Here is a 57,671-nt window from a genome sequence, read left to right on the forward strand (position 1 = left end):
GCGCCTTTAGACGCGAGCCCGGGGCCCGTGGGTTATACCCTAAGAGCAAACCACCCTTTTTAAGGGTGGTTCTGATTTTCAAACAACCGTCTGCAATTCCCGTTTGAACCAGAGCTTTGCGTTCTGCCTATGGCCCTTACGGGTACAATATCCAAGATATTTTGACTGTTAGAAGGAGTCTCATGACGGAGTCCTCTCAGCATACGTCTAAGCCCCAGGTCGAGGTTGAGGCCTCGGGCGGAGATGACAATAAGAGCGCACGCCGCGGCGCCATCTTTATCGGCGTCGTGCTGGTAGGTTATATCGTCTATCTGGTGGTAACCGGGCAGATGGGGCAGTTCTGGGCCGCTATGTCGAGCGTCCAGGCGTCATGGCTCGTTGTCGCGTGTCTTTGCATGTTCATGTACCTGTTCTTTGGCATTGTGGCCTATGCGATCGCCGTCTGGCTCGACCCATATTCGCCCGTCGGCATCCGCGACCTGATCTCGGTCGAGGCGAGTGGCATCTTCTTTGGCAACCTGACGCCCATGATGATGGGCTCGACTCCCGCCCAGATCTACCGCCTGACCAAAGCGGGCCAGAATGTCGGCGAGGCCGGAGCAACGCAGTTCACGCGCTTTATCGTGTACCAGTTTGGCCTCGTTGCCTGGGGCGCTATCCTACTGCTTGCTCGCATGCCGTTTTTTGCCGAGCGCTATGGCGACATGACGCTGCTGTGCGTCTTTAGCTTTGGTGGGCACTGCTGCATCTTGCTGGGCATCTTCGCCGTCGCGCTCATGCCTAAGACCGTCACGCGCGTCGCCCATTGCATTATCAATTGGCTTGAGCGCATTGGTGTCTCGGCCACTAAGATCGAGGGATGGCGCACGTTTGTCGATGGCGAGATCTACTCTTTCTCCGAGAAGTTCAAGCTTTCAGCCGGACATTTTTCTTCCATGCTGCTCACGGTGGTCATCACCATGCTGCAACTCGCGTTTTTCTACCTCGTGCCGTATTTCCTGATGCTTGCCTTTGGCCACCACGAGGTCGACTTTTTCTCGGTCATGGCCGCGAGCGCCTTTGTCCAGCTGCTGAGCTCTGCGGTCCCCCTGCCCGGTGGAACTGGTGGCGCTGAGGGCGGCTTTGCATTGTTCTTGGGTCATTTCTTTGGGTCGGCTTCGACCGCTGGCTATCTGCTGTGGCGCCTCATTACGTTTATTGCGCCGACCATTTTGGCTGCGCCCCTGCTGGGCCTTAAGAGCGCCCACAACGAGAGCATCCATGCGCGCTGGGATCGCGTGATGCGCAAGCTCGGCCGCACGCCTCAGACGCCCTCTGCGCCCACTAAGCCGCACCCCGCGAATGCTGTTACTGTTGATCCCAAGAAGCAGGCTCAGAAGGCTTCTGGGACCGCTAAGCCGGCTCATAAAGCCTATGTGCGCCAGACAGGCGATGGTATTCGCGTATCTCCGTCGGTACTCAATAAGAAGAAGCACCCTAAGTCGCAGTAGGGCAGTCGTGCGTTCTTCATGATGCGGGGCATATTTGTGCTGTATGGGGGATAATCCTCTTACGTAGATTATCTCTCATCTGTTGATGAATGCTCGCATATCGAAGGGACACGCCCATGGCAACCAGCAAACCGCGTCTTGATCGTCGCATCGTTCGCAGCCGTAATGCCATCCTTTCGGCTTTCGAGCGCCTGCTCATGGAAAAGCCGCTGGCAGACATTACGGTGAGTGCCATCGCGCGCGAGGCCAATGTCGACCGCAAAACCTTCTACGTGCACTTTGGCACGGTTGACGGCCTGCTCGATGCCATTGCCGTCGATGTGGTGGAGATGATTGTCGACTCGGTCGAGAAAACGCTTGCTTCAATGGACGGCGACACCAACGAGCGCGCTCTTGGCGCGGCGGCGACCTTCTTTAAAACCGTTAACGAGGCACTGTGCAACAACTTGGTGCTCAATCGTCAGCTGATCGAGAACATTCCGCTCGATGATTTTATGGCTCGTCTTCGTGCGCCGCTCGAGCACGAGATTGCCGAACGCGATCTGCTGCCCCAAGGTCTCAAGGACGAGATGTTCGACTACTATCTGGCGTTTTTGCTGTCGGGTATTATCGGTATCTATCGCACGTGGGCGCTGTCTGACGGTTCGGTTCCCATCGAGCGCGTCTCTGAGGTCGCCAACGATCTGACTCTCAATGGTCTGTCGAGTCTGGAATCTCGCTTGGATTAGGCCTAGTTGGGCTCGTCGGCGTGGAAATTCCTGTTCACGAGGTTCTCCGGCGCCTTGTAGACCTCGCCGGCGTAGGAGCTGTAGCCTGAGGATCCTTAAAAGAAAGTCCAGTTTATTCTTCCCACTCCAAATGGGAATCCTCCGATGCGCCTTCGCACGCTCGCATGACCTCGATACCATGCGATCGTGCGAACTCGACGAGCTCTGCGTTGCGGGCGTTTATGGTGCCGAAGGCAGCGGGGCACACGATAAGGCGCGCGCAGTGGACGAGGAGCTCTTTGGCGCGGGCTATGGTTTTATCCCCGATCGGCTCGAAGGCGCGCTCGGCCACGCATTCCGTCGCCAGGTCGCGCGCGAGCTCGCAGTCGATGTCCCCTTCGTGCAGAATGCCCGCGTAGAACGCCTTGCCCTGCCGGATGAGCTGGCGAAACACAGCTGACCCCGTACCTGCGCCGGCGATGACGAACGTGTGCGCATCGCCGTGTGGGCGCCCAATTTCCACGCTGCCGAAGCGCTCGTTGAAGGTGCCATGTTGAAGGCCGTAGAGCTCGCCAATCGTCTCGCGCGTGAATATGTCCTCGGGTGCGCCGGCGCGGAAGACCCGACCGTCCTTCACGCAAATCACCTTGTCGGCGCTTTTCTGCGCGAGCTCGAGTTCGTGGATGGACATGATGACAGCCACATTCCGCGATTTCGCAAGGTGGCGAAGTATTCGCAGCAGGTCGATCTGGTAGCGGATATCGAGATACGATGTGGGCTCGTCGAGCACGAGCACACGCGGATCCTGCGCGATGGCGCGTGCGAGCATGACGCGCTGGCGTTGCCCGTCGCTTATCTGCATGAAGTCGCGCTCGGCGAGCTCTTCCACATGTGCGGTTTTCATGGCCTCGTCGACCCGACTATGGTCGTTAGGCGAAAGTGTTCCCATTCGCCCGGTGTAGGGATGCCTTCCTGCCTCTACGATATCGCGGCAGGTGAGGAGCTCGGTCCGGGGTCGATCTGTCAGCATAACGGCAAGGTTCCTTGCGAATTCCGCCGTCTTCCATCGGGAAATCTCCCGCCCGTCGAGCTCGACCGCGCCGGCAAGCGGTGCCAGATGGCGCGTGATGGTTTTTAAGATGGTCGACTTGCCCGAGCCGTTCGGCCCGATGAGCGCCACGACGTCGCCCGCGCGAACCTCCAGATCGACGCCTTCGACTACGACCTTCTTGTCGTAGCCCGCCGACAGGTCGCTTATGCGGAAAAGCGGCGCTCCGTCAGCCTGCGTTTCGACCGGGGTTTCGAGGTTCGACTCCGCTCGGAGGAGGCGTTCCGCGTGCAGTTCCGCACGAGCCGAAAGTGCCTTCTGGCGCTTTCGTGCGAGCTTAGGACTGTCTAAGCACGGAATGTCCCTTCCGAGCGTTTTGGGCTGCGGCACGAATTTCCCCATCTACCTCACCCGCTTCTTCAACATGAGTGCGATAACCACCGGCGCGCCGAAGATGGCGGTGACGGCGCTGATGGAAAGCTCGACGGGGGAGAACAGCGTGCGCGCGATCAAATCGCAGCCCGCGCAGAAGATGGCGCCTCCCAAGAAGCACGCAGGAATCACGCGGATGGGCTTCGACGACTTCAGCGCCGACTTAACGAGATGCGGAACCGCGATGCCTACGAACGACACCGGACCAGCGAACGCGGTCACGCAGGCGGAGAGCATGCTCGCTAGAAGGACGAGCACCACGCGGAAGCGTGCGACGTTCACGCCGACGCTTTTCGCGTAGGCTTCTCCCAGCTGGAAGGCGGAAAGGGGCTTCGATATCGCGAATACGCATGCGCTCACGGTGATCACCACGACCACGATGACCGCGATGTCGTCCCAGCTCGAACCCGAGAAGCTACCCAAAGACCAGTTGTGCAGGTTCACGATGGACTGGTCGTCGGCGAAGGCGATGAGAAAGTTCGTCGCCGCCGAGCAGATGTATCCCACCATGACGCCCGCCACGATGAGCATGGCCATGGAACTTATGCGCCGTGCGATGAGGAGCACGAAGCCGATGGTGATAAGCGATCCCAGAAACGCTGCGGCCACCATGGCCGGCGAGGACATGGCCTGGTTCGCGCCCAGAAGCACGATCATCGTAAGCGCGACGACGAACTTTGCGCCCGAGGAGACGCCTAAGATGAACGGGTCGGCGATGGGGTTGTTGAAAAACGTCTGCAGCAGGAACCCGGAGAGCGAAAGTGCCCCGCCGAGAAGCACGGCTGAAAGCACGCGCGGCAGGCGAATCTCCCAGATGACTTGGCTTTCCATGAAATTGGCCGCGCCGCCCGAAAGGATTCCGGGGATGTGGTCTGCGGGCACGAGCACGCTCCCGATGCACAGGTTGGCCCCGACGAGCACGATGAGGACAACAGCGAGCAGCGCCGTCACGACGCGACACCGCGCGGCGCGCCCCGATTCGTCGTATGTCATGGAAAGCCGGCTTCTCATGACGCTAGCCAAGCTTCCTCAGATAATGGAAGTCGCTCGCGTCATCGCCGGTGAACGTCCCGTGCAGCTCGTCGATAATGTCGGCGGTAGAAGTCATCTGCTGGTACATGTCGGCGCTTGTGACCCAGACGTTGCCGTTCTTTACAGCTTTGAACTGCGACAATAGCGCGTTTTTGCCTACGAAGTCTTTCAAGGTGGCAACCGATTCGTCGATGGTGCCGTTGTAGACGATGATGTCGGCATCCTTCGCCGTCGCGTAGAAGCGCTCCATTTCGAGCGTTACTGACGAACCTGACGTCGACGCCGTCTGCGCGTCATCGAGCGCGTAGTTGCCGCCTGCAAGCTCGATCATCTGCGCCACGTAGTCGCCCGCCCGCCGCGTGACGGCGGCCCCGTTCGAGTTAATGTAGAAATACGCCACGGTTTTACCTGACGACGCGAGCCTCGACGTTTGCTCGACGCGGGCCTTCTGCTCGTTGAACAGGTGCGCGGCCTCGTCTTCCTTGTCGAACAGGACGCCGAAAAGCTTAATCCACTCGACGCGCCCGAGTGCTTCGGGCTCGCTCGACGACTGTTCGGTGAGCACGACGAGCCCGAGCTTCTGCAGCTTTTCCTTCACATCGGGCGTGTGGTTGATCATGGTGTTCTCGATGGCGAGCGTGCAGCCCGAGGCCGATATTCGCTCGTAGTCGGGCGCGCTGTACTTGCCGCCGTAGGCGATCGCCCCACTTTCGAGTGCGCTTTTGAAGCCCGCGACCGAGCAATCGTCGGCCTTCGTGCCCGACATGAGGATGTTGTCGTTCGCATCGAGCGCGTCGACCAGGCACATCGTCGCCGACGACACGAGGTACACCTTGTTGGCGGGACGCCTTATGACCGCGATGTCGGAGCTCAACCCATCAGGTACCTTCGCATGTTGCGGTACCACGAGGAAGCGCTCCCCGTTCGAAATGCAGATAAGCCGCAGGCCGCCTTCGTACTCGTCGACAGTGAAGTGCTCGGCGTATTCAAGCTGAAGCGCCCCCGTCGGCTCCCAGCCGCAGCCCAAATCGGCGTTGTGGAAGTCGGCCGCGGCGCTTGAAGCCGTTCCCGCAGGGGAGCCGCCGCTTGCATCGTCGCCCGATTTCTCCTTCATGGTGGATGAGTCGAAGTGGAGCGTGTAGTCGATGGTGTGCGGCGTCGACATGGCGACGGTCTCGGCCGACACGGCGATGTCCTCGTCGAGCGTGACGGGTATCTCGAACGTGGAGTTGCCGCCGTCGTTTACGGGCGCGTAGTCCACGCCGTTGACGGTCATTTTGTCGTAGTTCGAACTCGACCAGGTGATGGTCGCGGTGTAGGTGTCGCCATCCTTCACAATTGTGGTGGGTGAGGCGATGCTTGCGCGCCCTGACCCGCCGGAGAGCGAGACGCTCACAGTGTATTCCTGAGAGCCTGCCGTGCCACCGGTCGCGTTCGGGCTCGCACTGCACCCCGCGAAGGGAAGCGCGAACAGGGCGACGAGAACGCAGGCGATCGCGCGCACCGCGATGCTGCGACGCTTCCTGCTTTCCCCCTTGGGAAGAATCGACCGCATGGCGTTACTTCAGTGCGTCGGCGCGCAGATCGACGCCGGCGGATTCGAACACGAGCGTGCGGTCGTACCACTGCTCTTTTCTAATACTCCACGCGGCGCAGGCGGTGTCCTCGTCGAGCGCTTCAACGGGCACGTCGTAGGTGTACTTGCCTTCCGCGTTTTCCACATAGGGGATGAAGTCGGCCTCGCTCGCGGCGGCAGCCTCGTCGCCCGTGCCCATGAAGAGCTTACCGTAGCCCGTGCCGGAAAGCGTCATCACGCAGTGCATGGAGCCGTTTTCCACGATGAGCTGGGCGTCCACAATCCTGAACATGTTCGAGCTGGAATCTACGGTGATCGGATAGGTGCCGTCGGCCACCTTGTCGGCGGTGATGGGGGCAGCGCTTGCGCCCTCGGGTGCATCGGCCGCCTGTTCGGTCTTTTCCTGGGAATCGGCATCGCTTGCCTTTGCGCTGTCGATTGAATTTCCGCCGCAGCCGGCGAGCGAGAACGCGAAAAGCGCCGCTGACAGGGCGAAGGCGAGGGTTTTCTTCAACATGGAGGGGGTTCCTTTCAATCGCTTCGACCGCCCGCGCCGTGCGGTGGGCGGGCGGGATGCGAATGCAACGGGCATGCGCCGTCAGTCGGGGAAGGCGCATGCCCGTTGCACGGGGACGCGACCGGCGCCCCCGTGCGCGGCGAGTTTACAGCTTGGCGATGGCGTCGTCCACGTGCGAGACGTAGATGTCGTCGACCGCGACGTTCTGTCCCAGACCCTGGAGCAGGCACGTCACTTCGAAGCCGGCGGCCACGAACTTCGCAGCCCAGCTGTCGGGGTCGGTCTCGTCTGCCATGTCGTTGTTCGCGTGGTCGCCCGCGACCACCATGAACGGCGCGAGCACGGCCTTCTTGTAGCCTGCGGCGCTCGCGGCGGCGATAACATCCTCGCAGGTCGGTTCAGCCTCGACGGTGCCGACGAAGAACTGCGTCAAGCCCTCGTTCTTGAACACTTCCTGCATCTTGGTATAGTCGGCGTTGGAATCGGCTTCGGTGCCGTGGCCCATGAGGCACAGCGCCGTCTTGCCGTCGTCGAAGGACGCCATGCTCTCCTTAATGGCTGCGGCCACCTTCTTGTAGTCGTCGTCGGAGGTGAGCAGCGGGTCGCCGAGCGAGATTTTGTCGAACTTGTCGGCGTACTTGTCGAGCTCGTCTTTCACATCGGTGTATTCCAGGCCACCCATGAGATGCGTCGGCTGCACGACGATTTCCTTCACGCCGTCTTCCACGCAGCGGTCGAGCGCCTCGGTCATGTTGTCGATTGTGATGCCGTCGCGCTTCTTCAGCTTGTCGATGATGGTCTGCGCGGTGAAGGCGCGGCGGATGTCGTAGTCCTGCCAGTACTTCTCGCGGATAGCGTCTTCGATGGCGCCGATGGTGATGTGGCGCGAGTCGTTGTAGCTCGTGCCGAAGCTCGTGACGAGGATGACCGGCTTCACGGCCTTCTCCTTTTCACTCGATTTCTCGGAACTCGCGGAGGTGTTGGAGCAGCCCGCGAGCGCGACTCCGGCGAGCGCGACGGCTCCGGTTGCTGCGGCGCCCATGAAGCCGCGGCGTGACATCTGGTCGGACATGGTTTTTCCTTTCCTCGGTTTGCCGGTCCCCCGGCGACAGTTGCTTGTCGGCACAAGCGAAAGAAAAGCGCACCCCTCGGGGTTCACAAGGAGCTAACGCCACGGCGATGCCGTGAGGAAAAGGCGAAGCAGTCTGGCTTGGGGCGCGAGGCGGTTCGCCCGCGCGTCCTATACAGTAATGTCCCTTGCCCAGGATTCCCACCTGGTTCCCTCCGCAAGCCAGCGCGGGCTGTGCGGGCGCCGCGCCGGTCATTTCCTTTTATCCGATTGTCATATGCTCGTTGCCGAATCTTTTACTATGATAGTGGGCACTTGTGAACGTGTCAAAGCCAGGGCGGGCGGCATTGCGCCTCCTGCCTGCGTATTTGCGCCGATTGCCGCCGCAGGCGCCGTGTTTTGCCCGCTGCGCGAAGGGCGGCGTAAACGGTTGCGATGAGAAACGGGAAGGGAAGGCTCGGATGATTCATATCGTTGGCGCAGGCTCGGGCGCCGCCGACCTTATCACGCTGCGCGGGGCGCGCCTTCTGCGCGCGGCCGACGTGGTCGTTTGGGCGGGAAGCCTTGTGAACCCCGAGCTGCTCGCCGAGTGCAAGGAATCCTGCATCGTCTACGACAGCGCGCACATGACCTTGGAGGAAGTGCTCGACGTGATGTGCGCGGCGGATGCGCGGGGCGAGGAAGTGGTGCGCCTGCACACGGGCGACCCGTGCCTGTACGGCGCCATCCAGGAGCAGATGGACGCACTCGACGCGCGCGGCGTGGACTACGAGGTGGTGCCCGGCGTGTCGAGCTTTTGCGGTGCCGCGGCGGCGCTTCGCCAGGAATACACGCTGCCGGGAATCAGCCAGTCGGTCGTGATCACGCGGCTTTCCGGACGTACCCCCATGCCCGCGGGCGAGGGCATGCGCACCATGGCGGAAAGTGGCTCGACTATGGTCATCTTCCTGAGCTCGGGTATGCTCGCCGAGCTTTCCGCCGAGCTTTTGGCCGCGGGCCGCAGCTCCGACGAGCCGGCCGCGCTCGTGTACAAGGCGACCTGGCCTGAGGAGCGCGTGGTGCGATGCACAGTGGGCACGCTCGCCGATGCGGGCGCGCGAGAGGGCATCGACCGCACGGCGCTCGTGGTGGTGGGCCGCGTGCTCGGAGCTCGCGGCGGGTTTTCGCACAACGGCGCGCAAGCAGAGTCGTACGAGCGCAGCAAGCTTTACGACCCTTCGTTTGCCACGGGGTATCGGAAGGCGAGCAGCTAGCGTGGCCTTCGAGCACTACATATATACCGGGACGACCCGCCTGCGCTGCGGCTACACCACGGGGAGCTGCGCCGCGCTCGCGGCGAAGGCGGCCTGCGAGATGCTTTTGTCACGAAAGCCCGTCGGCCGCGTGTCGATCGTCACCCCCGGCGGGCTGCCCGTCGAGGCGAACGTGGTCGACGCATGCATCGGCGAGGGGTGCGCCCAGTGCGCCGTGCGAAAGGACGCAGGCGACGATGCCGATGTGACTGACGGCGTACTCGTGTACGCGCACGTGGAACATGCGGGGTCGGGCACGGGTGCTGCGGGCAGCAAGGACGTGCCCGCGCGCGAATCGGAAGTTTCCGTCGATGGCGGCGTGGGCGTGGGGCGCGTGACATTGCCCGGGCTCGAGCAGCCGGTGGGGGCGGCCGCCATCAACGCGACGCCGCGCGCGATGATCACTTCGGCGGTGCGCGAGGTGTGCGCCGCGCACGGCTTTTCTGGAAATATTGCTGTGACGATTTCGGTACCCGAGGGTGTTGCCCTTGCCAAAAAGACCTTCAACCCGCATCTGGGGATAGAGGGCGGCATCTCCATCCTGGGCACGACGGGCATCGTCGAGCCGCGCAGCCTCGCTGCCTTGCGCGACAGCATCGAGCTCGAGATCCGGCAGCATGCGGCTATGGGGCGGCGCGGAGTCGTGCTCACGCCCGGCAACTACGGCGGGCAGTTCATCTCGGGGCATTTCCACCTAAACGGTGCGCCGGTGGTCTTCATCTCCAACTTTGTGGGCGATGCGATTGACTGCTGCGTTCGCGAGGGATTTACCAATGTCCTTCTTGTGGGACACATCGGCAAGTTGGTGAAGGTCGCGGGCGGCATCATGGACACCCATTCGCGTACCGCCGACTGCCGCGCGGAGATTCTGGCCGCCCACGCGGCCATGGCCGGCGCGGGCGCGAAGACCGTGCGCGAGATCATGTCGTCCGTCACGACCACGGCGGCGCTCGAGGTAATCGAGGCCGCCGGCGTTGGGGACGCTGCGCGCGCCTCGCTCGCTGCGGCAATTGAGGACAGGTTGCGCCGACGCGCGGCGGGCGCATGCGACATCGCCGCGGTCGTGTTCGACGCCGAGCGCCGCGAGCTTTTCCGCACGTCGGGCGCCGATGCAGTTATCGGGAAATTGGGGGCGACGTATGAGTAAAGGCGTTCTGTACGGGGTGCGCCGTGCAATCGGCTGGCCGGGGACGAAGGTGGTCATGAAGGCGCGCCGCTCGCTTGCGGACACGAAGCGCTTCCTTTGCGAGGAGGGTGCCTTCGACGGTGCCGAGCTTGTAGAGGACTGTGGGCTTCCGGGCGAGCGCGTGTACCGCTCGCTCGACGATGTGCCCGATCGGGGCAGCTACTTCTCGACGATGGTGGTGCGCTAGATGAGGGTTTCCTGCATAGCGTTCACTGAGAGGGGGTATGCGTTGGCGGTGCGCACCGCACACGCGCTTTCCGATTGCGCGCAGACAGGTGAAGACGACCCTGGCTGGGACGTTTCCGTTTCGCGCGGGTTCGGCGAGGGGAAGGCCGACCTGCGCGCATGGACGGCGCTCGCGTGGGAAGCGTCGGACGCGCTTCTGTTCGTGGGCGCGGCGGGCATCGCCGTGCGGGCGATCGCGCCGCATGTCGCCTCGAAGGCAAACGATCCCGCGGTTGTGGCGATCGACGAGGCGGGGCGCTTTGCCGTCCCGCTTTTGTCGGGGCATTTGGGCGGTGCGAACGAGCTTGCGCAAACTGTGGCACGCGCGGCAGGGGCCATCCCCGTCATCACCACGGCGACCGACGTCCGCGGCGTGTGGGCGGTGGATACGTGGGCGCGCTGTGCGGGGCTCGCCGTTTCGAATTCCGAGGCCATCAAGCGAGTGTCGGCGCGGCTGCTTTCGGGCGGGCGCGTGGCGCTCTATTCCGACATGCCGATTTCGGGACAGCCGCCTGAGGGGGTTGACATTGCGTCCGACCGCGCTCGGGCCGATATCGTCGTGTCGCCGTTCGCTGGCGCGAATGCAGGTGCGTCCGTTCGTGCGGCGGAGACAACGGGCGAGGTCGTGCCCGCCGGTGAGACGGGGAAGCCGGCGGGCGTGCGGGCGCAGGCGCCTGCGCCCGAGCCGCTTCGCCTTGTCGTGCCCTGCATCGTTGCGGGCATAGGATGCCGTCGCGGTGCGTGCGCCGAAGCGATCGAGGAGGCGTTTCTTCTCGCGTGCGGGCAGGTGGGTATCTCGCCTTCGGCCGTGCGCGAGGCGGCGACGATCGACGTGAAGGCGCACGAGGAGGGTCTGCTCGCCTTCTGCTGCGCGCGCAATATCCCGCTTGCGACGTATTCCGCAGAGGAGTTGTCGCAGGTCGAAGGCAGCGTTTCGCCATCTGATTTCGTGCGCGCGACGGTGGGGGTCGACAACGTGTGCGAGCGGGCAGCGCTCGCGGAGGGGGGCAAACTTATCTTCCCGAAGCTCGCTCACGGCGGCGTGACCGTCGCGTTTTCCAAGGTAACTATTAAACTTTCGTTTAAGGAGCGGTGATGGGAAAGCTCTTCGTGGTGGGAATCGGCCCGGGCGGCCCCGACGGCATGACGATTGCGGCTCGGCGTGCGCTCGAGGCGTCCGACGTCGTTGTGGGTTACACGAAATACGTGGAGCTCGCGCTCGCCGCCGTGCCCGACGCGGCGCATCTCGCGACGCCGATGATGCACGAGGTCGAACGGTGCCGCCTTGCGCTTTCGCGCGCGCAGAGTGGAGACGCCGTGGCGCTCGTGTGCAGCGGCGACGCGGGCGTGTACGGCATGGCGAGCCCCGTGCTGGAGCTTGCGGAGGACTACCCCGATGTAGACGTGGAAGTTATCGCCGGGGCCACCGCGGCTCAGAGCGGGTCGGCGGTGCTCGGCGCCCCGCTTGCCCACGACTTCGCGGTCGTGTCGCTCTCCGACCTGCTCACGCCATGGGAGGTCATCGAGCGCAGGCTCGCCGCCGTGGCGAGCGCCGACTTCTGCATCTGTTTGTACAACCCGCGCAGCAGAAAGCGCGCCGACAGGCTCTCACGCGCGGCGAAGATTATGCTCGAATGGAAGGCCCCCGACACGCTCTGCGGCTGGGTACGCAACATCGGGCGCGAGGGGCAGCAGTCGGGCATGTGCAGGCTCTCTGAGCTGGGGGAGATCGACGCCGACATGTTCACCACCGTGTTCGTCGGCAACGCGGACACGAAGCTCGTAGGCGGCCGTATGGTCACGCCACGCGGGTATCGGGAGATTCCATGCGAAAGGTAACGATCATCGGGGCGGGGCCCGGAAACCCCGACTTGCTCTCGCGCGCGGCGCTCGACGCTATCGACTTCGCCGACGTGGTCATCGGCGCTCATCGCGCGCTTGCCGGCATCGACGTGCCGCCCGACGTGGTGAGATGTGAGCTCGTGAAGACGGCGGACATCGTCGCCGCGCTCACCGATGCGGCGTCGTGGCGGCGCGCCGTGGTCGTGATGACGGGCGATGTGGGGCTGTTCAGCGGCGCGCGCCGCCTGGTGGAGGCGCTCTCCGGCGACGCGCAGGTGGACGTGCGCGTCGTTCCCGGCATAAGCTCAGCGTCGTATCTCGCCGCGCGCCTTGCGTGTCCATGGCAGGATTGGCGCTTCGCGAGCGCTCACGGCGTGGCGTGCGACATCGTGGCCGAGGCCGAGCGCGCAGGTGAACTCTTCCTCGTCACGTCGGGCGGGGAAGACCCCTCGCGGCTTTCGGGTGAGCTTGTGCATGCGGGCTTCGGGGACGCGCGCGTGACGGTGGCCGAGCGCCTGTCGTACCCCGACGAGCGCATTACCTGCGCGACCGCAAGTGAAATCGCAGGTCAGACGTTCGACGACTTGAACGTGATGCTTATCGAGTTCGCAGGCGGCGCCGGGTCGCCTGAGGGCTCTAGCGCAGCCTCCGAGGCGCCGGCCGGCGCGTCTGTGCCCGCGGCGGACTCTGCGGGCGCATCCCGTGCCGCGAGCTCTCGCTGGCCGTACGCTTCCTCGGGCATTCCCGACGAGCTCTTCATCCGCGGCGACGTTCCCATGACCAAGCAGGAGGTGCGCGCCGTCGCGCTCGCGAAGCTGTGCCTTACCGCGACCGACACCGTGTGGGATGTCGGCGCCGGCACGGGGAGCGTGTCGATCGAGGCGGCGCTCGTCGCGCGAGCGGGATCGGTATGGGCGGTCGAGCGCAACGCGGCCGGCGTGCGGCTCATCCGAGAGAACGCGGATGCATTCGGGTGCGGCAACGTGCATGCGGTCCCCGGTGTCGCCCCCGAAGCGCTCGCGAAACTGCCCGTCCCCGACGCCGTGTTCGTCGGCGGGAGCGTGGGCGAGCTTCCCTCCATCGTGGAGGCGGCGCTCGAGAAGAATTCGCAGGTTCGCCTGTGCGTGCCATGCGTCACCGTTGAGACACTCACCGAGGCGTGCGCGCTCCTCTCGGGTTCGCGCTTTAAGGGGTTCGAGGCGTGCCAGGTGTCGGCCGCCCGCGCCGAGGCTGTAGGCTCGCACCATCTTATGAAGGCGCAAAATCCCGTGTTCCTCGTCAGCGCGCGTGGTGCAGGTGGGGAAGGCGGTGCCCGGTGAGCACGTCCATCCCGCGCTTCATGGTCGCTGCGCCCTCGAGCGGGAGCGGCAAGACGGTCGTTATGTGCGCGCTCCTGCGCGCGCTCGCGCGCCGCGGCCTTGCATGCGCGGCCTTCAAATGCGGCCCCGACTACATTGACCCGCTCTTTCATCGCCGCGTCGTGGGCGCGCGCTCGGGTAACTTAGACGGCTTCTTCACCGACGCCCCGACGCTGCGCGCCCTGCTCGCACGCGGCGCCGCGGGCGCGGATGTCGCGGTGCTCGAGGGGGTCATGGGCTTCTACGACGGCATGGCACCCGGCGTGGCCGACGCGAGCAGCTACCAGGTTGCTCGCGACACGGAAACGCCGGTCATTTTAGTGGTGAACGGGCGCGGGGCGTCTTTATCGCTCGCCGCCGTAATCCGCGGCATCGCCGAGTTCCTGCCTTGTGCGAACGTGCGCGGTGTCGTGCTGAACAAGACGAGCGCCGCTGCCTGCGCCTACGCGGCGCCTCCGATCGAGAAGCACACGGGCGTCGCGGTTTTGGGGAATATCCCCGCCGACGAGGCGTTCTCGCTCGAAAGCCGGCATCTGGGGCTTGTGACCGCCGACGAGGTCGAGCGGCTCTCCGCGCGCATCGACAAGATGGCCGAGCTGGTGGAAAAGAGCGTCGACATCGACCGCTTGCTCGAAATAGCGGCGACGGCACCCGATATCCGCGAGGAACCTTACCGGTTGGAGCCGATCGCGGGAGCGCGGCCCATCGTCGCCGTCGCGCGTGACGAGGCGTTCTCGTTCTACTACGAGGAGAACCTGCGCGCGCTCGAGGACCTGGGTTGCGAGCTTGCCTTTTTCAGCCCCCTGTGTGATAGCGATTTGCCCCGGGGGACAAGCGCCCTCTATCTGGGAGGCGGCTACCCGGAGCTCCATGCGCGGCAGCTCTCCGAGAACGCGCCGATGCGCGAGGCGGTGCGGCGCGCGGTGGAATCCGGCATGCCGACGGTCGCCGAATGCGGTGGGTTTCTGTACCTGCAGCACGAAATCGCCGATAGCGAGGGGCGGCGCTGGCCTGTTGCGGGCGCCCTTGAGGGCTCAAGCGAGAACGGGGGAAGGCTGTCCCATTTCGGGTACGTGGAGCTCACTTCTCAACGCGACGGGCTCTACGGGCCGCGCGGCACACGCATCCGTGCGCACGAGTTCCACTACTGGCAGTCCACCTGCCCGGGCGGCGACTTCTGGGCGCAGAAGCCCCGGCGCGACAAGGGCTGGCCGTGCATGACGACCACCCCGTCCCTGGTTGCGGGCTTCCCGCATGTGTACTATCCTGCGAACCCCGACGTTGCGCGCGCGTTCGCGTCTGCCGCAGCGTCGTTCGCAGAGAGGAGACGGCATGGCTGAAGCAACCGAAACCGCGCTTGCCTGCATCCGCGAGGAAGTCGAGCGCGCGTTCTCTTCGGCGCCGGGCGCCGTGCTCGAAGCCGCGCTCTCCCGGATCGCGCCCGCAGACGAGTGCGCCCGCGCCGCCGCGTACGCCGCGTGGGACTCCATCGCGCACCCCTTGGGGGGATTGGGCGACTTTGAAGACGCCGTCGCGCGTATCGCCGCAGCTCAGGGGAGCGTCGATGTGGCTGAGTTTCCCCGTGCGCTCGCGGTATTCTTCTCCGACAACGGGGTCGTTGCCGAGGGCGTGTCGCAAAGCGGGCAAGACGTGACGCGAGCCGTCGCGCGCAACATGTGCGAGGGGGCCACGAGCGCCTGCCGCATGGCGGCGTTCGCGGGTGCCGAGGTCGTGCCCGTCGACGTGGGTATGGCCCGGGGCATAGAAGACGCGCGCATGGTGCGCGCGAACGTGCGGCGGGGGAGCGGCAACATCGCGCACGGCTCCGCCATGTCTCGCGATGGGGCCGTGCGCGCGATCGAGGTCGGAATCGCCGTCGCGTGCGGGCTTGCCCGCGCCGGCGTGCGCCTTCTCGCCGCGGGCGAGATGGGTATCGGCAACACGACCACCTCGGCGGCGGTGGCCGCAGTGCTCATCCGGGCGGACGCGCGGAGCCTCGTCGGGCGCGGCGCGGGGCTCTCGGACGCCTCGCTCGCGCGCAAGCGCGACGTGGTCGAGCGCGCTATCGATGCGAACTCGCCCGATTCCGCCGACCCGATCGATGTGCTCTCGAAGGTGGGCGGCTTCGACATTGCGGCGATGTGCGGCTTCTACCTGGGGGCCGCGGCCTCGAAGGCGCCGGCGCTCCTCGACGGGGTCATATCCTGCACGGCGGCCCTGTGCGCGGCGCGCCTGTGCCCCAACGCCTTAGGTTACCTCGTGGGCACCCACGCATCAAGCGAACCCGCAAGCCGGGAGCTCCTTCGAGAGCTCGGCATAAAGGCACCCCTCGACGCAGGCATGCACTTGGGCGAGGGCGCGGGCGCCATGGCGTATCTGCCCCTTCTGGATTCGGCGCTGCGCGTGTACCGGGATGGGAAGACGTTCACGGCGACTGGCATGGCTGCTTACGAGCATTTCGAGGCTGGGAAATGACGGTGACGTTCGTTATCGGCGCCGCCGCGAGCGGCAAGAGCGCCTATGCCGAGTCCCTGTGCCTCGGGCACGACGGCCCCCGCGTGTACCTGGCAACGATGGAGCCCTTCGGGGAAGAGGGCGCCCGCCGCATCGCGCGCCATCGGGCGCTGCGCGAGGGCAAGGGGTTTTCCACCCTCGAGCGCACGCGTGACGTGGGCGCCGCAGTGCCCGGGCTTCCGTGCGGCTGCACGCTTCTTTTGGAGGACGTGGGCAACCTGGTTGCGAACGAGCTCTTCGCGGAAGGCGGCTTGTCCCCACGTGACCCCGACGCTGCGGCGCGCGAGGTGCTCGGAGGCATCGAACGGCTCGCTCAGGCCGCTGCGTATACGGTGGTGGTCACCGTCGACGTGTTCGCCGATGGGATGCGCTACGATGAGGGGACCGAGGCATGGAGGCGCGCGCTCGCGCGCGTGAACGCGGGTGTGGTGGCGCTGGCCGACCGCGCAGTCGAAGTGGTATGCGGGATTCCCGTGTGGATGAAAGGCGAAGGACCTATAAGGTGAAGATAGCAGAGGCAATCGGCGCGGCGTTCGGAACGTTCTCGCGCATCCCCGTCCCGAAATCGGCCTGGACCGATTTCGGGTCAACCCATGCGCTTGCCGCGTTTCCCCTGGTGGGCCTTGCGGAAGGCTTCCTCATGACGGCGTGGGGGTACGTGGCGAACCTGCTCGGCGTACCCGCGACCATCGTCGCGGCCGTGCTCGCGGCGCTGCCTGTGGCGGTGACGGGAGGCATCCACCTAGACGGGCTCTGCGACACCTCCGATGCGCTTGCAAGTTGGGCCCCGCGCGAGCGAAAGCTCGAGATCATGCACGACCCGCGGGCGGGCGCCTTCGGGGTCATCGGTGTTGTTGTGTACCTTATTCTGCAGTTTTCCCTGTTCACCGCGCTGCCGCTTACGGCGGGGGCGTTCCTCGCGCTTCTGTGCTCGCTCGTGTTCTCCCGCGCGCTTTCGGGGCTCGCCGTAGAATGCTGGCCTGCCGCGCGGGCGGACGGCATGGCCGCGGGGCTCTCGCCTGCGAAGAAGCGCGCGGCGATCGTCGTGCCGCTTTGCGCTTTCGCCGCGGCTTCGGCTGCAGGGATGGTCGCGTGCGCTCAGGCCGTCGGCGTCCTTATGGCGGTGGCGGGGCTTTTGGCGCTCGCGTGGTACCGCCATGTTGCCCTGTCCCGCTTCGGCGGGGTGACGGGGGATTTGGCCGGATGGTTTCTGCAATGGGCCGAGCTCGCGATGCTTGCCATGCTGGTGGCGGGGGGCATGCTCCTATGATTCTCGTGGTAGGTGGCGCGCATTCGGGGAAGAGGACCTTCGTGCGCGAAAAGCTCGGGTTCGCGGCGGACGATTTCGTCGATGCGGCGCAGCTTGCGGAGGGCGGCGTGCCCGCGGCTTTTGCCGGCCGTGTCGCGTACCGTGCTGAGGAGCTCGTACGCGCGCTCGACGCAGACCGGGCGCTCGAGCGGCTGATTGGCTTCGACGCAGTAATTCTGCCCTTGGTCGGCTCGGGGGTCGTCCCCATGCGTGCGGAAGACGCCCAATGGCGCGAGCGCGCGGGGCGCTTAGGATGCGCGCTCGCTGCGCGTGCCGACGTCGTCGTGCGCATGACGTGCGGGATTCCCCAGGTCATCAAAGGAAACCTTGCCGATGCGCCTCGAGGGACGCAGGGCGCGGGCGCGCCTTTGGAAGTCGTCTTCGTGCGCCATGGTGCCACGGCGGGCACGGAAGACCATCGCTACAGCGGGGCGGGCACCGACGAGCCCCTGTCGAGCGCGGGCGAGCGCGCTTTGCGCGACCTCGCGTGCGATCGTGACATGTTCCGTGTTATCACGAGCGGCATGGCCCGCACCGACCAGACGGCGCGCATCCTCTTCCCGAACGCGGAGCTTATGGCGTGCCCCGGTCTGCGCGAGATGGATTTCGGCGACTTCGAGGGGCGAAGCGCCGCCGAGCTTAAAGAGGATGTGCGCTACCGCGCCTGGGTAGACTCCTGGTGCGAGACGCGCTGCCCGCATGGCGAGGGCAAGAGCGATTTCACCCGCCGCGTCGTCGCGGCGTTTCGGGAGGCGTGCGAATCGGAGCGCGCCCAGGGGAGTGGGCGCGCCGTCTTCGTCGTTCACGCGGGTACCGTGAAAGCGCTGCTCTCCGAGCTAGCTGTCCCGAAAATGGGATATTTCGACGTGCATACCGAGCCGGGCGGCGCATGGGCCGCCACCTGGGATGGGCGCTGCCTTCGCGACGTTCGTCCCGCTTCGGGGGGCGATGCCCGGTGATGACGATTCTTGCCGCCGCCGCCGGGTTCGCAGCCGACCTTGCCTTCGGCGACCCGCGCTGGCTTCCCCATCCCGTTGTCGCCATGGGGCGCGCGATCACGTGGGCCGAAGGCCGCCTGCGGGGCTCATTCCCGCAAACGTCCGCGGGCACGCGCGCCGCAGGGCTTGTGCTCGCCGTGGCGCTTCCGCTTGCGTGTGGGCTTTTGACCTTGGGAATCCTGCATCTTTGCGGCATGGTTCACCCCGGCTTGCGCTTCGTGGCCGAGGCATGGGCGAGCTATCAGATTCTCGCGGCATGCGAGCTGCGCCGCCAGAGCCTGGCCGTGGCCCGCGCGTTCTCGAAGGGCGGCCTTGTCGCGGCTCGCGAAGCCGTCGGGCTCATCGTGGGACGCGACACGTCTGTTCTCGACGAGCAGGGCGTTGCGCGCGCCGCCGTGGAAACGGTGGCGGAGAACGCGAGCGACGGCGTCATCGCGCCGCTTTTCTACCTTATGATCGGGGGTGCGCCCTTGGGCATGGCGTACAAGGCGGTGAACACGCTCGACAGCATGGTGGGCTACAAAAACGAGCGCTACATCGACTTCGGCTGCGCCTCGGCGCGCCTCGACGATGCGGTGAACTGGATTCCCTCGCGCTTATCGGCCCTGTTCATGATCGCCGTGTGCCCGATCGTCGGGCTCGATGCTCGCGGGGCGGCGCGCATCTGGCGCCGCGACAGGCGTCGCCATGCGAGCCCCAACTCGGCGCAGACCGAGTCAGCGTGTGCGGGCGCGCTCGGGCTGCGCCTGGCAGGACCCGCGGTGTATTTCGGCAAGCTCGTTGAGAAACCGACGATAGGCGACGCGTCCCGTGAAATTGAGTGGAGCGACATCGCCCGGGCGACTAGGCTCATGCTCGCCGCGTCCGTATGCGCGCTCGTCGTCTTCGGTGCCGCACGCGCGGCGGTCGTGCTCGCCGTGGGGGCGATGGTATGAGGGAAGACCACGCCGCGTCCCGGGCTGCCGGGGGAATCCTGCGCGCCCGTGCGCATGGGGGTAGCACGCAATCGCTCGGCATCGCTTGCGAAGGGGGCGCCTCCGACCTCATTGACTTCTCGGTGAACGTGAATCCGGCAGGCCCCTCGCCGCGCGCCGTTGCCGCAGCTTGCAAGGCGCTTTCTCGAATCGACGCCTACCCCGATAGGGAAAGCCTCGCCCTCGTTCGCGCCCTAGCGCGTGCCCAGGGCATTCCCGAAGATACTATCGTCTGCGGCGCGGGCGCGTCCGACATCATTTGGCGGCTCGCCGCGGCGGTGCGCCCGAAACGCATCGTCGTGTGCGCGCCGACGTTCTCTGAATATGCGGAGGCGGCATCGTACTACGGCGCATGCGTGCAGGAGTTCCCGCTCTCCGAAGCGGACGACTTCGACGTGCCCGCCTCCTTCGCCCGCGCGATCGAGGGGCCGGGAGACGTGGCGTATATCTGCAATCCGAACAACCCGACGGGGCGCCTCGTCGACCCCCGCGTGATCGATGCCGCGGCTTGCCGCTGCGAGCAGGTGGGCGCGCTGCTCGTCGTGGACGAGTGCTTCCTCGGATTTGCGCCCGACGCCCGCGAAAGGAGCGTGGCCGCACGCGCCGCGTGTTCGCGCCATGTGGCCGTGCTCTCCGCATTCACCAAGCTCTACGGAATGGCGGGGTTGCGGTTAGGATATCTGATCAGCGGAAACGCCCAACTCCTCGAGGGGATTCGCCGGGCGGGGCAGGCGTGGCCCGTCTCCTCGGTCGCCGAGGCCGCGGGTATCGCCGCCCTGGAAGACGTCGAATACGTCTCGCGCACGCGCGATGTATTGGCGGGCGAGCGAGCGTGGCTTTCCCACGAGCTCTCCTCGCTCGGGCTTTCCGTCGTGCCGTCGGATGCGAACTTCCTTTTAGTCCGGACACCGGCGAAAGACATCCCCGAGCGCCTGTATAAACAGGGGGTTTTGGTCCGCACGTGCGACTCGTTTTCGGTACTGTCCCGTTTCTGGTGCCGCGTCGCGGTGCGCACGCGCAAGGAGAATGCCCGGCTTGCGATGGCGTTCGGCCGCGCGCTTCGGGCGGAAGGCGCATCGGGCGAAGGCGAACCCGACAAACGGGGCTGCGCTTCTTGCAGCGGCGCTATGGCGGGCGCGTATGGCCGAGGCTCGACGAAGGAGGTCGATACCCGTGGGTAGGGCGAAGCCCATCATGATCCAGGGCACCATGTCGAACGCGGGGAAGAGCCTGCTTGCGGCGGGGCTGTGCCGTGTGCTTTCGCAGGACGGCCTGCGCGTGGCTCCCTTCAAGAGCCAGAACATGGCGCTCAACAGCGGTGTCACGGCCGACGGGCTCGAGATGGGGCGCGCCCAGATCATGCAGGCCGAGGCGTGTGGCATCGTGTCCGACGTGCGTATGAACCCCATCCTGCTCAAGCCCGAAAGCGACCACCGAAGCCAGCTCATCGTGGCCGGCAAGGCGCAGGGAGCCTTCGCTGCGAGGGACTACTTCGCGCGAAAGAAGGCGCTCATGCCGCAGATTTTGGAGTCGTTCGATTCGCTCGCGGAGGAAAACGACGTCATCGTCATCGAGGGCGCCGGCAGCCCCGCCGAAATCAACCTTGCCGAAAACGACATCGTCAACATGGGGCTCGCGCGCGCCGTGTCCTCCCCCGTGCTGCTCGCGGGCGACATCGACCCAGGCGGGGTATTTGCCCAGCTCTACGGCACGGTCGCGCTCTTTGCGCCCGAGGATCGCGCGCTTTTGCGGGGGCTTGTTGTGAACAAGTTCCGCGGCGATGTGGAAATCCTCCGCCCGGGTTTGGCCCCGCTCGAGAAGATGTGCGGGGTTCCCGTCGTGGGGGTCGTGCCGTTTCTTACGCTCGACCTGGACGACGAGGACTCGCTCGCGCCGCGCCTATCTGCCCGCGAGGCGCGCGGCGTCATCGACGTCGCCGTCGTGCGCCTTCCGCATCTGTCGAACTTCACCGACTTCGACCCGCTTTCGCGCGTGCCCGGCATGGGCGTGCGCTACGTTTCCTCGACGACCGATCTGGGCCGACCCGACCTGGTGGTGCTTCCCGGCTCGAAGTCCACGCTCGACGACGCGCGCTGGCTTGCGGCTAGCGGCATCGGAGCCTGTGTACGCGCGCTTTCGGGCGCGGGCACGCCGGTGCTCGGCATATGCGGAGGCTACCAGCTTTTGGGAGACGAGCTTTCCGACCCGCACGGCAGGGAAGGCGCTGGCACCGCGCGCGGGCTCGGGCTCATCCCTGCAAATACGGTGTTCAAGGAGGAAAAGCGCCTCGCCCAGTCGGAGCTGCGCATCACGGGCGCCCAAGGCGCGTTCTCGGTGTGGAACGGCATGACGGCGCGCGGGTACGAGATTCACGACGGCGATACGACCGTCTCCTGCGCCCCTGCGGGCACGATTGGCGGCAAACCAGAAGGCGCGGCCTGCGGAAACGTGTTCGGAACCTATCTCCACGGCCTGTTCGACGAACCGGGGGTGGCACTCGCCCTCGCGCGCTCGCTCGCGCGCATGCGCGGCCTGCCCGAGAGCGTCGTGGGTGCTGAGGGCGCGGTGTCCGCGTCCGATCACCGTGCGCGCGAGTTCGACCGCCTGGCCGACTCCGTGCGCGGGGCGCTCGACATGGAGTATGTCTACCGCATTATCGAGGAGGGCGTATGATCCACGTGTATCATGGCGACGGCAAAGGCAAGACCACGGCGGCGATGGGGCTCGCCCTTCGCATGCTCGCCGCAGGCCGCCGCGTCGTCGTTGTGCAGTTCCTGAAAGACGGCGAAAGCGGGGAGGCGCGCCTGCTCGCCGAGCATTTCGGCGTGCCCGTGTTCGCGGGGAAGGCGTCGGACAAGTTTACCTGGTCCATGACGTCGGAAAAACTTGCCGCGACGCGCGAGTTGCACGATGGGAACCTCGCTTCCGCGCTCGCCGAGCTCGAGGGCGCGCAGGAGGGGCTGCTCGTGCTCGACGAGGCGCTCGACGCGCTTTCGAAGGGGCTTGTCGACGAGGCGCTCGTGGACCGCGCGCTCGATATGTCCGCGCGCGGCGTCGAAGTAGCGCTCACCGGGCGCGCGCCTTCCCGCAAGATCGTGGAGAAGGCCGACTACATAACCGAGATGCGGTGCGAGAAACACCCCTACGAGCAGGGGATATGTGCAAGGGAAGGAGTGGAGTACTAGATGGATTCCAAGGAGATGGCGCCCGGCGACATCGAGCGGCGCAGCTTTGAAATCATCACCGAAGAGCTCGGCGGCCGCACGTTCCCGCCGCTCGAAGAGCCCGTCGTGAAGCGCGTCATCCACACCACTGCCGACTTCTCGTACGCCGATTCCCTCGTGTTCACCCATGACGCCGCGCACTGTGCGCTCGACGCACTGCGCGCAGGGGCCACGGTGCTCACCGACACGAACATGGCGCTCGCAGGCATAAGCAAGCCCGCGCTCGCGAAGATCGGCTGCCAGGCCGTGTGCTTTATGGCCGACCCGGATGTCGCCGCAACGGCGCGCGCCGCGGGCACGACTCGCGCCGTTGCGAGCATGGACAAAGCTTGCGGCATCGAGGGTCCGCTCATCGTGGCCGTCGGCAACGCTCCCACAGCACTTCTGCGCCTCGCCGAGCTCATGGACGCGGGGAAGATCGCGCCCGCGCTCGTCGTTGGGGTGCCGGTTGGGTTTGTGAACGTGGTCGAGGCGAAAGAGGAGCTACTCGCGCGACGCGTGCCGGCCATCGTCGCGAGGGGTCGCAAGGGCGGCTCGACCGTGGCGGCCGCCATTATGAACGCGCTGCTCTACCAGATCACGCGCCCAGGCGGCCCGAAGTGACGGCCCCCGCATCCGCGCCGGCGCTGCGCATCTTCGCCGGCACCACCGAGGGCCGCCTCCTGTGCGAATGGGCGAGCGGGGCGGGAATCCCCGCCCGTGCCTACGCGGCAACCGAGTACGGAGGCGAGCTTTTGGGCGAGCTTCCGGGCATCGAGGTGCATGCGGGCAGGCTCGACGAGGCCGACATGGAGCGTGAGCTTTCCGGCGCGCGCATCGTCGTTGACGCCACGCACCCCTTCGCTACGCTCGCAAGCGGCAACATCCGGGCCGCTTCGCTCGCCGTGGGTGCACGATGCCTGCGCCTTGCGCGCCCGGTCGAGGTGCTGCCCAAAGGCGTCGTGTCGGTCGCGTCGATCGCCTGCGCGGCGCGCTTTCTCTCCGAGAACCCGGGTCGCGCGCTTCTCACGACGGGGAGCAAGGAGCTTGCTCCCTACACGCGCGTCGCCGATTTCGCGGAGCGCTTCTTCGTGCGTGTGCTCCCTCTGCCCGGTGCTATAACGAAGTGCATCGACGCGGGGTTTTCGCCGTCGCACGTCATCGGCATGCAGGGGCCCTTCACCCGCGAGCTCAACGAGGCGATGCTTCGGCAGGTGGGCGCCCAGTGGCTTGTGACCAAGGACTCGGGAACCGTAGGCGGCACGGCCGAGAAGATCGCCTCCGCGCGCGACGTGGGAGCGCGCTGTATCGTGGTCGCCCGTCCCGCCGAGGGAGGCGGGGCCCTTTCGCTTAGGGAAGTGGAAGACGCGCTCTTACGGGAGTTCGCGCGCTAGGCGCTCGCCGCGCATGCGTGCCCTCCCGCCTGCGAGGAGGAGCGCCCCGAGCAAGCTCGACCCGTACAAGCCTGTCATCCGCCAATCGCTCGAGGACGACGCACGGAACTGGCGCAAGCAGCCCTTCAATAAGTTGCGGTGAAATAGCGTCTGATTTTGCTGCTAAATAGCATATTCAGTCCCTAATTCACCGCAACTTGTTGGTGGTGGCTTACTGGTAGCGTAGGCATTCCACCGGGTCGAGCTTTGCTGCACGGCGAGCGGGGTAGAAGCCAAAGATTACGCCGATGCCGACCGATACGGCAAACGCGATCAACACTGTTGTAATGGAGAAGCTTGGCGTGATCGTCCCGGTAGCTCCAAACTCGCTCATGATGCCCGAGCTTGCGGCAAAGAACGTGAGTCCCCATGCCAGCAGATAGCCAATCAGGACACCCAACAGTCCGCCGGTGACGCACAGCGCCGAGGACTCGGCCAAAAACTGCGCGGTGATATCGTGACGACTTGCGCCCAGGGCACGGCGAATGCCGATCTCACGGATGCGCTCAGTCACGTTGGTGAGCATCATATTCATAATGCCGATACCGCCGACAAGCAGCGAGATGCTGGCGACAGCGCCCATGATGAGCGAGAACGCGCCCATAAAGGAGTTGAGTGCATCGATGGCGCTTTTCATGGAGGTCGCCGATACACTGTCGTACTCATCATCTTCCGCGATGCCCTTCATTGCGCGCACCTTGGACTCGATGGTCTTACAAAGCTCGTCCATGTCTGTGCCCTCGGCGGCAAGAGCCGTCACGCTGGGGAATGAAGGATTTTCGTCGCCAAACAGGCCTGAGATGGTTTCGCGCGGCATATACAGCGTGAGCGAGCCCATGGAGTCGTTGCCGCCATCAATCACGCCTATAATCTGCACCTCGCCGTTGGCCACCTTGATGGTTTTCCCCAGCGCATCCTGTTCGTTGCCGTAAAGCTGATCGGCGCCGCCGCGGCTGATGATCGCCACGCGCGAGCCCGATTGGGACTCGGCCTGGGAATAGGTGCGCCCCGCAACGAGCTTGCTGGCCCCCACGGCGTCGAGCATGTTGCTATCGACACCCTGTGCCATGACGGTATAGCTTTTATCGCCGGTCTTGTACTCGGTGTACGCGCTGTCGACAATTCCGATCTGCTCTATTTGCGGCACCAGTTTTTGAAGCTTCTGAACGTCAGAATCGGTGAGTTCTTGCGACGAATAGATTTGCACCATGCGTGCCGCATTGAGGCCCAGACTGTTGACCAGGCTGTTTTGGATGCCGCCGATGAGCGAAGTCATGGCGATAACCGAGGCAATGCCGATGACAATGCCCAGGATGGTGAGTAGACTGCGCCCCTTGTTGGCCTCGAGCGAGTGAAGGGCTTCCTGGATGAGATCGCGGGCGCTCATGCCATCTCTCCTTTCGGCGGGTTGGCGGAGGCGGAAATCATGGGCAGGCTATCTACGGCGCTGCGCAGGGTCCGCGGTGCATGTGGAATATACGCGCCGTCGTGAATGCGACCGTCGCGGATGGTCACGGCACGGTCGGCCTCGGCGGCGATGCCGGGGTCGTGTGTGATAAGCACGATGGTTTTGCCGCGCTTCTGGAGCTTATGGAAGGTCTCCATCACAAGCGCTCCGGTAGCGGAGTCCAGGTTTCCCGTCGGCTCGTCAGCCAGAATGATGGGCGGATCATTGACGAGGGCGCGCGCGATTGCGACGCGCTGCATCTGGCCGCCCGAGAGCTCGGATATGCGGTGGTCCCAGTGGTCGACGGGCAGCGTGACAGCCTGCAGCGCGTGCACGGCGCGCATCTCGCGCTGGCTACGGGGCACATTGGTGTAGGCCAGCGGCAGCATCACGTTTTCGATAACCGACAGGCGCGGCAGCAGGTTGAAGCTCTGAAAGACAAAGCCAATGCTCAGGGCGCGGACTTCGGTGAGCTCGTCATCATCGAGCTCGGCCACGTTGAGCCCTTGCAGGTAGTAGTCGCCCGCCGTCGGCTTATCCAGGCAGCCTAGGATGTTCATGAGGGTTGATTTGCCCGAGCCCGAGGGGCCAGTAATGGCGACGAACTCGCCGGGATCTACCGCCAGTCTCACGTTATGCAGGATGTGGGCGCAACCTGCCTCGCTTTCAAAGATGCGGTGCACGTTGCGGATGTCGATAACGGGACGCATTACATGCCCTCGTCGTCAGACATGCTGCCCGAATCCGTGCTGTAGCCGCCGTCAGCCGTTGCGTCCGCTCCGGTGTCCATGACGAGGGTGTCGCCATCGCGCAGCTTGGTAATCGGCACGTTAGGGTTGATCTCGTTGCCCTGGTCGTCGCGCTTGACCTGTGTCTTGCCGACTACGGCTTCGTTGTCGTTTTGCGTCACGACGGTCACTTTCACGCGGCGGGTCTGTTTGCCCTCGTCATCGGTTGCCACGTTGACGTAATAGTGTTCGCCGTCTTCGGTCATGAGCGCCATCGTCGGCACCATCACCACGTCGTCGAGCTGCTCGGTCACCACCGAGACCTCGGCCGTCATGCCCGGCTTCAGGCGCGCGTCGGGCGCCTCGATGAGGATGTCGACGTTAAAGGTTACGCTGCCGCCGCCACCGTTAGCGGCGTCGGAGTTTGCCACCGACGCGATAGCCGTGACGGTGCCCTGGCTCACGATATCGGGAAACGCGGGATACGTGACGTTGGCGCTCTGCCCAACGGCGATCTTGGCGATGTCCTTTTCTCCCACCTGTACGGTCACCTTCATCTTGGATAGGTCGGCGATCTGCATGCACTGCTTGCCACCGCTCGTATCACTTTCGCCCATAATCATGCCGCCTGTTACCGTGGCGCCCACCTTGGCGTTGAGCTCCACGATGCTGCCCGAGCTCGGGGCCGTGACCGTACGGCTGGCGGCCTTGGCGTTCGCCTGATCGAGGTTTGCCTGGGCCGAAGCGAGGCTGCGCTGCGCGGCCGATACGGCGTTCGTGTCCGCTGATGCGTCGGAGACGCCAGCCGCTGCGGAAGCTCCATCGACGTCCGTCGTTGGGGTGGCCTGAGCGGCAGCTGCGGCTTTCTTCGCATTAGCGAGGTCTTCTTGAGCGGCAGCAACTGCACGCTGTGCCTCGGCAACGTTGCGATCGAGCTCGTCGTTTTTAATGGTCATAAGCACGTCGCCCTCGTTGACGGATTGGCCCGCCTGCACGTTGATCGAATCGACCGTGCCGTCGACAGAAGGGGAGACCACTGAGGACGAAATTGGTTTGAGCTGGCCTTTCGCCTCGACCGTTGTGGTAAACGTGCCCTCGGTCACCATGTCGGTCACAGGCCCGCTAGTGCCCTGTGGCTGCGCATTGATAACCAGGGTCACGACAACGGCGATGAGCACAATGGCGGCCACGACGCCGGCCGCAATGCCGCGTCGGATGAGCTTTTTGCGTCGACGTTCGGCACGTTTTGCCTTGAGCTTGGCATATGCCTCTTCATCGGAAATCTCGGTCGCATCGTTCGCGCGTCCGCTCTGCTTATCGGCATGTACGTTTGTAATCAGAGGAATCGTTTCGGTGACATCTTCGAGCGTGTGCTCGGTATCATCCGGGCCCGGGGTGGTCGTGGGGACATTCGGCATAGCGTCTCCTTTATAGAAAGTACCTCGATAAGTATATGCGCCCACCGGTTGAGGCGGGCGCATAAGACGGTTTCTTTCGGAACTGTTAGATTGGTCGCAGCGGTTCCACGTTGTATGAATGTGCGCGTTGCACTACGAGTGGACAACCACACACAGGCCGACTTTGATGCAGTCGTGAAGTGCCTTGGCGTCTGCCAGGCGCAGGTTGATGCAGCCGTGGCTGCCGCACCATTTGTACGACTCGGCGTTATCGAAGCTCTTGTCGTTTTGCCAGGTGGCATCATGGAAGCCGATCATGTTGCCCTCAAACGGCATCCAGTAGCTCACCGGACTCTCGTATTTGGGCTTGCCGGTCTCGGGGTCCTTGGCTCCGATCAGGGTGCTGCCGCCGTCGTTGCTGTTGATCTGCCAGACGCCCTCGGGCGTGGCGTCCTCGCCCGGCTTGCCCGAGATAAAGTTGGCCTCCCAAACGATATTTCCGCTCTCGTCATAGTAGCGCGCGTGCTGTTCGGACAAGTCGACGTCGATATACGCCTTCCAGTCGGGCTCTCCCTTTGCGGTAAAGGTGTCGGCCTTCTGGGAGTACTTGATCTCGATTTCGCCAGTCTGCTTGTTGTTAATGGCGTCCTCGACCTGCTTGGCGAGCGAGCTGCTGTCGATGGACCAACCAAAGTCACCGCCTTCGACGGCGCACTGCTTGCTATCGGCGCGCGTCCACCAGCGAGTGGAGCCCACGGTATTAAAGCCGTTAGCGAGCTCGGCTGCCCAGCTGCTGATCTGCGTCGTATCGAGCGTTGGGTTGGCCGGATCGGCAAAGCTGATCCACTGCAATACGGAGCTGCCATCAACCTTGCCAGCATCCTCGCCGTTGAGCTTGAGGGTCACGTTGACGCCCAGGAAGTTGTTGGCGGCATCGCATGCGGCCTGAATCTGATCATCGGTCAGCGTTCCATTGAGCGGCTCATAGGCATCGTTGCCGAGCTTGGAAAGATCTACGGTCTCGGCCAGCGAGGCAAGCTCGAGCTCGGCATATTTAATGACATGCTCGCGGTTGAGTTTTTCGTTGGAGCGCGCCTTCTCGACGGTAAACTTGCCGGCCTGTTCGTCATAGGAGCTATTGGCCTCGAACGTGCCCGAACGCCCCTCGTTAAACTCGTCGATGGCGGTGCCCAGATCCTTCTCAAACTTCTTTTGGTCAAAGGTGTCGGAGAGCATGGACAGGTCGACGTCTTGATCAAGATCGACTTCGTTGGAGGTAGCAGTTGTTTTGGTCTTGCCGCTTAAGGATTCCACAAGGCGGACCGGCCATGCAAAGGCTTCGTTGTGGCTGATGATCTCTTTTGCGGCAGCTTCGCCGTCGACGATGGGCTCATCGGACTCGGGCTGATAGGTCCAGCTAAAGTCATCGCCTGTCACGGTGAGCTTATAGTGCTTCCATGCCGAATTGACCTTGGTAGCGGCAGACGAAGCGTTGGAGAACGAGACATCGACGCCGGCAATGGTGGTGTTGGGGTAGGCTACCTGAGAAAATGCTACGACGCCTACGATATAGACAATGACGATTAGACCCAGGACGACAAAGAGCGTCGTCTTTTTGCCCGACTTATTGTTCTCGGCGGGTTTGCGCGCGGGGCCGCGATCGCCTCGAGCGTGCGTGGGGGGCTGCTTGGGCGCATTGCCGTTTGTCTGGCGCTGCTGACGTTGTTGACGCTGCTGTCGCTGTTGGTTCGGGCGTTGGGAAACGTTTGCTGCACTACGCTGCTGACCGTGGCTCGGCGCGATAGGACGCGGCGACTGAACGCCTCCGGTGTGCCTGCTCGGCTGCTGCGGATCGGGAATCAGTTGAGTTCGATCGTTTTGCGACATCGTATGCATATCCTTCGATTTTCGCCTTGCGGTTCATCGTGTTTTTACTGGGCTTGCATTATAGCGATTGCCCTGCTGTTTGTGGTACGGAAACGGTGGCATTCAAAAGAGGTGGGACATTTGTCCCACCTTTGAGTCGTTCTTTGTCGCTATCCGCACACACCGCATTTTGCACAGGCCGAAAGTGCGGCCGGAGCCTGCGCGATGCCGCCCTTTGCCGTCTCGCGCAGTGTGGCCGGCAACGCGTGACCCACCGAGAGCATGACATGTGCCATCTGGTCAAACGGCACCAGGCTCTTAATGCCTGCGAGGGCGAGTTGTGCCGAGCTAAAGGCCGCTGCCACGCCGATGGCGTTGCGGTTTTGGCAGGGCACCTCGACAAGGCCACCGACGGGGTCGCAAACGAGGCCCAGCAGGTTACTCAGCGCGATGGAGCTGGCGTCGAGCGCCTGTTCGGGCGTGCCGCCGAGCATCTGCACCAGCGCGGCGGCTGCCATGGCGGCGGCGCTTCCCACCTCGGCCTGGCATCCGCCCTCGGCGCCGGCGACGCAGGCACTCGTGGTGAGGTTGAGGCCGATGGCGGCTGCGCAGTAGAGCGCGTCCATGACTTGCTCGTCGTCGAGCTGCAGGCGATCGGCGAGCGCCAACACGCAGCCGGGCACGACACCCGCGGAGCCAGCCGTTGGGGCGGCGACGATCACTCCCATCGTGGCGGAGCGCTCAAGCACGGCCATCGCGCGGGCCACGGCGTCGGTCTGAACGGGGCCCATCAGGCTTGCACTCAAATCGTTGCGGCCGGTGGCTTCGACAAGCTTGGCCTCGCCGCCGATAAGCCCGCCGAGCGAACGCTGCGGATTGGCGATGGGGGCCGTGGTCTCCTCGCGCATGACGTCGAGCACGCGGCGCATAGCAGCGACGGCGTGGGCCTCGCCGGTCAGACGTGCCTCGCGAACGGCCATGACGGCGCCGATGCTGAGCCCCAGTTCCTCGCACGCATCGAGCAGCTGCTCGCCGTCGTCGAAGATTTCCTTGGCCGAGACGCCGGGGGAGAGCGACGAGACAGAACCGGGGAGCTCGATAAACGTTGCGTAATCGACATTGTCGAGCTTGCGCAGCATAGGGACGACGGTGTCGTCGGGCGCGCCGTCGGTCTCAAAGACGGAGTAGGCCTGGCCGCCCACTTCGGTTCGGTAGGTGCGGCAGAAGGCGATGTTCACGTGTGCGTAGGCGAGCAGGTTGGTGAGCGCGGCGAGTACACCGGGGACGTCCTTGTGCACCACGAAGAGCGTGGAATACATGCCCGAGATGTCGACGCCGACGCCGTTAATGCGGCTGATGCGCATCTTGCCGCCGCCCAGGCTCTCGCCGCGGACCTGTGCCGTGGCGCCCGTGTCGTCGACCATGTCGATGTCGACGGTGTTGGGGCGGATGGAGGCGTCGTCGCCCTTGATGTCAAAGTGATATTCAAGGCCCTGCTCCCGAGCGAGGTCGAAGGCCTGCTTGATGTTCTCGTCATCGGTGTCGAGGCCCAGGATGCCCGCGACGAGCGCACGATCGGTGCCGTGGCCGCGGTAGGTGTGGGCGAAGGAGTTCCACAGGCCAAAGGTGACCTTGGTGATGCGGCCTTCCAGCAGGCTGGCGGCAACTTGGGCGCACCGCAGGGCGCCGGCGGTGTGCGATGAGCTGGGGCCGACCATGACGGGGCCCAAGATTTCGAATGCCGAGGTCGTAGCTAGTGTTTGCGGCTTGCCTGCCATGGGTGCTCCTGTTCTATCCCGTCGTTCCGAGGGGCGGGGCATACTTGTCCCGTCGCTCCGAGGGCTTTGGTATTTGGTCGCCTGCTCTACAGTCCTGGCTCGCACGGAGGCCACATTAAGTGGCCTCCGGCTCGTGCGGAACTCGCGACCGACCAAATACCAAAGCCCTCGGAACTTAGGATACATGGCTGGAGTCGCTCTGCTGCAAAATTTATCGGCCTGTGATTTATTCCATGTCCCAGGTAGGCTCATCTTCACCACCGTTTAAATAAAAAAGAAGTACCGGTTGGGGCCGGTACTTCTTTTGGTGCGTTGTTTTTGGCTGTAGCTTTTCGAGTTAGCTTACAGGCCGCAGGCTGCTTTGAGTTCTTCGACTCGGTCGGTTTTTTCCCAGGTGAAGTCGGCGTCTTCTCGGCCGAAGTGACCGTAGGCTGCCGTCTTTTCGTAGATGGGGCGACGCAGGTCTAGGTCGCGGATGATGGCGCCCGGGCGCAGGTCGAAGGTCTTCTCTACGGCCTCGACGATCTTGTCCTCGGCAACATGTGCGGTACCGAAGGTGTCGACCATGATTGAGAGGGGCTTGGAAACGCCGATGGCGTAGGCAAGCTCGACTTCGCAGCGGTCGGCCAGGCCGGCGGCGACCACGTTCTTGGCGACCCAGCGCGCGGCATACGCGGCGGATCGGTCGACCTTGGTGCAGTCCTTGCCGCTAAAGGCACCGCCGCCGTGACGTCCGTAGCCGCCGTAGGTGTCGACGATGATCTTGCGGCCAGTGAGGCCCGTGTCGCCCATGGGGCCGCCCACGACAAAGCGACCGGTGGGGTTCACGTAGATGTCCGCGTTGTCCCATGGCATGTTCTCGGCGGCCATGACCGGGGTGATGACGTGCTCGATGAGGTCGGCCTTGATCTTGCCCATGTCCTCGATCTCGGCGGCGTGCTGCGTGGAGATGACGATGGTCGTGACCTCGACGGGCTTTCCGTCCTCGTAGCGCACGGTGACCTGGGTCTTGCCGTCGGGACGCAGATAGGCGAGGGTACCGTCGTGACGCACGACGGCCAGGCGCTCGGCCAGGCGGCTTGCCAGGTAGTGGGGCATGGGCATGAGGGTCTTGGTCTCGTTGGAGGCATAACCGAACATCATGCCCTGGTCGCCGGCACCGATCAGGTCGATCGGGTCGGTGGTAGCGCCGGTCTGGGTCTCGAAGGACTCGTCAACGCCCTGGGCGATATCGGGCGACTGCTCGTGGATGAGGCTCATAACGCCGCAGGTGTCGCAGTCAAAACCGAACTTGGCACGGTTGTAGCCAATGCGGCGGATAACGCCGCGGGCGATTTCCTGTACGTCGACGTAGGCCTGGGTGCGAATCTCGCCGGCGACGATGACGGTGCCGGTGGTCACGAGGGTCTCGCAGGCGCAGCGGACGTTCTCCACGTTGGCAGGCACGCCGTTGGGGGCGATGTAGCCCTGCTCCTGCAGCTCTATTTCTTTGGCGAGGATTGCGTCGAGGACGGCGTCGCTGATCTGGTCAGCGATCTTATCGGGATGACCTTCGGTCACCGACTCCGACGTAAAGACAAAGGACCCGTGTTGGGGCGGGATGGAACGAAGTTCTTCCGACATGATTGTCCTTTCAAAAAACGTGTCCCGGCGACCGTTACCATTCCGCCGGGTTCTCTATGCAAGGGCACATCATAGCGCGTAAATCAAACATTCACACCCTTTCCGCACCTACTCATTGGGGACAGACTTAAATGACCAGCCTTAAATTAAGAAGGTCCCCAAAGACTGGTCATTTAAGTCTGTCCCCAATGAGTAGGTCGGTGCCCTTTGTGCGGAGGTTGCTTTGATGCTTTATACTGGTGCGGTTAGACATCCATCCTGCAATCGAGGAGATTTCCATGGCATCAGACGTTCGCGTCCGCTTTGCACCCTCACCGACGGGCAAGCTGCACATCGGCGGCGCCCGCACCGCTATCTATAACTGGGCTTTCGCCCGTGCTAACGGCGGCACGTTCATCCTGCGCATTGACGACACTGACCCCACCCGCTCCACCGACGAGAACACGCAGATCATCCTGCGCGCCATGCGTTGGCTGGGCCTGGACTGGGACGAGGGTCCCGAGGTTGGCGGCGATTTTGGCCCCTATGCCCAGACCGAGCGCTTGGACCTGTACAAGCAGGCCGCCCAGAAGCTTTGGGACGAGGGCAAGGCCTATCCCTGCTTCTGCACCAAGGAGCAGCTCGACGCCGACCGCAAGGCCGCGCAGGAGCGCAAGGACCCCTTCCAGGGTTATCAGCGCCGTTGCCGCGATCTTGATCCCGAGGAGGCCCGCCGTCGCATTGAGGCCGGCGAGTCCTATGTCCTGCGCATCAAGGTGCCCGAGGACCGCGGAGACGTCGTCATCCACGATGCCGTCCACGGCGAGGTGACCTTTGATGCCAAGGAGCTCGACGACTTTGTCATCTTCCGTTCCGACGGCACGCCCACGTACAACTTCGCGACCGTCGTCGACGACGCCATGATGAAGATCACCCACGTCATCCGCGGCGACGACCACTTGTCCAACACCCCGCGTCAGGTCATGGTCTACGAGGCTCTCGGCGCGCCCGTGCCCACGTTCGCCCACATCTCCATGATCCTGGGCGCCGACGGCAAGAAGCTCTCCAAGCGCCACGGCGCCACCTCGGTGGAGGAGTACCGCGACGCCGGTTACCTGTCCGACGCCTTCGTCAACTACCTGGCTCTGCTCGGCTGGTCGCTCGACGGCGAGACCACGATCATCCCGCGCGATGTCCTGGCCAGCAAGTTCTCGCTCGACCGCATCTCCAAGAACCCCGCGACCTTCGACCCCAAGAAGCTCGATTGGGTCAATGCCGAGTACATCAACGGCATGTCCGATGCTCAGTTTGCCGACGAGATCATGGTCCCCGAGTTGCACGAGGCAGGCCTCATCGAGGGTAATGTCGAGTACGGCGAGGACTGGATCGACGCGCTTGCCGCCATCGTTAAGCCGCGCACCAAGATGCCGTCCGACGCCGTGACCGTCGCCGCTCCCATCTTTGCCACGGCCGAGACGCTCGAGTATGACGAGAAATCCGTCAACAAGGGCCTGGCCAAGGAGGGCATGGGTGCCATTCTGGACGCCGCCAAGGCCGCGCTCGAGGGTGTTACCGAGTGGACCGCCGCGAACATCGACGCCGCGCTTGAGCCGCTGCCCGAGCAGATGGACCTCAAGAAGCGCGTGGTGTTCCAGGCCGTGCGCGTCGCCGTTTGCGGCAACATGGTGAGCCCTCCGCTGGGCGAGACCATGGCGCTCGTCGGCCGCGACGACTGCCTGGCGCGCATCGACCGCGCCCGCACGATGGCGCTGTAATCGCTGCGCAAACGTATGTATCCGAGCCCCGTTCACCTCGAGCGGGGCTCTTGTTTCTGTAGACGAATGGGATAGGAGGTGCTGGATCCGTGGCCGAGCAACTGTCGCTGTTTGGTTCGCCGGAACCGGAGGAGGTTCCGGCGAAGCCAGCGCCTGCCGCTGCCTCGGCTCAGCCTAAGCCTGCACCTGAGCCCATCGCCGCCTATGCGAGCGTGGTCCTCGACATCCCGACGCATGCGCTGTCCGAGCCGTTTGCTTATGGCGTTCCGCAGTCACTCGCCAACGATGTCCAGATCGGCTCCACCGTCCTAGTTCATTTTGGCAACCGTGCGGCCGCGGGCTACATCGTCAACATCGCGCCCGAGCTGGCCGACCTGCAAGGTAACGACGCCCTCGACCCCGCGCGCATTAAAGCCATCGAGGCTATCCTCAGCAAACCGCTCTTTACCGCAGAGGCTGCCCGTATCGCACGCTGGATGAGTTACGAGTATGTCGCGACGCTTTCCGAGTGCCTGCGCCTGTTCTTGCCACCGGGCGGAAGCCCGCGCGTGGTCAAGGGCGACGACGGCGTGTGGACTGTCGAGCGCCCCGCCGTCAAGCCTATCCAAAACCGCTGGGTCATGCTTACGCCCGAGGGCTTCGACTATACGCCGCCCAAGACCGCGGTCCGCCAGCGTCAGCTCATCGAGGCGCTCCAGTGCGGCCCGGTCACGACGCGCGACCTCAACCTGCTTTACAACAGCATGTCGGCGACCATTAAGGCGCTCGAAAAACGCGGCGTCGTCGTGGTGGAGGAGCGCCGTGCGTGGCGTGGCTGCAGCGAGCAGACCACGCTGTCCTCGGCAAGCGGCAAGACGCCGGTCGCACTTACCAACGGCCAGCAGCAGGCACTCGCGCAGATTGAGCGCGCCCGTCTGGACGCTCATGGAGACGTGGTGCTGGTCGACGGCGTCACCGGCTCCGGCAAAACCGAGGTTTACCTTTCGGCGATTGAGCGCGTGCTGGCGGCCGGCCGTTCGGCCTGCGTGCTCGTGCCCGAGATCTCGCTGACGGCCCAGACCGTCGGCCGCTTCCGCTCGCGTTTTGGCGAGACGGTCGCCGTGTTTCATTCGCGCCTCTCGGCCGGTGAGCGCCTGGACCAGTGGGATATGGTCGCCAGCGGTGCGGCCCGCGTGGTCGTCGGCGCCCGCTCGGCGCTCTTTTGCCCGCTCAGCGACTTGGGCCTCATCATCATCGACGAGGAGCACGAGACCAGCTACAAGCAGGGCTCCAGCCCGCGCTACCACGCGCGCGAGGTGGCGGCCGAGATGGCGCGGCGTTATCGTTGCCCACTCGTGTTGGGCTCCGCCACGCCCTCGGCCGAGGCCCTCGACCGCTGCCGCCGTGGCACGTATAACGGTGCCACCTGGACGCGCGTCGAGATGCCCGAGCGCCCGGGACACGCTGTGCTGCCTACGGTTCGAATCGCAGACCTGCGCCGTGAGTTTTCTCACGGCAGCCGCTCCATGTTCTCAAAACCGCTGATGGAAGGCTTGGAACGCGTGGTCGAGCGCCGCGAGAAGGCCGTGCTGCTGCATAACCGCCGTGGCTTTGCGCCGTTCCTTATGTGCCGCGAGTGCGGCTGCGTCCCCACTTGCAACCACTGCTCCACCGCGCTTACGTATCACGAGCGCACACACACTCTGCAGTGCCACACCTGCGGTTCGTCTTGGCGCGTGCAGCCGTATCCCGCGCCCACGAGCCGTTGCCCCAAATGTGGCAGTCGCTACCTGGCAAAAATGGGTCTGGGCACTCAACAGGTCGAGGACGCGCTGCACCAGATGCTTCCCGAGGACGTCGCCATTATTCGCATGGATGCCGATTCCACGCGCGGCAAGGATGCGCACAAAAAGCTGCTCGAGCAGTTCGATGCCGCCGATTGTGCGGTGCTGCTGGGCACCCAGATGATCGCCAAGGGCCTCGACTTTCCCGAGGTCACGCTCGTGGGCGTGGTCAACGCCGATTTCGCCCTCAAGCTGCCGGACTTCCGCGCAGGAGAGCGCGCCTACGACCTGCTGGAGCAGGTTGCGGGCCGCGCCGGCCGCGGCGATCGCCCCGGCGAAGTTATCATCCAGACCTACCTGCCCGAGGATCCGGTCATTCGCGCCGTCGCTGAGCACGACCGTTCGATCTTTACCGACTACGACCTGGAACAGCGCCGCGACGCGCTATACCCGCCGTTTGTTCGCCTGGTCAACATCTTGGTGTGGTCGGCGAACCGAGACGACGCGCAAGACTACATCGGGCGCATTGCAAAGCTTCTTAAGCGCCGCTGGCATGCCGCCGCGCCCGACTTTTTGCGGGCGGGGAGTGCCGTGCCGCAGGTGCTTGGCCCGGCTTCGTGTGTAATCGAGAGAGCCAAGGACCGTTACCGCTTCCATCTGCTTGTGAAGTCGCCCGTGGGGTACCATGTCTCTGACGATATCGACGCCTGCCTCAAAGAGGTGGGCTCCGTGCGTGGCGTGAGCGTGAGCGTTGACGTCGACGCCTATGATTTGATGTAACAACCCGAAAGGATGGCCATGGAAGCCAACGGAATCGTACTGTCGCCCGACCCTCGTCTGCGCCAGGAGTGCGCCGTCATCGAGGAGATCACCCCGGCGATCGAGGCGCTTGCCGAGAAGATGAAGAAGATGATGTTCGAGAACGGCGGCTGCGGCCTGGCTGCCCCGCAGATTGGCGAGCTTATTCAGCTCGTCACCATCGACTGCGACTACAGCGACAAGAATGACTATGATCCGTACGTGCTTATTAATCCCGTCATTGTTGAGCAGAGTGACCATCTGGTGCCCTTTAGCGAGGGCTGCCTTTCCATCCCTGGCATTAGCTGCGAGATTGAGCGTCCCGACCATGTCGTCGTCGAGGCGTATGACTTGGATGCCAACCTTATTCGCTATGAGGCCACGGGTGATCTGTTCTGCGTGTGCTTGCAGCACGAGATCGATCACCTGCACGGCAATACCATGTTCGAGCGACTGAAGCCCATGCAGAGGCTCAAGGCAGTCAAGGAGTACCAGGACGCCCTGACCCGCGGCGCTCGACCGGGCGAGACCGAATAGGTTAATTGTCCGTCCCTGGGATGGGGCCCACACATATCATCCCGTGCTCAAACATTCTCGCTGCGCTGCGAAACTGCGCGCGGGACGATATGTGTGGGCCCCATCCCAGGGACTACGTTGTCGCTCTTCGTTTCGCCCGGGTGCCGTCGGGCCAGGGAGGGGCGTCTTCGCTGATAGGTGCTTTGTTGGGAGGGCTGCTTTTATGCGGCTCTTTCTTTGGTTTTGGGTTTATTTGTTTTTGTTGAAATGTTATTGCGGATGGGCTGGTGACTTGGCTTTCCGCCGCTATTTGTAGCCGTCTCGGCTTTGGTTGAGGGGAGACGTTCTTTATGCGTATTGTGTTTATGGGTACGCCTGATTTTGCTGTGCCTTCGCTGGTTTCGCTTGTTGAGGCTGGTAACGAGATTGCGCTTGTTGTTACTCGTCCTGATGCTGTTCGCGGGCGTGGTAAGAAGCTGGAGCCGTCTCCTGTTAAGGCTAAGGCGCTTGAGCTGGGGTTGCCGGTTGTTGAGGCTAATCGTATGACGCCTGAGGTCGTTGAGGCGCTTAAGGCTGCCCAGGCTGACATTTTCTGCGTGGCTGCCTATGGTTGCATTTTGCCGGATGACGTGCTGCATATGGCGCCGCTTGGTATTGTGAATGTTCATGCGTCCTTGCTGCCTCGTTGGCGTGGGGCTGCTCCCATTCAGCGTGCGATTCTCGCTGGTGATGAGGTTGCCGGCGTTTCCATTATGCGTATTGGGCATGGCGTGGATACCGGCGCTTATTGTGCGCAGGCCTCGACCTCGGTTGCCGGTAAGCATGCTGAGGCGCTGACCATGGAGCTTGGTGAGCTTGGCGGCAAACTGCTTGCCGATACGCTTCCTTCGCTTGCCGATGGCACCGCCGTGTGGATTGAACAGGATGAGTCGCTTGTTACCCATGCTGCCAAGATTTCTAAGCAGGAGATGCGTCTTGACCCTCAGATGGCGGCACTTGATTGTGTGCGTCATGTGCTTGCCTCGTCCGACACCGCTCCCGCTCGTTGTGTGATTGCCGGCAAGTCGGTTCGCGTGCTCGATGCTGAGCCGGCTGATGTGTCGCTTGGCGAAGGCGCTGTTGCCGTTCAAGCCAAGCGCGTCTACCTTGGTCTTTCCGATGGCCCGGTTGAGTTGCTCGAGGTTAAGCCCGATGGCAAGCGTGCCATGGCCGCTTCTGCTTGGGCTGCTGGGCTGCAAGGCGCCGATCTTATCTGGGGTGTTTTGTCATGAGCAAGCTGTCTCCCGCGCGCAAACTTGCGCTCGATGTGCTAATGGAGGCCGATCGCCGCGGCATGTATGCGCGTGACGTGCTGTCCACTCGCGCATCGGCCAAGGCTATTGACCAGCGCGATTCCGCTTTTGCCGCCCGCTTGGCGCTGGGTGTGGCCGCTACGCAGGGTATTTTGGACGAGCTGCTCGATCAGTTTCTCGATAAGCCTAAAAAGGTTGCGCCGCGTGTTCGCATGGCACTTCGTATCTCAGCCTTCGAGATGCTCTATCTGCATACGCCTGGCCGCGTTGCGGTGAGTCAGGGCGTTGAGCTGGTGCGCAGCGGAGCTAAGTCTGCCGCCGGTTTGGCCAATGCCGTGCTGCATAAGGTCGCGGACAACGTTGAGGACTTTGCCACGGCGTCCGATGTAGACGAGTCTGAGCGACGCTTGGTTCGTCTGTCGCGCCTGATGGGTCTGCCGCGTTGGCTGTGCGCTCGTATTATGGCGTCGTTTGACACGCCCGAGGGTGCGCTTAACTTTGCCGGCAATCTGGCCCCCGCGCCGCTGGCCCTGCATGAGAACGCCTTTGCGACTAAGCCCGATCCGTATATCTCGCAGCTCGTCGCGCCTGTCTTCCCGGGCTGCCATGCTCCGGTTGATGCCCAGGTTACCGTTGCTTCGGGTGTGTTTGAGCGTGCTGCCGCGGTGGCCTCGGACCTTAACGCTCAGCTCATCGCCACAGCTGCCACGCGCCTTGGAAGCTGCCTTGAGATTGGCGCCGGTCGCGGTACCAAGACCTATGTGATGATGTGCCAGGCCAAGCGCGCCGGCTATGAGCGTCTGCATACGGCACTTGATCTTCATGACCGTAAGTGCGACCTAAATCTCGCGCGCCTTCACAAGGCGGGTATTCAGGGCGTTCGTACGGTTTCGGGCGATGCCTGCGAGCTTGATGAGGTGCTCACATCGTTTGATGCCATGCTTGGCGAGCCGGTTAAATTCGACACGGTCTTTATCGATGCGCCGTGCTCGGGCACCGGAACCATGCGTCGTCATCCCGAGATTCCGTGGCGTCTGACCGAAAAGGATGTGACGGTTGAGCTGCCCAAACTGCAGCTGTCGATGCTCAAGGAAGCCGCCGCGCGCGTGGCTGCCGGCGGCGAGCTCATCTATGCGACGTGCTCCGTCTTCGACGAGGAGAACACGCAGGTGGTGGACGCGTTCCTTGCTTCTCCCGAGGGTGCCGGCTTTAGCGTGGCACCGCTTTCCGAGGCACAGATTCTGCAACTCCCCGAGTTCGATCAGGCCAAGAAGCTCGTATCCGTACGCCAGAACGATCGAGGCCTCTTCCAAAGCGTGCCGGTAAACGCCGACTCCTACGACGGCCACTTCTGCGCCAGACTGGTCCACAAGTAACGACTAAGTTGCGGTGAAATAGGGAATGAAAAGCCGCTTCTGCCCGCCAAACAGTCCTTATTTCACCGCAACTCACAAGGAAACCTGGGTAGCTTAATTAACTACCCATAGAGCAAAGAAATAGCCCCGCGATCGGTTTTGGTCGCGGGGCTGCTTGGTTCCTAGTGGCTATGCGGGCAGTTGGCGCAGCAGCCACTGGTGGCGTTGGTACTGGAGCCGCCGCTTCGTTGATCGGTGTTGTAGAAACCGCTGCCCTCAAATTTAATGCCGCTGGCCGAGAACGTCTTGGCCGCCGGGGCACCGCAGCTGGGGCACACGACCTCGGGAGTCTCGGACATGGGATGCTCAACCTCAAACACGTTGCCGCAGCTCGAGCACTTGTAATCGTAGCGCGCCATAATACTTCCTTTTCAGCACAAAGCGGGCAGATTACTCTGCCCGCATAAATTCAAACGTCTGTAACTGTACCCTATATCGGGGGTTTTATCACGCTTCACCCCAGAATCTATGGTTGTTGCGCAGGAGCTGTGCGGTTTTGTTCTCGGCGGCTGCAATGTCCGCCTCGTCAGCCTGCCAGGTCCAGTTGCCCGTGGCCACGCCCGGAACGTTCATGCGCGCGTCGTCGCCAAGCCCCAGGACATCCTGCAGTGGCATCATCACCAGGGGAGCGTCGCTTGCCAGCGCGTCGCTCATCAGCTTGGCCGCCACCTCAACACCGCTCGGTTCATCGCCGCCCGCAAAGGTACGGGTGCACCAACCGGCCAGCGTCGACGTATCGTGCGTCGAGGTGTACAGAATCTTGCCGGGCGTGGGATGCACACCGCAACGAACGTCGTAGTCGCTAAACTCCAGCACGTCCATGCCGGGGAAACCGCAGGTCGATGCCATGGCACGAACACCGGGCGTCAGATAGCCCAAGTCCTCAGCGATAAAGTTGAGCGGACCCAGTTCGTCATAGGCGGTCTGGAACAGGTCCTTGCCCGGGCCCGCCAGCCAGCGGCCGTCGGCGCATGCCTTGCCCGCGGGAATGCTGTAATAGCTGTGGAATCCCAGGAAGTGATCCAGACGCACGCGGTCGTAGAGCGAGAACGCGCGGCGCAGGCGATCCATCCACCAACTATAGCCGTTCTGCTTCATGTGGTCCCAGCGGAACGTCGGGTTGCCCCACATCTGGCCCTCGGGCGCAAAGTTGTCGGGCGGCGCGCCGGAAATCTCAATCGCCTTGCCGGTATCGGACAGCCAGAAGTTCTCGGGTTCGCTCCACGCGTCTGCCGAATCGTCGGACACGTACATAGGAATATCGCCGATGACCTCGATGCCCTTCTTGTGCGCATAGTTCATGAGCTCACACCAAGCGAGGTCAAAGCGGTACTGCATGTACGCCTGAAGCTCGGCCTCGTTGTGGAAGCGCTTGTCGTCGATTAGATGCTCGTTGTAGCGAGCGACATCTGCCGGCCAATTGTGGCGAGACTCGCCCTCAAAGTACTTTTTGACGGCCATGTAGACGCAGTACTTCTCGAGCCAATCGGCATTGCGATGTTTAAACGCGGTGTACAGCGGATCGGCATCCTCGCCTCCGCGGGCCTTCCAGGTCTCAAAGTCGGCTGCCAGCTCCTCGTGGCTTTCGGGCAGCAGGTCGATATTGCCTGCAAAGGCCGAAGGACCGGCGTAAGGGGAGCGGAAGAAGTCCGTGGGATTGACGGGGAGAACCTGCCAGTAGCGCATGCCCATGGCGGCCAGATGGTCGATAAAACGACGCGTGGGCGCGCCGATCGTACCGGGCTCGCCGTCGTCGGTCGGCACTGATGTGATATGGCATACAACACCCGCACCGTGATCGAGCGGCTCCTGCAGGCGCTGCTCGGCGTGGTGATAGATGATCGACGAACCGAGCGGGTACAGGTCGAGCGTGACCGTGCCGTTGTGGATCTCGCACTCATGACCGCTGATCACGTCACTTGCACATTCGTCGAGCGCCGGAATCGTCACACGATGCGAGTTGCGCAGGCTGCGGTTAATGATGACGGTCGCGGACTCGCCGTCTTTACCGGTACGGTTGTAGGCCAGCACCTCGTCATTGAGCGCAAAGGCCTTGATTTCACCGTCGATCATAAACGGCAGCGCGCGGCGCACAGCAGATGCGTTCTTGACGATTGCGAACGTATCGAAGTCGTGCAGGTCTTCCTTGGTCGGCAAGGTGCGGCGATTACCCGGATCGGTGAGTCCCTCCAAGCCGTACTCGTCACCGTAATAGATTGAGGGAACGCCCGGGAACGTCATCTGCATGAGCGTCGCCAGCCAAAAGCGGCTCTTGGCCAGGCCCATGGAGTTCTCGTCCAGGCGCCATTTGCTGCGCTCACTCTCGGGCAGCTGCGACTCGTCGGGGCCACCGCCGAGCACCGAGATAATGCGCGGGCGGTCGTGGCTCGACAGCAGATTGAGCGCGCAAGACAGGGCCTCACGCGGATAGTTCTCGCGTAGGGTCTCGATATCCTCGGCTGCTTGGTAGGCGTTTTTGTAGCCCATCAAAAAGCCGATGACCATGTCGCGGAAGGGGTAATCCATGGCCGAGTCGAGCTCGGAGCCTTGTAGATAGCGACGCAGATGGCCGTAGCTGATCTTGTTGGAGGCATCTTCCCAGACCTCGCCGAGCAGCAGCGCGTCGGGCTTCTCGGCGAGCACGGCCTTTTTGATCTCGGTCAGGAAGTCATCGGAAAGCTCGTCGGCCACATCGAGGCGCCAGCCATGGGCACCGGCGCGCAGCCATTTGCGGATGATACCGTCCTTGCCCAGAATCCGCTCGCGTACCAGTTCGGAGCTCTCATTGATGGCGGGCATATTGCCCACGCCCCACCAGCAGTCGTACGAGCCGTCCTCGTGGAAATAAAACGCATCACGCCACGGAGAGTCCTCGCTCTGCCACGCGCCGACACCGGGATAGTTGCCGTAGCGGTTAAAGTAGATCGAATCGTCGCCCGTGTGGTTGAACACACCGTCCAGAATGATGGAAATGCCCAGCTTCTCGGCCGCCTCGCACAGCTCAGTAAAGTCCTGCTCGGTGCCCAGAATCGGATCGATCTTGGTGTAATCGGCGGTGTCGTAGCGGTGGTTGCTCGCGGCTTCAAAAATGGGGTTGAGGTAGATGGCTGTAAAGCCCAGTTCGGCGATGCGAGGCAGGTCATTCTGGATACCCTTGAGCGAGCCGCCGTAAAAATCCCAGGTCTTGATGGAGCCGTCTTCGGCACGCTCGTACTCGGGCGGTTCGTTCCAGTCCTCGACCATGCGGCGCTGGATTCCGTTGCGCGGTTTTTCAACTTCGGCCAGCGTTCGCTCGCGCCAGTTTTCGTCGCGGGCATAGCGGTCGGGGAAGATCTGGTAGACCATGCCCCGCTCGTACCAGGTGGGACGGTTCTCGCGATGCTTGTAGACGGTAATCTGGAACGACGGGACCTCGGCGTAATCGTAGGTCACACCCTCGCCACCGGTGCGACCCTGCGGTGCACCCAAGCGGACCTCGGGCTGGCCCTCGATGTTGCAGATAAAGCTGTACCAAATAAGACAGGGCTCGGTGCACTCAAGCTCTACGGTAAATATGCCGTCGCCCTCGTGCGTCATGGGATACAGAGACTCACCGATTTCATCGACCCAGGTACGCAGGGTAAGCGTTGCCTGCGCGGGATCGGCATCCTCCAGAATCACGGAGAGTGAAAGGGTAGTTCCTGTGGTCACAGCGCCAAACGGAGTGCGAAACTGCGGCAGACGGCTGTTGTGTATCAATCTCATAGTACGGTCCAGTTCAATAGAATCATGGCCTGCGGGCCATGGGCTTTACGCACAGGATGTAAGTATATCTGTTGTACACAGGCTGTATAAACAACATCCGTTTACCATCGGCGAACGGTTGTCCTAGAAAATCGTTTTACCAACTACCTACAGAGAAGGGGCACCCAGTTGGAGCGCCCCTTGCATAGGGTTTGATGAGGTTTTGGATCGTCTATGGGCTAGCGGCGTTTGCGGGTGGCCGTGGCCTTGCGGACGGACGTCTTCTTGGACGGGGCCTTTTTCTCTGCCGGAGCGGCGGGGGAGACCGGAGTCTCCTTGGTGGGTTCTGGCTTGGCCTCTGCCTTCGGGGCAGCCTTGACCTCAGCGGCCTTCGGCGCCGGCTTGGTCTTTACCTCGGCCTTGGACTCGTCTTTTGCAGCAGCGGGCTTAGTCTCTGCCTTGAGAGTCGTGGTCTTTGCCGTGGTCTTCTTGGCTGTCGTCGTGCGCTTTCGCGTGGTGGTCTTGGCGGCGGGCTTGGTCTCGACGGTTGCCTCCGCCTTGGACTCTGCAGGCGTCTCCTCGACCTTGGCTGCCGGCATTGTGGCTGACTTGGTCGTGGCGGCCTTCGTGGTCGTCGACTTGCTTGCCGTGGTCTTCTTGGCTGCCGTTGCCTTCTTGGCGGTCGTGGTCGTCTTCTTTGCAGCAGTCTTGGTCGGAGCCTTAGCGGCCGGCTTGGCCTCAGAGACCTCGGCCTTTACCTCGGGAGCAGCCTCGGCTTCGGCGGCCTTCTTGGCAGCTGCGGTCGTGCGCTTACGCGTGGTCGTTGCCTTGGCAGCCGTTGTTTTAGTCGCGGCAGCCTTAGTCGTCGTAACCTTCTTAGCGGTCGTCTTGCGGGTCGTGGTCTTCTTAGCCGCGGGCTTTGCTGCGGGCTTGATCTCGGCCTCAGCCTCAGGAGCAACCTCAGCCTTCATCTCAGGCTCGGCCTTTGCGGGCTCAGCTTCAACCGGCTTCTCCTCGGCCACAACCGCGGGCTCGTCGACAACAGCCGCCGGGCGCTCAATCTCCGGGTGCATAAAGAAGTACAGGTCCAGATACTTATCGGCCGAGCGCGTCCAGCTAAAGTCCTGGCTCATGGCCTGCGTGACCAGCTGGTTCCATGCGTCGCGGTTATCCCAGAACAGACGCGCCGCGCGGAATACCGCATCGCCCATCTCGTCGCCGTTAAAGTTGCTAAACGAGAAGCCCGTGCCCTCGCCGGTAAACTCGTTGTACGGGATCACGGTGTCCTTCAGGCCGCCGGTCTCGCGCACGATGGGCAGGGTACCGTAGCGCATGGCGATGATCTGCGACAGGCCGCAGGGCTCAAACTTCGAAGGCATTAGGAACATGTCGGCGGCAGCATACATGCGCTGCGACAGCGCCGGATCGAACTCGATGCGTGCGGCCATGGTGCCGGGGTACTTGTCCTGGAAGTAGCGTAGACCGTCCTCGTAGTCGCGGTCGCCGGTGCCCAGCACCGCCACCTGCACGCCGCCGGCCAGGATGCGGTCGAGCGCGTACATGACCAGGTCCATGCCCTTCTGGCGCGTCAGGCGCGTGACCATGACCATAAGCGGACGATCGTCGCGAACCTCGAGCCCCAGCTCCTCCTGCAGCTTGGCCTTGCACACGGCCTTGCCGGAGCGGTCCTCGACGGTGTAGTTGGCGGCAATGCGTTTGTCGGTCGCCGGGTCAAAGCCCGCCACGTCAATGCCGTTCAAAATGCCCTGCAGCGCATAGGAGCGCTCGCGCAGCACACCGTCCAGGCCCTCGCCAAATTCGGGCGTCTGGATCTCGTTGGCATAGGTGGGGCTCACCGTAGTGATGGCGTCGGCATAACGTAGGGCGCCCAGCATGTAGTTGATGCTGCAGGCGTCGCAACGCAGCTGCGAAGCGGCCGCCGGAATGTGCGCCACACCCAGGATGTCCTCCATCACGGTATCGCTAAACTGGCCCTGGAACGCCACGTTGTGAATCGAGAAGACGGTCTTAACGCGGTCATACAGCGGCAGGCCCTGGTAGAACTCGCGCAAAAACACGGGAGCCAGCGCCGTCTGCCAGTCGTTGCAGTGCAGGATGTCGCACTCAAAGCCGGCCGGCAGGTGCTGCAGGCTCTCGGTGATGGCCTTGGAGAAGAACGCAAAACGCTCACCGTCGTCAAAGAAGCCGTACGGATAGTCGCGCGCAAAGTAGCGCTCGTTGTCGATGAACATATAGGTGACGCCGTCGTGCTCGAGCTTCTCGAGTCCGCAGTACTCATTGCGCCAGCCCAGGCTAACGTAAAAGTCGGAGAAGTGCTCCATCTGCGCCTTGTACTCGTCCTTGATGGTGGCATACTTGGGCACCATCACGATGACTTCGGCGCCGGCGCGCACAAGCGCCGCAGGCAGCGAGCCCGCCACGTCGCCCAAGCCACCGGTCTTCACAAACGGTGCGCACTCGGCCGAGGCAAACACGATCTGCATCTTTTTGCTGGAATCAGCCATATTGTCTCCCATGTTGTTATTCGAGAATAGCCGCCAGGCGCGAACCGGGCGGCTATTCTACATGTTACGAGCGATGTTGCGGTGCCAACGTTAACGCACGATCGTGGTATCGGAGGTTAACGGAGCCTTTCCCAGCACCAGGATATTCTCGGGCGTGCCGCGAAGCTCGGTGTTGGTGGGAACCACGTTGTTCTTGTCCAGGATGGCATTCTCAACACGGGCGCCACTCTTGATGATGCAGCTCTGGTTGATGATCGAGTTGGTCACCGAGGCTCCTTCCTCGACCACAACGCCGCGCGACAGGATCGAGTTGCGCACGGTGCCCTTGATGATGCAGCCGGCCGAGATGATCGAGTTACACGCGTGGCTGCCGGGCGCATAGCGCGAAGGCGGCACGTCGTGAGCCTTGGTCAGGATCGGGCGCTCGGGATCGAAGAGCTGGTCGGCCACGGTCTGGTCGAGCAGGTCCATGCTGCGGCGATACAGCGACTTTTCGCTAAACACGCCCACGACCTCGCCCTTGTACTCGTAGCTGCACACATCGATGTTGCCAAAGTCGCCCTGGAGTGCCTCGAGCAGGTCCAGATAGTCGGCGGCCTGGTAGTGGTCGATGATCTCGAGCAGCGTCTCGCGGTTGACGATGCAGCAGTCCATGGAGGCGTTGTCGCCGTACACGACGCCGGCGCTCACGCCCGTCAGGCGGCCGTTCTCGTTAATTTCGAGTTTGGTCTCGTCATCGACGTTGTGCGTGGCCTTGCAGTACACCACGGTCATCTGGGCACCGGAGTTCTCGTGCGCGTCGATGATGGTGTTGAGGTCCATGTTAAAGATGATGTTGGTGCCCATCATCACAACGTAGGGCTTATCCGAGCGCTGGAACAGCGTCTTGTTGGAGATGATGTCGCGCAGCAGGAGGCGCATGCCGCCCTTGGTGGTGCCATACGCGTTGCCGGGAACCATGAACAGGCCGCCCTTTTTGCGGTCCAGGCCCCAGTCCTTGCCCGAGCCCACGTGGTCGATCAGCGAGCGGTAGTTGCCCGGCATGACGACGCCGACGGTCTTAATGCCGGCATTCATCATGTTGGACAGCGGGAAATCGATCAGGCGGTAGCGGCCCAAAAACGGAACGGACGCGATGGGGCGGTCCTTGAGCAGAACGCTGCCGTAGGTCGAAGAGTAGTTAGCGGTGATATAACCGATGGCCTTGCGATTGATCATCGGATCATTCCCCCTTCCCGATAACGACGTCATTTCCAACGACGGCCGTATCCTTGGTGGTATCGACAGAGCCGAGCTTCACGCCCTCTTCGACCGTGGAGTTCTCGCCCAAAATAGCACGGCAGATGTGCGCGCCGCTCTTAACGTGCGCACCCGGCAGCAGCACGGAGTCCTCGACCACGGCGCGCTCCTCAATGATGACATCGGTCGAAAGGATCGAGTGGCGAGCGGTGCCGTAGATCTTGCAGCCGTTGGAGACCAGGCAGTCGTCCAGTCGGCCGTCCGGGCCAATGTAGTGCGGCGGACGCGTGGTGATGTTGGACATAATGGGGAAGTGCTTGTCAAACAGATCGAACTCGGGGTTGTTGCCCAGCAGGTCCATCGAGGTCTCGTGGAAGCTGGCGATGGTGCCGACGTCCTTCCAAAAACCGTGGAACTCGTAGCTGTACAGGCGCTTGCCCTCGCCGAGCAGCTTGGGGATGATGTCCTTGCCAAAGTCGTGGCTCGAGCGCTGGTCCAGAGCGTCCTCCTCGAGTGCCTCGATCAGCACGTCGGCCGAGAAGATGTAGATGCCCATGGATGCGAGGTTCGAATCGGGCTTATCGGGCTTCTCGGTGAACTTGGTGATGCGGCCGTCCTCGGGGTCGGTGGTCAGGATGCCAAAGCGGCTGGCCTCCTCCCACGGCACGGGCATAACGCTCACCGTGAGGTCGGCGTTGTTCTCAATGTGCGTCTTGAGCATCTTGCGGTAATCCATACGATACAGATGGTCGCCAGACAGAATCAGGACGTACTTGGGGTCGTTGGCCTTGATATAGTCGAGGTTCTGCGTAATGGCGTCGGCCGTGCCCGCATACCAGGCGCCGCCGGTCTGCGTCTCGTACGGCGGCAGAATCGACACGCCGCCGTCACGGCTGTCCAGATCCCAGGCCTCGCCGGAGCCCACATAGGCATGCAGCAGGTAGGGACGGTACTGCGTCAGAACGCCCACCGTGTCGATGCCCGAGTTGGAGCAGTTGGACAGCGAAAAGTCGATAATGCGGAACTTGCCACCAAAGCTAACCGCCGGCTTAGCGATCTTTTGGGTGAGTGCCCCCAATCGGCTGCCCTGTCCTCCTGCGAGGAGCATCGCGATGCATTCTTTCTTACTCATCGATTTCTCCTTCTGTCATCGATGTTCTTAAACCCATTAGCGACGGGCGCGGCGCTCGGTCGCGCCCGTCGAGTAATGCCGTGCTGGCATTAGGGAGCTCGTGCGCCTTTACGCGTGCCAGATCTCGTCGCGGTACTCGCGAATGGTGCGGTCGCTCGAGAACCAGCCGGAGGAGGCGGTGTTGAGCAGCGCCTTGCGGTTCCAGGTCTCCTGGTTGCCGTAGCTGTTCGTGAGCGCCTCCCAGGCGTCGACGTAGCTGCGGAAATCGGCCATGACCAGGTCGGGGTCGTTGTTGTTCATGAGCTCGTTGTAGATGCTCTCGAAGTTGCCCGAAAGACCCGCAAAGGTGTTGTCCTTGAGCTCGTCCATCACGCGGCCCAGACGCTCGCGGTCGCCGTTGAGGGTATCCCACGCAAAGTAGCTGTTGGATGCCCAGAGCTGCTCGACCTCGGGAGCGGTCAAGCCAAAGATGGCCTCGTTCTCGCGTCCGGCCAGGTCGGCGATCTCGATGTTGGCGCCGTCGAGGGTGCCCAGCGTAATGGCGCCGTTCATCATGAGCTTCATGTTGGACGTGCCCGAGGCCTCCTTGCCGGCCGTGGAGATCTGCTCCGAGATCTCGGCGGCGGGGTAGATGAGCTGAGCGTTGCTCACGCGGAAGTTGGGGATAAAGCAAACCTTCATGACCTCGTTCACGCGGGCGTCGTTATTGATGACGTCGGCCACGGAGTTGATCAGGCGGATGGTCTCCTTGGCGAAGGTGTAGCTCGAGGCGGCCTTGCCGCTATAGATGAAGGTCGTCGGCGTTACGTGGAAGTTGGGATCGGCGATGCGGCGGTTGTAGATGTCCATCACCTTCATGATGTTCATGAGCTGGCGCTTGTAGGCATGGAAGCGCTTGACCTGGACATCGAAGACGGTGTTGGGGTCGATGACCAGACCGGTCTCGGCCTTAACGTAGGCGGCCAGGCGCTCCTTGTTGGCGCGCTTGGAGGCACCCACGGCCTTCAGGAACTCGGTGTCGTCCTTAAACTCCTTGAGCTTCTCCAGCTCAAAGGCGTCCTTCAGCCAGCCGTCGCCAATGGCCTCGGTCACGAGCTTGGCGTAGGTGGGGTTGGCCTCGGCAAAGAAGCGACGGTGCGAGATGCCGTTGGTCTTGTTGTTGAACTTTTCGGGCGTCAGGGCATAGAAGTCCTTGAGCACGATGTTCTTGATGATGTCGGAGTGGATCTTGGCCACGCCGTTGACGCTATGGCTGCAGATCACAGACAGGTTGGCCATGCGAATCTCGCCGTCCCACAGGATGGCGGTCTGGCGCAGACGCTCCTGCCAGCCCTCCTGCGTGGTGTCGAACGACTCGTGCCAACGACGGCTGATCTCGTCGATGATCTGGTACACGCGGGGAAGCAGCTTGGAGAACGTGCCGATGGGCCACTTCTCCAGTGCCTCGGGCAGGATGGTGTGGTTGGTGTAGCTCACGACCTGCGTCACGATGTTCCAGGCGTCATCCCACTCGAGCTTCTTCTCGTCGATGAGGATACGCATGAGCTCGGGGCCGCACATAGCGGGGTGCGTGTCGTTGGTGTGGATGGCCACAAACTGCGGCAGCAGCTCCCAGTTCTCGCCGTGCTCCTTCTCAAAGGTGTCGAGCAGGCTGTAGATGCCGGCCGACACAAACAGGTACTCCTGCTTCAGGCGCAGCAGACGGCCGTGCTCGCCGGCGTCGTTGGGGTAGAGGATGGCGCTGATGGCCTCGGCCTCGGCGCGCTCGGCGTCTGCCAGGGCGTAGTCGCCGCGGTTGAAGGCCTCCAGATCGAAGTGCTCCTCGACCGGCTCGGCGGCCCAGACGCGCAGCTTGTTGACGGTCTCGCCGGCATAGCCCACCACGGGGATGTCATAAGGGACGGCCAGGATGTCCTGCGTGTCCACCGTGCGGTAGAACGTGCGGCCGTTCTCCTCAAAGCCCTCGACGCGGCCACCAAACTTAATGGTCACGGCCTTATCCTGACGACGGACCTCCCAGGGATAGCCGTGGGTGAGCCACTCGTCGGTGGCCTCCACCTGGCTGCCGTTGACAATCTCCTGCTTAAACAGGCCGTAGCGGTAGCGCATGCCGTTGCCGTAGCCGGCAATGCCCTCGGCTGCCATGGAATCCAGGAAGCATGCGGCCAGACGGCCCAGGCCACCGTTGCCCAGTGCCGGATCGGGCTCCTGGTTCTCGATGACGGACAGGTCAAAACCCATGTCGTCGAGCGCCTCGGCGACCATGTCGCGCACGCCAAAGTTGAGCAGGTAGTTGTCGAGCAGGCGGCCGATCAAAAACTCGATCGAGAAGTAGTACACGCGCTTCTTGCCCTCGGCGGCCGCACGGGCGTCACTCTTGGTAGCAACGGTGCGTGCCTTCTCGGCCACGAGCTTGGCCAGGGCGTTAAAGCGGTCGAGGTCGCTGGCGGCCTCGATGCTCTTGCCGCTAATGCTCATGACGGCATCGCGATAGAGCTCGGTAAACTCCTGCTTGTTGTCGAAGATCTTATTCATACGTTCCTTTCCCCCGGGGATATTTCTCCCGGAACGGTTATGACATGTATCCTACGCCCCCGCGGGGCGGGTAATTACAGTGGTAACACCTTTGTTACGCTTTCTTGGCAGGAGCCTTAACAGCAGCTGCCCTGGCCTTGGGAGCAGCCTTTTTGGGGGCCGCCTTCTTGTCCGTGGTGGACTTGGCCGAAGCCTTGGCAGCGGGCTTGGCAGCCTTCGCCTTGGCCGGAGTCTTCTTGGCAGCTGCGGTCTTGGGCTTCACCGAGGACGCACGCTTGCGCATCGCCTTCTTGGGCTCCTCGACCACGGGCGGCTTATAGCTGCTGGGACCGCGGCGCTTAAGCACCACGCCAGCCAGGCCGGGCACCTTGATCTCGATGGAGTCCATCTGCCCGTTCCAGGGATAGGGCTCGCTCGAGCAGGTGTAGGGCTCCTCACCGGCATAGCCGCTGCCGCCGAACTCGGGACGGTCGGAATCGAAGATGACCTCCCAGTCACCCTCGCGCGGCACGCCCACACGGAAGCTCTCGTAGCTTGCCGGGTCAAAGTTGATCAGGATCACCAAGTCGTCATCGACGTCCTCGCCCTGACGCACAAAGCTCACGATGGACTGCTTGGAGTTATCCGCGTCGATCCAGGTGAAGCCGTCGTCGGTGTAGCCGCGCTCGTACAGGGCGGGCTCAGCGGTGTACAGGTGGTTGAGCGCCTTGATAAACGCCTGATGATGACGGTGGGTCTCGTACTCCTCGGTCAGGAACCATTGGATCGACTCGTAGTAGCGCCACTCAATAAACTGGCCGATCTCGTTGCCCATAAAGTTGAGCTTGGCACCGGGGTGCGTCATTTGGTAGAAAGCCAGCGTGCGCAGGCCGGCAAACTGACGCCACCAGTCGCCCGGCATGCGGCCGATGAGCGAGCACTTGCCGTGAACAACCTCGTCATGGCTGAGCGGGCAGATGAAGTTCTCGGTAAAGGCGTACATGATGGAGAACGTGAGCAGCCCGTGGTTGCCGGGGCGCCACGGAAAATCGGTCTGCATGTAGTGCAGGGTGTCGTTCATCCAGCCCATGTCCCACTTGTAGTGGAAGCCCAGGCCGCCGTCCTGTGGCGGATAGGTCACGAGCGGCCACGCGGTGGACTCCTCGGCCATCATCATCACGTCGGGGTAGTGCGCCTCCACGGCGCAGTTGACCTGACGGATAAATGCGCTGGCGTCCAGGTCCTCCTCGGTACCGTACTTGTTGAACTTCTTTTGTCCGGGGTCGTCGATGCCAAAGTTGAGGTACAGCATGCTGGACACGCCGTCCATGCGAATGCCATCAACGTGGAAGTTTTCGAGCCAATACAGCACGTTGGAGACCAGGAAGGAGCGGACCTCGCCGCGGGCGAAGTCAAACTTATGCGTGCCCCAGTTGGGGTGAATCTCGTGCTCAAACAGCATGTGACCGTTAAAGGTGGCAAGGCCGTGGGAGTCGGCGCAAAAACCGCCGGGCACCCAGTCCATGATCACGCCGATACCCGCCTCGTGGCACGCATCGATAAAGTGCATGAGCTGCTGCGGGTTGCCGTAGCGCGACGTGGCGGCGTAGTAGCCGGTCGTCTGGTAGCCCCATGAGCCATCGAAGGGATGCTCCATAAGCGGCATGACCTCGATATGCGTGTAGCCCATATCGCGCACGTAGTCCACGAGCTCCACCGACAGGTCGTCGTAGGTGTAAAACTCGCCGCGCTGCGCGGGGAAGGGGTCCATGGGGCCGGGGTAGTTGCCGTACTCGTCCGGCTCGCCCTGCGGCGCGTCGCCGTGGCGCTTCCACGAGCCAATATGCACCTCGTAGATGTTGAGCGGCTGCGACATGTGGTTGTGGCCGGCGCGGCGCTTGAGCCAGGCGTCGTCGTTCCACTTGTAGCCATCGAGGGTCCACAGCACGCTCGCGGTACCCGGAGGGCACTCGGCCTTAAAGGCGTATGGATCGGCCTTGTAGAGCTTCTCGCCCTCGTTGGTCTCGATGAGATATTTATAGAGCTGGCCCTGCTCGGCCCCAGGAATAAAGCCTTCCCAAATAGCGCTCGTATGCACGGGCACCAGCGGGTTGGCTTCCTCATCCCAGTCGTTAAATTCGCCAATGACGTGAACACTCTTTACGTCGGGCGCCCAAACGCAAAAACGCCAGCCACGCGTACGGTTCTGCGTGTCGGGATGCGCGCCCATCTTTTCCCAGCTGCGCTCCCACGTACCGATGCCAAACAGATAGACATCGTCTTTGGTGAGCTCCGGTGCGTGCGGGGCGGCTTTACGGGTAGCAGGCTTTTTGGTTGCTGGCTTTAGCTTTGTATCGCTCACGTTTGATCCCATCATGACGCGGCAGCGTGTTGCCTTGGTGACTAGATGCGAAAGGTCCAAGGCTGCACGAATCGAAGGGACGGCGATAGTTCTATGATTCGTTCCACCTCGCGTGCTCGGTGGAACTTTCGGCAAAAACTACGATAACACCTGTACGTTACTTATATGAACGAAAGTGTTTTTGCGATGGCGTTTAATCGGTAAGCGCCATGTTTATACCACTGGCAGAATTGCGATGGTAAAACTCTTGACAGTTTTACCAATTAGGTTTTCTAGATAGTTAGGTTGACGTTTGGTAAAACGTTTTTAGCAGGTTGTTTACCCTTTGACATCGAAAGGCATGTTTATGGACCACATCGCCGCCTCAAGTGTTGCTTTTATTTTCGATTGCGACGGCACACTGGTTAATAGCACCCCCGTTTGGGCCTATGCCCAGCCCGAGTTATTGCACCGCCACGGTATTGACGTGACGGTCGACGATTTTGCCCAGTTTGAGCATTTGTCGCTCGAGGACGAGTGCCAGGCCTACCACGACATCTGGGGTATTGGCGAAAATGGCGAAGAGCTCTACCACGAGCTGAGCGACATCCTGATCGATGGCTACTCCAAGGTGCCGCCGCGTGAGGGCCTGCTTGCATTTTTGAAGCAGGCGCAGGAGGCCGGTATTGCCATGTGCGTTGCCACGTCCACGCCCGCCGAGTTGGTTACGTCTGCACTTGCGGGCGCCGGCCTTGATCGCTATATGGAGTTTATTACCACGACGGGCGAGGCGGGCCGCTCCAAGCAGTTCCCCGATGTGTATGAGCTGGCGCTGCGCCGCCTTGAGGAGCGCCACGGCTGCAAGTTTGAGCGCGCCTGGGTGTTTGAGGACGCCGTCTTTGGCCTAAAGAGCTCTGGCACTGCAGCCTTTAAGCGCGTGGGTATCTATGACCCGCACGGCCGTATGGAGCGCGATGAGGTGCGTGCCAACTGCGACATCTTTATCGATAGCTATGAGGACCTGGATCTGGCCCGCGTTCTTACGTTTGAGGGATAGGCGAGAGCTGTGGCTTGTAAGGTGTTAGTGGTCTGCGGCTCGCCCGTGGTGGCGAGCGCGAATCTGTTGCGTAGGCTAGCAGGGGAGTGTGACCACGTTGTCGCCGTGGACCGTGGACTCGACGCGCTGCTGGGCGCCGGCCTAGGCTGCGATGTATATGTAGGGGACGCCGACACGGTGAGTGATGCGGGTCGCGCGTTAGTCGATGCCGCCACCGACTTTGAAGTTGAGCGCCACGATCCGTACAAGGACTATACCGATCTGGCTCTGGCGCTCGATTCCATCCTCCGTCGCTGGCCGGGTGCCGAGGTTGTGGCAACCTGTGCTACTGGCGGCCGCCCGGACATGGCGCTTTCCGTACTGGGCCTGCTCGCTGGCTACGAGCATGCCCCAGTCTGGATTGCCGAGGACAAGGTGGTCGCCCGCATCCTTCGCGCAGGCGAAACGTGGACCATCGAAAGCGCCGAAGGCAAAACGTTCTCCATCATCGCTATTGCCCCAAACACCGAGGTAAGCGAACACGGCCTAGAATGGGAGTTAGATCACGCCTCGCTGGGCTTGTTGGCTGATACGGGCATCAGCAACGTTGTCAGGTCAACAGCCACGATCCAAGTCCACACCGGCACCGCCATCGCTTACCTCTACAAGTAAGGTCTATCGCATCAGGGTTTTATCCACCGTCCAAGGAAAACGCGTAAGGCGGTAAATCAATCCAAAATTCCCCTTGCATCCCCGAAGATCTTCCCCTATAGTACTACCTCGTCACGGGGGCGTAGCTCAGCTGGGAGAGCGCTTGACTGGCAGTCAAGAGGTCAGGGGTTCGATTCCCCTCGTCTCCACCATCGTGAATTCAAAGGCCTTCGGTATCCCGAAGGCCTTTTTTCATGCCAAAATATCTCGCGCCGCAAACCCCACATACGCCAACAAAAAGTTGCACAATTTATTTCCCATCTCTGTACATAGTTTGTTAGACAAACGCAATTACCAGTGCAGCTCGCCGTTCCATTTGTGCTTCAAGATCACCCTTAATCACCGCTAGCACCCCAATAACCTGCATCAATGTGAACAACATCCCAAAACAACCCCCTTAAGCACGCCAAATGAACGATATGTTGTCCGACGCAGCCCAAATCAGTTTCGCTACCAGCTTGTGCTAGGATACCTAATGTTACATGAGTTCAACTGCGCTCACGGCTCCAGCAAGTCGCAAAGCGCAGGGTCGATCAGCATCCGGCCGTAACGGCGGTGCCAGAAACACCACGAGCTCCAATATCGATTGCCATACTCGATTTTGCATTAGTTTTTGTGGCTATTTATAAGTTCGCATTACGCGTGCAATAAGTTGGTATGGCAAACCACATCAGTCCTACAGCTGTTTGCGTGCGGTCCAGTTTTGTTCCCGCTTGACTGGTTCGCACGCAGCCAGCTGGGGATGCGGTCTTTTTGCGATACACGTCCGCGTCTCTAGCAACTGCATTTGTACATACCGTTCACGGTGGGGCAGAGCCACGTGCTTGTCTAACTGGGCTCAGGGTTTGAATATGGAGCGCCTTCGCGCACGAGCGCCCTGGCGAAGCCATACCCAAACCCCGTGAGCCACACGTAAGACAGCAAGGGGGTGGTGCTCGTGTGGTATGTGATCCAGGTCATTAGCGGACGCGAAGATGTAATGCGCGAGCGCATCGAGCGTATGGTGCCTACGAGCGCCATGCAGGAGCTCTTTTATCCTCAATTTCAAACCGAAATTAAAGTACACGGCGAATGGGTCAATACGACTAAGCCGCTCTTTCCCGGTTATCTTATCTGCGATACGGCAGATCCTCGAACCGTGCAACAGTATCTGCTACGTATGGACGACTTTGCCCGGGTGCTTTCCCAGGACGGTCAGTTTGTGCCGCTGGCAAAAGAAGAGGTTCAGCTTATTGGCGGCTTTACGCATAGGGGAGACCGCGTAGTGCCCATGAGCGAGGCCCTAAAAGACGGCGACCAGGTCGTAGTTACGGCAGGTCCGCTGCTGGGCCACGAAGGCCTTATCAAAACCATTAATAGACGCAAGAGCACTGCTTATTTGGAGCTCGATCTGTGCGGTCGACGCGTAACTACGCGCGTTGGCCTTGCTGTGCTTTCGGCCGAGCAGCGCGTCATGCGCAACCTTAAAAAGGCGATCGCCTAGTTGCAGGCGATCGCTACACAGAACAGGGAGGATCCCCGACCCGGGGACGAAGTCTTGGAAGAAAACGTGTCGGATAAAACTCAATTTGCAACGGATGCGCCCGTGGGGGCCGCACTGATTGCTCAGGCCATGGACCGACGTGAGGGTGCTGGCCGCTACAAGGCCATGCAATCCATCATGGACTGGGATCGCTCGCGCCTGGCCTACCGGGCCGTCAAGCGCACATTCGACATCGCGTTTAGCGGCTGCGTGCTGGCCGTCATCGCCGTACCCAGTCTGGTGCTTGCCGCGGCAATCCGCCTGGAGAGCGAGGGCAACCCCTTCTACAGTCAAATTCGCGTGGGCCAGACCCACCGCGACGGCAGCCTGTCCACCTTCCGCATGT

The 57,671-nt window shown here is 62.6% G+C and carries 46 protein-coding genes and 1 tRNA gene (1 of these 47 running past the window's edge); 29 read left to right on the forward strand and 18 right to left on the reverse strand.

Annotation, left to right across the window (positions count from 1 at the left end; all coding sequences use genetic code 11):
- The first annotated feature begins 182 nt into the window (after positions 1-182).
- The gene (locus I2G40_RS07505; protein WP_195544681.1) at positions 183-1,490 is read left to right on the forward strand and encodes a lysylphosphatidylglycerol synthase transmembrane domain-containing protein; all 1,308 of its coding nucleotides are present in this window, start codon (positions 183-185) and stop codon (positions 1,488-1,490) included.
- A gap of 116 nt (positions 1,491-1,606) precedes the next feature.
- Entirely contained in the window at positions 1,607-2,218 is a 612-nt protein-coding gene (locus tag I2G40_RS07510; protein ID WP_157757975.1) for a TetR/AcrR family transcriptional regulator, read from the forward strand.
- Between the two features lie 112 nt (positions 2,219-2,330).
- Here the strand turns inward: I2G40_RS07510 and I2G40_RS07515 are convergent, their stop codons facing one another.
- The 5 genes from I2G40_RS07515 to I2G40_RS07535 all read right to left on the reverse strand — a co-directional run bounded on the left by I2G40_RS07515 (position 2,331) and on the right by I2G40_RS07535 (position 7,874).
- Complete coding sequence (locus tag I2G40_RS07515) at positions 2,331-3,647, reverse strand: ABC transporter ATP-binding protein (RefSeq protein WP_195544682.1); 1,317 nt, start codon at positions 3,645-3,647, stop codon at positions 2,331-2,333.
- Positions 3,648-4,670 carry a FecCD family ABC transporter permease gene (locus I2G40_RS07520; protein ID WP_195544683.1) on the reverse strand — a complete coding sequence of 341 codons (1,023 nt, stop codon included), beginning with the start codon at positions 4,668-4,670 and terminating at the stop codon, positions 3,648-3,650.
- Between the two features lie 22 nt (positions 4,671-4,692).
- Positions 4,693-6,105, reverse strand: coding sequence for an ABC transporter substrate-binding protein (locus I2G40_RS09635; protein WP_195544684.1), 1,413 nt, complete (start codon positions 6,103-6,105; stop codon positions 4,693-4,695).
- Positions 6,106-6,268: 163 nt separating this feature from the next.
- Positions 6,269-6,802 carry a hypothetical protein gene (locus tag I2G40_RS07530; protein WP_035138217.1) on the reverse strand — a complete coding sequence of 178 codons (534 nt, stop codon included), beginning with the start codon at positions 6,800-6,802 and terminating at the stop codon, positions 6,269-6,271.
- Between the two features lie 145 nt (positions 6,803-6,947).
- A complete protein-coding gene (locus I2G40_RS07535; RefSeq protein ID WP_195544685.1) occupies positions 6,948-7,874 on the reverse strand; it encodes a sirohydrochlorin cobaltochelatase in 927 nt (308 codons plus the stop codon).
- Between the two features lie 458 nt (positions 7,875-8,332).
- Between I2G40_RS07535 and cobM the strand changes: the two genes are divergently transcribed.
- From cobM to cobK, 17 genes are read left to right on the forward strand one after another with little or no spacing between them, the layout of a single operon-like run.
- Positions 8,333-9,124, forward strand: a complete 792-nt coding sequence (gene cobM, locus I2G40_RS07540; protein WP_161161413.1) for a precorrin-4 C(11)-methyltransferase — start codon at positions 8,333-8,335, stop codon at positions 9,122-9,124.
- A 1-nt stretch (position 9,125) separates the two neighbouring features.
- Positions 9,126-10,310 (forward strand): cobalt-precorrin-5B (C(1))-methyltransferase CbiD, encoded by a 1,185-nt coding sequence (cbiD, locus tag I2G40_RS07545; RefSeq protein WP_225093541.1) that lies wholly within the window; start codon positions 9,126-9,128, stop codon positions 10,308-10,310.
- Positions 10,303-10,536: an SAM-dependent methyltransferase gene (locus I2G40_RS07550; RefSeq protein ID WP_187359579.1), complete on the forward strand. Its 234-nt coding sequence runs from the start codon at positions 10,303-10,305 to the stop codon at positions 10,534-10,536. The genes cbiD and I2G40_RS07550 overlap by 8 nt, the downstream gene beginning before the upstream one ends.
- Positions 10,537-10,584: 48 nt before the next feature.
- Positions 10,585-11,670 (forward strand): cobalt-precorrin 5A hydrolase, encoded by a 1,086-nt coding sequence (locus I2G40_RS07555; RefSeq protein ID WP_324252591.1) that lies wholly within the window; start codon positions 10,585-10,587, stop codon positions 11,668-11,670.
- A complete protein-coding gene (cobJ, locus tag I2G40_RS07560; protein ID WP_055286472.1) occupies positions 11,670-12,413 on the forward strand; it encodes a precorrin-3B C(17)-methyltransferase in 744 nt (247 codons plus the stop codon). Before I2G40_RS07555 ends, cobJ begins: the two co-directional genes overlap by 1 nt.
- A complete protein-coding gene (gene cbiE / locus I2G40_RS07565) occupies positions 12,401-13,735 on the forward strand; it encodes a precorrin-6y C5,15-methyltransferase (decarboxylating) subunit CbiE (RefSeq protein WP_195544687.1) in 1,335 nt (444 codons plus the stop codon). Before cobJ ends, cbiE begins: the two co-directional genes overlap by 13 nt.
- The gene (locus I2G40_RS07570; protein WP_324252584.1) at positions 13,732-15,114 is read left to right on the forward strand and encodes a cobyrinate a,c-diamide synthase; all 1,383 of its coding nucleotides are present in this window, start codon (positions 13,732-13,734) and stop codon (positions 15,112-15,114) included. Before cbiE ends, I2G40_RS07570 begins: the two co-directional genes overlap by 4 nt.
- Positions 15,107-16,249: a nicotinate-nucleotide--dimethylbenzimidazole phosphoribosyltransferase gene (gene cobT, locus I2G40_RS07575; RefSeq protein ID WP_195544688.1), complete on the forward strand. Its 1,143-nt coding sequence runs from the start codon at positions 15,107-15,109 to the stop codon at positions 16,247-16,249. The genes I2G40_RS07570 and cobT overlap by 8 nt, the downstream gene beginning before the upstream one ends.
- Positions 16,246-16,794 (forward strand): bifunctional adenosylcobinamide kinase/adenosylcobinamide-phosphate guanylyltransferase, encoded by a 549-nt coding sequence (locus tag I2G40_RS07580; RefSeq protein WP_195625051.1) that lies wholly within the window; start codon positions 16,246-16,248, stop codon positions 16,792-16,794. Before cobT ends, I2G40_RS07580 begins: the two co-directional genes overlap by 4 nt.
- Positions 16,791-17,558 (forward strand): adenosylcobinamide-GDP ribazoletransferase, encoded by a 768-nt coding sequence (locus I2G40_RS07585; RefSeq protein ID WP_195544690.1) that lies wholly within the window; start codon positions 16,791-16,793, stop codon positions 17,556-17,558. Before I2G40_RS07580 ends, I2G40_RS07585 begins: the two co-directional genes overlap by 4 nt.
- Positions 17,559-17,599: 41 nt before the next feature.
- The gene (locus I2G40_RS07590; protein WP_324252585.1) at positions 17,600-18,556 is read left to right on the forward strand and encodes a histidine phosphatase family protein; all 957 of its coding nucleotides are present in this window, start codon (positions 17,600-17,602) and stop codon (positions 18,554-18,556) included.
- A complete protein-coding gene (gene cbiB / locus I2G40_RS07595; protein ID WP_195544716.1) occupies positions 18,556-19,530 on the forward strand; it encodes an adenosylcobinamide-phosphate synthase CbiB in 975 nt (324 codons plus the stop codon). The genes I2G40_RS07590 and cbiB overlap by 1 nt, the downstream gene beginning before the upstream one ends.
- Complete coding sequence (locus I2G40_RS07600; RefSeq protein WP_195544692.1) at positions 19,527-20,750, forward strand: pyridoxal phosphate-dependent aminotransferase; 1,224 nt, start codon at positions 19,527-19,529, stop codon at positions 20,748-20,750. The genes cbiB and I2G40_RS07600 overlap by 4 nt, the downstream gene beginning before the upstream one ends.
- A complete protein-coding gene (locus tag I2G40_RS07605) occupies positions 20,743-22,242 on the forward strand; it encodes a cobyric acid synthase (protein WP_324252586.1) in 1,500 nt (499 codons plus the stop codon). The genes I2G40_RS07600 and I2G40_RS07605 overlap by 8 nt, the downstream gene beginning before the upstream one ends.
- Positions 22,239-22,754, forward strand: coding sequence for a cob(I)yrinic acid a,c-diamide adenosyltransferase (locus I2G40_RS07610; RefSeq protein WP_195544694.1), 516 nt, complete (start codon positions 22,239-22,241; stop codon positions 22,752-22,754). The genes I2G40_RS07605 and I2G40_RS07610 overlap by 4 nt, the downstream gene beginning before the upstream one ends.
- Entirely contained in the window at positions 22,755-23,396 is a 642-nt protein-coding gene (locus I2G40_RS07615; protein ID WP_195544695.1) for a precorrin-8X methylmutase, read from the forward strand.
- Entirely contained in the window at positions 23,393-24,166 is a 774-nt protein-coding gene (gene cobK / locus I2G40_RS07620; protein ID WP_195544696.1) for a precorrin-6A reductase, read from the forward strand. Before I2G40_RS07615 ends, cobK begins: the two co-directional genes overlap by 4 nt.
- 211 nt (positions 24,167-24,377) lie before the next feature.
- Here the strand turns inward: cobK and I2G40_RS07625 are convergent, their stop codons facing one another.
- From I2G40_RS07625 to metK, 6 genes are all read right to left on the reverse strand, one after another.
- On the reverse strand, positions 24,378-25,592 hold the full coding sequence (locus I2G40_RS07625; RefSeq protein ID WP_195544697.1) for an ABC transporter permease: 1,215 nt from the start codon (positions 25,590-25,592) through the stop codon (positions 24,378-24,380).
- The gene (locus I2G40_RS07630; RefSeq protein ID WP_195544698.1) at positions 25,589-26,362 is read right to left on the reverse strand and encodes an ABC transporter ATP-binding protein; all 774 of its coding nucleotides are present in this window, start codon (positions 26,360-26,362) and stop codon (positions 25,589-25,591) included. Before I2G40_RS07630 ends, I2G40_RS07625 begins: the two co-directional genes overlap by 4 nt.
- The gene (locus I2G40_RS07635; protein WP_195544699.1) at positions 26,362-27,798 is read right to left on the reverse strand and encodes an efflux RND transporter periplasmic adaptor subunit; all 1,437 of its coding nucleotides are present in this window, start codon (positions 27,796-27,798) and stop codon (positions 26,362-26,364) included. Before I2G40_RS07635 ends, I2G40_RS07630 begins: the two co-directional genes overlap by 1 nt.
- A 132-nt stretch (positions 27,799-27,930) precedes the next feature.
- Positions 27,931-29,664, reverse strand: a complete 1,734-nt coding sequence (locus tag I2G40_RS07640; protein WP_195544700.1) for a L,D-transpeptidase — start codon at positions 29,662-29,664, stop codon at positions 27,931-27,933.
- 149 nt (positions 29,665-29,813) lie between these two features.
- Positions 29,814-31,421, reverse strand: a complete 1,608-nt coding sequence (gene sdaAA, locus I2G40_RS07645; protein WP_195544701.1) for an L-serine ammonia-lyase, iron-sulfur-dependent, subunit alpha — start codon at positions 31,419-31,421, stop codon at positions 29,814-29,816.
- A 342-nt stretch (positions 31,422-31,763) separates the two neighbouring features.
- Positions 31,764-33,044, reverse strand: coding sequence for a methionine adenosyltransferase (gene metK / locus I2G40_RS07650; RefSeq protein ID WP_195544702.1), 1,281 nt, complete (start codon positions 33,042-33,044; stop codon positions 31,764-31,766).
- Between the two features lie 278 nt (positions 33,045-33,322).
- Here metK and gltX point away from each other — a divergent pair, with 278 nt between their 5' ends.
- The 5 genes from gltX (at position 33,323) to I2G40_RS07675 (ending at position 40,543) form a co-directional block, all read left to right on the forward strand.
- Complete coding sequence (gene gltX / locus I2G40_RS07655; protein ID WP_195544703.1) at positions 33,323-34,798, forward strand: glutamate--tRNA ligase; 1,476 nt, start codon at positions 33,323-33,325, stop codon at positions 34,796-34,798.
- Between the two features lie 89 nt (positions 34,799-34,887).
- The gene (gene priA, locus I2G40_RS07660) at positions 34,888-37,341 is read left to right on the forward strand and encodes a replication restart helicase PriA (RefSeq protein ID WP_324252587.1); all 2,454 of its coding nucleotides are present in this window, start codon (positions 34,888-34,890) and stop codon (positions 37,339-37,341) included.
- Positions 37,342-37,359: 18 nt separating this feature from the next.
- Complete coding sequence (gene def, locus I2G40_RS07665) at positions 37,360-37,896, forward strand: peptide deformylase (protein WP_195544704.1); 537 nt, start codon at positions 37,360-37,362, stop codon at positions 37,894-37,896.
- A gap of 329 nt (positions 37,897-38,225) precedes the next feature.
- Positions 38,226-39,146 (forward strand): methionyl-tRNA formyltransferase, encoded by a 921-nt coding sequence (gene fmt / locus I2G40_RS07670; RefSeq protein ID WP_195544705.1) that lies wholly within the window; start codon positions 38,226-38,228, stop codon positions 39,144-39,146.
- The gene (locus tag I2G40_RS07675) at positions 39,143-40,543 is read left to right on the forward strand and encodes an RsmB/NOP family class I SAM-dependent RNA methyltransferase (RefSeq protein WP_195544706.1); all 1,401 of its coding nucleotides are present in this window, start codon (positions 39,143-39,145) and stop codon (positions 40,541-40,543) included. Before fmt ends, I2G40_RS07675 begins: the two co-directional genes overlap by 4 nt.
- Before the next feature lie 161 nt (positions 40,544-40,704).
- Here the strand turns inward: I2G40_RS07675 and I2G40_RS07680 are convergent, their stop codons facing one another.
- From I2G40_RS07680 to glgB, 7 genes are all read right to left on the reverse strand, one after another.
- Complete coding sequence (locus I2G40_RS07680) at positions 40,705-40,941, reverse strand: FmdB family zinc ribbon protein (RefSeq protein ID WP_006233925.1); 237 nt, start codon at positions 40,939-40,941, stop codon at positions 40,705-40,707.
- Positions 40,942-41,029: 88 nt separating this feature from the next.
- Positions 41,030-44,326 carry a 4-alpha-glucanotransferase gene (locus I2G40_RS07685; RefSeq protein ID WP_195544707.1) on the reverse strand — a complete coding sequence of 1,099 codons (3,297 nt, stop codon included), beginning with the start codon at positions 44,324-44,326 and terminating at the stop codon, positions 41,030-41,032.
- Between the two features lie 218 nt (positions 44,327-44,544).
- Positions 44,545-46,830 (reverse strand): glycogen synthase GlgA, encoded by a 2,286-nt coding sequence (glgA, locus tag I2G40_RS07690; RefSeq protein ID WP_195544708.1) that lies wholly within the window; start codon positions 46,828-46,830, stop codon positions 44,545-44,547.
- Positions 46,831-46,920: 90 nt separating this feature from the next.
- A complete protein-coding gene (gene glgD, locus I2G40_RS07695; protein WP_195544709.1) occupies positions 46,921-48,048 on the reverse strand; it encodes a glucose-1-phosphate adenylyltransferase subunit GlgD in 1,128 nt (375 codons plus the stop codon).
- A gap of 4 nt (positions 48,049-48,052) precedes the next feature.
- On the reverse strand, positions 48,053-49,201 hold the full coding sequence (locus I2G40_RS07700; RefSeq protein ID WP_006233920.1) for a glucose-1-phosphate adenylyltransferase: 1,149 nt from the start codon (positions 49,199-49,201) through the stop codon (positions 48,053-48,055).
- Between the two features lie 108 nt (positions 49,202-49,309).
- Positions 49,310-51,736 carry a glycogen/starch/alpha-glucan phosphorylase gene (locus tag I2G40_RS07705; RefSeq protein WP_195544710.1) on the reverse strand — a complete coding sequence of 809 codons (2,427 nt, stop codon included), beginning with the start codon at positions 51,734-51,736 and terminating at the stop codon, positions 49,310-49,312.
- Between the two features lie 94 nt (positions 51,737-51,830).
- Positions 51,831-54,092 carry a 1,4-alpha-glucan branching protein GlgB gene (gene glgB / locus I2G40_RS07710; RefSeq protein WP_195544711.1) on the reverse strand — a complete coding sequence of 754 codons (2,262 nt, stop codon included), beginning with the start codon at positions 54,090-54,092 and terminating at the stop codon, positions 51,831-51,833.
- Between the two features lie 331 nt (positions 54,093-54,423).
- On the opposite strand from glgB, the gene I2G40_RS07715 reads away from it, so the two are divergent.
- The 5 genes from I2G40_RS07715 to I2G40_RS07735 form a co-directional block, all read left to right on the forward strand.
- A complete protein-coding gene (locus I2G40_RS07715; protein ID WP_195544712.1) occupies positions 54,424-55,113 on the forward strand; it encodes an HAD family hydrolase in 690 nt (229 codons plus the stop codon).
- Between the two features lie 9 nt (positions 55,114-55,122).
- Positions 55,123-55,764 (forward strand): thiamine diphosphokinase, encoded by a 642-nt coding sequence (locus I2G40_RS07720; RefSeq protein WP_195544713.1) that lies wholly within the window; start codon positions 55,123-55,125, stop codon positions 55,762-55,764.
- Between the two features lie 115 nt (positions 55,765-55,879).
- Positions 55,880-55,955: transfer RNA gene (locus I2G40_RS07725), tRNA-Ala, on the forward strand.
- 779 nt (positions 55,956-56,734) lie between these two features.
- The gene (gene loaP / locus I2G40_RS07730) at positions 56,735-57,286 is read left to right on the forward strand and encodes an antiterminator LoaP (RefSeq protein WP_324252588.1); all 552 of its coding nucleotides are present in this window, start codon (positions 56,735-56,737) and stop codon (positions 57,284-57,286) included.
- Between the two features lie 66 nt (positions 57,287-57,352).
- Positions 57,353-57,671, forward strand: the 5' end (the start) of a protein-coding gene (locus I2G40_RS07735) for a sugar transferase (RefSeq protein ID WP_324252589.1). The gene runs 431 nt beyond the window's last position; 319 of the gene's 750 nt are visible here — the first part of the coding sequence; its start codon is at positions 57,353-57,355; its stop codon lies beyond the right edge, outside the window.

Origin of the sequence: Collinsella aerofaciens (genome assembly GCF_015558785.1) — a bacterium.
Taxonomy (GTDB): Bacteria; Actinomycetota; Coriobacteriia; order Coriobacteriales; family Coriobacteriaceae; genus Collinsella; species Collinsella aerofaciens_P.

Coding starts and splice junctions, on each gene's coding strand:
- I2G40_RS07700 (WP_006233920.1), bottom strand. CDS start 49,201: ATGAGTAAGAAAGAATGCATCGCGATGCTCCTCGCAGGAGGACAGGGC.
- cobJ (WP_055286472.1), top strand. CDS start 11,670: ATGGGAAAGCTCTTCGTGGTGGGAATCGGCCCGGGCGGCCCCGACGGC.
- cbiB (WP_195544716.1), top strand. CDS start 18,556: ATGACGATTCTTGCCGCCGCCGCCGGGTTCGCAGCCGACCTTGCCTTC.
- I2G40_RS07535 (WP_195544685.1), bottom strand. CDS start 7,874: ATGTCCGACCAGATGTCACGCCGCGGCTTCATGGGCGCCGCAGCAACC.
- I2G40_RS07610 (WP_195544694.1), top strand. CDS start 22,239: ATGATCCACGTGTATCATGGCGACGGCAAAGGCAAGACCACGGCGGCG.
- I2G40_RS07580 (WP_195625051.1), top strand. CDS start 16,246: ATGACGGTGACGTTCGTTATCGGCGCCGCCGCGAGCGGCAAGAGCGCC.
- I2G40_RS07640 (WP_195544700.1), bottom strand. CDS start 29,664: ATGTCGCAAAACGATCGAACTCAACTGATTCCCGATCCGCAGCAGCCG.
- I2G40_RS07530 (WP_035138217.1), bottom strand. CDS start 6,802: ATGTTGAAGAAAACCCTCGCCTTCGCCCTGTCAGCGGCGCTTTTCGCG.
- fmt (WP_195544705.1), top strand. CDS start 38,226: ATGCGTATTGTGTTTATGGGTACGCCTGATTTTGCTGTGCCTTCGCTG.
- I2G40_RS07600 (WP_195544692.1), top strand. CDS start 19,527: ATGAGGGAAGACCACGCCGCGTCCCGGGCTGCCGGGGGAATCCTGCGC.
- I2G40_RS07615 (WP_195544695.1), top strand. CDS start 22,755: ATGGATTCCAAGGAGATGGCGCCCGGCGACATCGAGCGGCGCAGCTTT.
- I2G40_RS07515 (WP_195544682.1), bottom strand. CDS start 3,647: ATGGGGAAATTCGTGCCGCAGCCCAAAACGCTCGGAAGGGACATTCCG.
- def (WP_195544704.1), top strand. CDS start 37,360: ATGGAAGCCAACGGAATCGTACTGTCGCCCGACCCTCGTCTGCGCCAG.
- cobM (WP_161161413.1), top strand. CDS start 8,333: ATGATTCATATCGTTGGCGCAGGCTCGGGCGCCGCCGACCTTATCACG.
- I2G40_RS07510 (WP_157757975.1), top strand. CDS start 1,607: ATGGCAACCAGCAAACCGCGTCTTGATCGTCGCATCGTTCGCAGCCGT.
- glgB (WP_195544711.1), bottom strand. CDS start 54,092: ATGATGGGATCAAACGTGAGCGATACAAAGCTAAAGCCAGCAACCAAA.
- I2G40_RS07635 (WP_195544699.1), bottom strand. CDS start 27,798: ATGCCGAATGTCCCCACGACCACCCCGGGCCCGGATGATACCGAGCAC.
- gltX (WP_195544703.1), top strand. CDS start 33,323: ATGGCATCAGACGTTCGCGTCCGCTTTGCACCCTCACCGACGGGCAAG.
- glgA (WP_195544708.1), bottom strand. CDS start 46,830: ATGGCTGATTCCAGCAAAAAGATGCAGATCGTGTTTGCCTCGGCCGAG.
- I2G40_RS07675 (WP_195544706.1), top strand. CDS start 39,143: ATGAGCAAGCTGTCTCCCGCGCGCAAACTTGCGCTCGATGTGCTAATG.
- I2G40_RS07705 (WP_195544710.1), bottom strand. CDS start 51,736: ATGAATAAGATCTTCGACAACAAGCAGGAGTTTACCGAGCTCTATCGC.
- metK (WP_195544702.1), bottom strand. CDS start 33,044: ATGTCGGAAGAACTTCGTTCCATCCCGCCCCAACACGGGTCCTTTGTC.
- I2G40_RS07630 (WP_195544698.1), bottom strand. CDS start 26,362: ATGCGTCCCGTTATCGACATCCGCAACGTGCACCGCATCTTTGAAAGC.
- glgD (WP_195544709.1), bottom strand. CDS start 48,048: ATGATCAATCGCAAGGCCATCGGTTATATCACCGCTAACTACTCTTCG.
- cobT (WP_195544688.1), top strand. CDS start 15,107: ATGGCTGAAGCAACCGAAACCGCGCTTGCCTGCATCCGCGAGGAAGTC.
- I2G40_RS07550 (WP_187359579.1), top strand. CDS start 10,303: ATGAGTAAAGGCGTTCTGTACGGGGTGCGCCGTGCAATCGGCTGGCCG.
- I2G40_RS07625 (WP_195544697.1), bottom strand. CDS start 25,592: ATGAGCGCCCGCGATCTCATCCAGGAAGCCCTTCACTCGCTCGAGGCC.
- I2G40_RS07505 (WP_195544681.1), top strand. CDS start 183: ATGACGGAGTCCTCTCAGCATACGTCTAAGCCCCAGGTCGAGGTTGAG.
- cbiE (WP_195544687.1), top strand. CDS start 12,401: ATGCGAAAGGTAACGATCATCGGGGCGGGGCCCGGAAACCCCGACTTG.
- I2G40_RS07685 (WP_195544707.1), bottom strand. CDS start 44,326: ATGAGATTGATACACAACAGCCGTCTGCCGCAGTTTCGCACTCCGTTT.
- I2G40_RS07680 (WP_006233925.1), bottom strand. CDS start 40,941: ATGGCGCGCTACGATTACAAGTGCTCGAGCTGCGGCAACGTGTTTGAG.
- sdaAA (WP_195544701.1), bottom strand. CDS start 31,421: ATGGCAGGCAAGCCGCAAACACTAGCTACGACCTCGGCATTCGAAATC.
- I2G40_RS07520 (WP_195544683.1), bottom strand. CDS start 4,670: ATGACATACGACGAATCGGGGCGCGCCGCGCGGTGTCGCGTCGTGACG.
- I2G40_RS07715 (WP_195544712.1), top strand. CDS start 54,424: ATGGACCACATCGCCGCCTCAAGTGTTGCTTTTATTTTCGATTGCGAC.